Genomic DNA, 57671 nt, shown 5'->3' on the forward strand with positions numbered 1-57671 from the left:
CTCAATACCCAATAGGAAACTCTTGCCGAGATCGCGCCCCTCGCGTGAGTGTTTGGAGAAAGCTGGTTGGAGAACGGGGGCGAAGCCAGACAATAACGTTTTGTCTGCCAGGCGGCTGATCGATAACGCGCGCTGATAGATACCGAGAGACGCTGCGCCGAGTGTCTTTCCGAAGGCTAGAAAGGGGGCGGCATCGCCAAGATGCAATAACAGCGCCCGGGCGCTGTCATACACCCCATACCTCACGACGGGCCGCCATTCCGAAAGCGAAAACCTGTAAATTGGAAACTTCGGGCCCCACATCAGGCAAAGCCCAAAATATATGACCGTCGATACGAGCTGTGCCCAAGCATAGCTCATATAGCTGAAGCCAGCGAGCGCCAGCAGGATCGTTACGACGGCATTCAAGGAACTGGTCGTCAGGCTCAGGATCGTCAGTTTGTCGAACTGAAGATTTCGGTTCAACAACGCGTAAGCCGGAGAACAGAATGATGACGTCAGCAAGCAAAACGCGGTGACACGCAAATAGGCTTCAAGCCCTGGTAGACCGTAGAATTTTGCGATTGTTCCCGCGAAGAAATAGGTCAACAGAAAAAGCGGAAGCGCGAGCATCAGCGTAACGGTGAAAACGGACTGTACGCGTTCCGGTGTCGGATCATCGACTTGAATAATGTAGGTGCCGCTGCCGAAATCTCGGAAGATGTCGATCAATCCGAAGATTGCTAGGCCGATGACCGCGATACCAAAATCCGCCGGGGTCAGCAGGCGGGCCGTTACGATGGTCGTCAACATCCCCAGTAAGAGGACGCTATAGCGCTCAAAACTTGAAAATATTAGTCCCCTGCGAACGCTCGACATTCAAATTCTCAATTGCACATGCAGGCAGCTTTTTTGACGAATGCCGTCGTCGTCATTGCAATGACATCGATAACACAGCACCATTTCTGATCCGTTATCGAATCATCGAACGATGTAAACAATCCATTCAGCAGAGAGACAATTCGCGCAATTTCATCGACACGCGTGGGATACGCCGCTGGCGAGAAAACAGCGTTCCTGATTTCCGGAAAATGGGAAAAGCGAATGGGAAAGGCCCCGTATCAAGCGAAATCTATTTACTCTGTCTATTTCGAGGCGCCGACGTTCCAGCGATCTGACATCAGTTTCCCGATCCCAAAATGAAATGTGTGGAGCAACGGTGCTGCCCCACACATTCGAAGTCTCATTTTATGACAATGCGGATCAATCGGGCCGCAGCACATCTGCCCGGACAGGTTCCAGCGAGGCATGATCCGGCGCGGGAAAGACCGTGGACGGCACCATGCTCGGAGGCGCGCTGATCGGCGTCGTCTGGACGGACCGCTCCTGAATTGCCGGCTTTTGAGAGCGAAGGACGGCATCAAGCGACATGGAATCCTTCGACGTTGCCGGCATCGTCATGTCGACTTTAACCGTATCGCCCGGTTGCAGAAGGGTATCTTCCGTCGCGTCGATATTCAGCACGCCGCCGCCGCTTACCTGTCGCACGATCGTGTAGTGAATCTTCGGCTCCAACGATGCGCTACCGTCGGGGGTCGTACCACCTGTCGTCACAAGATGGAGCGGCGAGGCAATGGCCTGCGACTTGGTTTCGGCCAGAAGGCGCTGATTGACAGTTGCTTCCTGGTCGATCTGCTGCAAGCGCGCTTCCGTCGTCTGGAGTTCGACGGTCAGATCGTTGTCTCGCTTATTCTGATATTCGATACGAGAAATCTTGGTGCGGCTGACTTCTTGCTCGGCGCGCGTGCGATCGCTTTCGATGCGCAGCTTCTCACCCTCAAGCTCTGCCAAATTCCGTTGCAGACCGAGAACGCGCGGCGCGGTGGACAACCCCTTGTCGCTCAGCCGCTTGATGCCGTCGTATTCCGAACGCAACAAATCAATCTGCTTTTGCTGGGAGTCGACGCGCATATCCAACGTCTTGACTTCCTGCTCAAGCGAACCTTGCAACTGGTCAAGCGCAATCAGCTGCGTTTCGTTAGCGCGCCGACGCAGATCGAACACGCTCTGTTCCTTCGCCATCACAGACGACGTGGATTCGATTGCCTGAGGCGCGCTGACGGTTTGAAGTTCCGCGGGAAATGCGATGCGATCAGCTCCGCTCAGCTCAGCGTCGAGCCGAGCTTTGCGGGCGAGCAGACGCTGACGCTCCTGCTCAAGCGCCTGATAGCTACCGACCGTCGAAACGAATTCACGCTCAAGCCGCAGACCGGCGAGGGCCGAATTCCGGAACAGGCCGCCGCCGAGGCTTACGCCTTGGAGAACGTTCATGCCCGCCGCGAAGGGATATTCGCCCGACTTTTCAACTGCGCCGGTGATATAAATCGGACGGAAATCCGTAACTTCGACAGTCGTGTCCGGCTGGGTCGCGAGACCAAGGCGGTGCATCAACTGGCGGGAGATAATCATCCCCAATTCTTCAGTCGTATAGCCGGCTGCATTCACGACGCCGACAAGCGGCATCGAAATCTTGCCTGCGGGGTCAACCGTATAGACCTGATTGAGCGCGTTCCAGCTGTAGACTTCGTCACGCGAAGGACGCCACTCGAAGACCTGGACGCGAACGCGATCGCGTACACCAAGCCGGTAATCAGCCATTGGATTGGAGGCAACGCCTCTTTGCGCGATCACGTCACTCAGCGCGCCGTCGCGCTGTTGATCGGCAGCAGCTGTCGTATCGTTGGGAATAACGGTTCCCAACGCGATCAGTGTTGCGAAGCTGCAAGCAACCGGCATCGAGGCCCAGAGCTTGAATGACCTGGACGCATTGGATGGCAGAAAACCAAACCGACGTCTCATAGCGAAACCCTCTCCGCACTCAATCCCAAAACAACCATCTCGTCCCGAAATCTTACTTTCAGCGGTCCCAATTCGGGACGCGCAACAGCGCGGATTTCTTCGCCGAGACTCTCGCAACCAAAACTTGGCGAACGCCAAAAACCTTCCCACTGCACTCTACATCCTATCACGGCGCCAGTATTTCCCTAGCGATCCAATGGGATATTCGCCTGGGGTAATCCTCTCCGCCAGAAAGCCTACTAAAGAGGTAGATACGCGTTAGATGCGCTTGGTGGGTTGGTTTACCGACCAAGCAGTTGAGATGAAGCAATTGATGTGCCAATCGCGCCCCAAAACTATTTCGCATGGTTAAGACCGTTCGAATTTCCGCGCAGAAATCGGCTCAGAAAGCCCGCGGCCCAGCTCATGTGCATTGTGATCGCCGCGGGCCCGATAAGGAGAAATGACGGCTGTCGGCACTCGGCCGCGAGGTACGCTCCCCACGCCATGCACACCAGTATGTACCCAGCGGGAATTAGCAACGCGATGGATCCGATGAACGGGTAAGCGGCGAGCGCAATCACCGAGGCCAGAAGGACTAACACCGGCAACATTTGGCGAAGCTTCGGCCGCATTTTATGCTTCAACAGCGTGTTCGCGCGCCCCTTGCCGTGCCGAAAGTACTGTCGCGCCAGAGATGGGAAGGACGTGCGAGGATAATAGTCTATCAGCAAGCGGCCGTCGTGATAAATTCTCCGCCCAGAGGCGACGAGACGGGCGTCGAATTCGGCATCTTCATTATATTGGACGGTTTCATCGTAACCACCGAGTGACAGAAACGCCTGCCGGTCGAACGCAGCATGATGTCCATGATCGACGTATCCGGACTGCGATTGACGGCGATGCGCGGAGCCTCCGTTGCCCAGTCGGCTGTTCTGAGCCGCAGCAAAGATTTTCTGAAGCGGCGAGCGGCCGACGGCGCGCATCGAAACGACAACCGAGGAGCTTGCCGTTTCACGCAGCGTCGCGACGCAATCGGAAACAAAGTGCGGCGGGTAACTGGCGTGGCAATCCGCTCGGACCAGAACTGTCGTTCTCGGATCGCAAATAGAGGCAGCGATATTCATTGCGGCGGACTGGGTGCGGCGCGTATTGTGAATGAGCTTTATGCGAGGATTAAGTTTGGCGAGTTCCTGAACGATTGCCGGCGTGCGATCGGAACTTCCGCCATCCAAAACCAATAGCTCGTAATCATGCGGCTCTTGCGGTTGTAAGAGTGAGTTTATCGCTGCCGCGATGTACAATTCCTCATTGAACGCTGGCATCACGATGGTGGTGAACTGTGATGACACTTCCGGCAAAGACGAATTTCCCACTGTTTTGCTCAATTGAGTTGCCGGTGCGCTGCCGCCGCGACAGGGCTTCGAGACTGCAAACGCTGCATGGATTCGCCCAGTCGAGGGTGTTGTCAAAGGTTCGGGCCAGAAAATCAGCCAACCGTCAAATGCGCGTAAATCGCTTGCGCCTGAGATGCATCAAATTTATGCGTTTTTGAAATGCAGTTAATTTAGTCTCATTCGTATCCGACCGCGCGCTGAAAGGTTCGTCGTCCCGATGTCTCACAGAGGTAGCCGTAGTCAGCGATCTTAGACAGCTATTAACCAACGCCGGAGGGGACCGATGCGACGGCGCATTGCTGGCACGATTACTGCTCGACTGCACGCCAGCAATCCCGGCGATACCGGCCCTTACTTTTTTGTGCTGTTGCCGCGGACCGACGGTCTCTTCCTTAAGGGGTTCGTGCGCACTTTAGATACAGAGACATCGGCCATCACTCTCTCAAAGTACCTCATGTCAAAGACAGTCGTGACACTCCTGCTCGTCGGTTTCGCCCTTGCTGCGCCTCAAGCCGCGCTGAGCAGGGACGTTCATGGCATTGCCTGCGACGACGACTGCGACGACGTCATCGCCGGCTATAAATTCGGTCAAGAGAAAGACACGCGTGACATTTCACTCTGCTACGGGCATTCAAAGGCATTCTTTCAGGGATGCTTGAAATTCATCTATGAGGCCGGTCCCGCCCATCCGCCTCCGCCGAAGCCGAAAAGCAAAAAACTGGACGACGACTTTGATACTTCGCCGGAATGAGCCCCTTTATTCCTGCCCGAAGCGACAGCGTCGGATCTTCGGCAATAAATGCTCGATTAACGAGTTGACCGCGGCTATCCAATTCCGGACATTTCTTAAATTCCATCAATACTCCGGCAGTAGGACTAATTTTATTCAGCCGTTCTATGAATGCCCAAATGTCACTGGTCGCACGATCTCATGACGGGAAAAGAGATCGCTTTTGTTTCAACGCCCGATGCCGCCATTTAATTCCGAGGGAAAGTTGATGGGTCAGCCCTTCGACATCGCACAGAAAATCCACTCGCCCGCGCCGGCTGGTGGTTCGCGGACTCTCGCCTTGAAACCGATTTGTCTCTGCTTGGAGGGTGGCCTCGTTCGTGCGAACCTTACGCAAGAACGCTTGCTGGCGATGCTCTTTAAGCCGACCGGACTGCTGGCGCTCCTTGCAAACGCCGGCGGAGGGGCCACCAAACTCCGGGAGTGCGTCTCCCGCTTCGATACGCAGGATGCAGAAACACTTCCCTACAACGAGAAGCTTCTTGAATTTCTGCGAGCAGAAAAATCGAAGGGGCATCCCATCGTGCTTCTGGCCACGGCCGAAGACCCGCTGGCGCGCGCGGTGGTGGAGCATTTATCAATCTTCGACGACGTCATCTTTCTTGAACACGGCCCATCAGATAAAAATCAGATTGCGGACAGTCTCAAAGAGCGGTTCGGTGAAAGCGGTTTCATTTATGTCGGAAATGACCAAGACGCCTTAGCCGTCTGGAAATTTGCGGACGCAGCAATTGTCGTCAATGCCTCTCCGGCGGTCGTTGCCCAAGCGCAGCAATCGGCGACCATTCAAACGATCATCGACGACCGCCCGAATATCCTAATCTCCAGCCTGCGCCTTTTGCGTCCTCATCAGTGGTCGAAGAATCTACTGGTCTTCGTCCCACTCATTGCGGCGCGACTTTGGACCGATCTGGGCGCATGGGGCGACGCCATATATGCGTTTCTGAGTTTTTGCGCGATTGCTTCTTCGATCTATGTCATCAACGATATCATCGACATTTCATCGGACCGCAGACATCCACGCAAACGCAAGCGGGCGGTTGCGAGCGGAGACGTATCGATACCCATCGCGATCGCGATTTCACTGGCTACACTTTCGATTGGCCTCGTGCTGTCCTATGTCGCCGGCGTAACAACGGTCGTCATCATTTATGCGCTGACGTCTTTGTCCTATTCGCTCGGACTTAAGAAGTTGCCGCTCGTCGACATCTTCATTTTGGCCGCGCTTTACACGCTTCGCGTTCTCGCGGGCGGCATCGCGGTTGCACACCCGGTTAGCTTTTGGCTGCTCGGCTTTTCGGGCTTCACGTTCCTGAGCCTCTCGTCGGTCAAGAGAACTGAAGAACTGATGGCCATACAGAGATCGCCCACCAGAAAAACGAACTCGGCGCGCGGTTATCTGCCCGAAGACCTCCCATTTCTTCAAATGCTCGGCTGCTCGTCGACGTTTGCTTCCAGCGTCGTTCTGGCCCTCTTCGTCGGCAGCTCCGCGGCATCTGAACAATATCGTTCGCCAGAGATTCTATGGCTGCTCGTTCCACTAATGCTTTTCTGGCAGTGCCGGCTTTGGCTCGCAACGATGCGGGGTTGGATGCACGATGACCCGATCGTGTATGCGGCGCGCGACTGGGTTACATGGTGCGTGGTCGTTACTGCGGTTCTTATCATGTTCGCATCAGCGACCGGATTTGTATCTTTCTACTGAGGATCTCCATGCCCATTTCTGTGCTGCTTCTGATCATCACGAGCGTGAGTTTATCGGCGCTCGCCCAGATCTGTTTCAAGTTCGGGCTCAACTCGTTGAGTTGGATGGACCAGCGATCCGACATCGGCGCCATCAGCAAACTTGCGCATGCGCTGATCACACCGGGCGTGCTCGCCGGCCTCGGCTGTTATGGCATTGGCACCCTTCTCTGGCTCTCGGCGCTTGGCAAGGTTCAGCTCTCGCAGGCCTATCCGTTCGTCGGCCTTGGTTTTGTTATGACCGCGCTTGCGGGACATCTGATATTTGGCGACACGCTGAGTTCGTCGCGCATTGGCGGTACGATCCTCGTGTTCATCGGCATCTTCCTCATCGCGCAGAGGTAACTTTGGTCTGGCTCGCCACGGTTCTCATTACAACGACGCTCCTATGGAACCACGCCTCAGTAGCAATGGATCGGGCATGACAACGCAAATAGACGTAGGCGTCCCTGTGTTTCATCGTATCCGCGCTTCTGTCACTTCCCGAACGGTTGCGTTTAACTTTGTGCTGATCGTTCTCTATGCCGTAACGGCCGCCGCTACGTTCCAAGGCTATTATTCGAAGTGGACGATGAGCGACGAAACGCCTTCGCAGTCTTTGATCTCAATGCTCGATGGCATCGCGGATCGCCCATACGTCTACAGACAACTGCTACCGGCGACGGCAAACCTTATAGAGAAAGCACTTCCCGAGCGGGTACGCTCCGCAATCAGCACACGCCTGGAAAACGCTAATGGCGCATTGAAAGCACCGACTGGTATCGACGCAAACAAGACCGGCTATGTTTTGCGATATCGCATCGTTTATTACTTGACCTTTCTGTCGCTTTTCGCGGCGTTGTTCGTGCTCAAGTCGATCGGCGAATGCATCGGCGCCGGAAGGCCAGCGGCAATCGTCGCGCCGATCGTGTTTGCCATCATGATCCCTGTAATCCAAACGCGGGGCGGTTACTTCTACGACTATCCGGAATTGCTGGCGTTCGCCCTGGCGGCACGCCTCGCTTTGGCGGGGCAGGTGGGACTTCTTCTGCTCCTTGCCGTGCCTGCGACGCTGAATAAGGAATCGTACGCATTCTTTACTTTGAGCCTATGGCCGCTTCTGCTTTATCGCGTCTCCGGCAGGAAGGCCCTCATTGGCACTGTGGGCAGCTTAGCTATCTCCTTGGCGGCCTATGCGGTGGTCCACCAAATCTATTCTGGAAATCCTGGATCGACAGCGATTTTTCAATTCTTCAGACACTTGTCGTTTTACGCCAATCCGCTCAATCTTTTCGGCTTCGACCAGACTTATGGCATTCCATTATTCAAAGGCTATAGCCTGATCATGTTCGCATGGATCGGCGTCTTCGCTTACTATGGCTGGCCGAATGCGCCACACTACATAAAGGCGCACATCGCCATCGCGGCGATAGTCAACATTCCACTCTTTTTCCTTTTCTGCGCCGAGGGCGAAATGAGGAATCTCAGCATGCTGTATGTTGGCTTTTTTGTCTTGATGGCGACGGCAATGCAGAAATGGCTTCAGGTAAATAACCAAATAAATAGCGAACTATAGAATATCGCCGCAGATTGACCCTAATACCAATCGACATCATCTAGCCCATAGACACAGGTCTCCAGTCATGAGCACGCTCAAAAAGATTTTACGTCTCGGCCAGATGAAGGAGACCGTGAAATCGGCGATTACCAAGAATAGATCGACCTATCCCGTAAGGATGGCGCACAACGTCGCTCGCTTCATCGAGCAGGCATATGAGAATGAAGGCTCTGACTTCACGAGAAATGGTGAGAAAGAGCTGCTCTCCAAGTTAAGCAAAGCGAATTTCGAGATCATTTTCGATGTCGGCGCAAACGTTGGGAAATGGTCCCAAACCGCTCTCGAAAACTGGCCGAATGCTCACGTACACGCGTTCGAGGTCGCTCCCAACACGTTTCGAGATTTACAGAGTGCATTTCCGGCAAACAACAAGCGGATCACCTTAAACAACGTCGGCGTTTCTGACACTGAAGACACGCAGACTATGTACTACTTCGCCGACGCGCCAGAACTCACTTGTGATATGCCGCGGCACGACCTGACCTCAGTCCCGTTCGAGGCTAAGATGGTTCGGCTCGATAACTATTGCGCAAAGAACGGCATCGAAAAAATAGATTTCTTGAAGATCGACGTCGAAGGCGCCGAGTATCGCGTCTTGAACGGTTTTTCGGACTTCCTCGACGCGGGTAAAGTCAATTGTCTGCAGTTCGAATACGGGCCGTTCGCGATCGACACGCGCCATCTGCTTGCGGACTATTTTGCGACGCTTTCCAAATCGTTCTGGATTGGGAAGATCTTTCCAGGCGGCGTGCCGTTCCAGGATTATCACTGGACGATGGAGGACTTTAAGTTCTGTAACTACTTTTGCGTGTCGCGATCGCGCCCGGATCTGAAGGCGCTCGTCGAGAGACCGCAATAGGCGCGCGATCGCTCTCGGCGTTCGTTGGCAAGATCTGCTTCAAGCCCGCTAGAATTGGCCGCTGCCGCGCCGAGGTCCCGACACAAGTCGGAGCGTCTGGCTGATGCGGGCGGGGCTGGCGGCGGCGGGAATGAAGAGGGTTTGGGCGCGGCCGGTGCAGTCGTCGAACTGGATCCGGAATGCATCTTTCAGCAGATTTGAAAGCTCGATCTTGATCGCGTCAATGCCCAGCATGTTGGCGACGTCGCGGATCAAACCGGCACGCTCGGTCAGATTTCTGTTCGGGGCGATTGTCGGGCGCCGGGGTGAGTTGTAGTTGCTCAGTTTCATTGTCGAACACTCGCTGTCATTTCAACGGGTATCGAGCAAGCGCCGGGCCAAGGCCCGGTTCTGAGGCAAGAGCGGCCCTAAAAAGAAAGAGGGGCATCTCTGCCCCCCTCTTGCGATCAGAAGTCGATGCGAAGCATCGAGCCGCCATAGGCGCCCTCGCCGCCGGCTCGGGTTTCGCCACCGTCGCTGCCACCGGTCCACTGCTGTCCCACGTCGAAGGTCAGCTTGGCGGGCGTATTCAGCCACCACATCTGGAACGGGATCGTCGCGAAAGCACCGACGCGCGGGGCGTAATCGCCACCGTCGCCGTAAACGGCGGCTTCGGGGCCGAACGTGATCGTGCGCGGTCCGAAGAACGACATTTCCCTGTTCCAGCCGACACGCGCCTGGCCGTAATAGGAGTCGAATGCCGTCGAGTAGCTGCCTTCGAGGCTGGCGTAATACGGCAGCGAGTCGTCCGTTTCCAACTCGCCGGCAACCTTGAAGCCGCTCTCGCCACCGACGACGTTATTGTTCGGATCAAACGGCGACAGGTGCACGCTGCGCACCTCGTAGCCGACGTAACCGATCGCGCTCCAGGTCGGGAATACCCACTGATAGCCCAGCATCACGTCGAGCGAACGATCATCAGCGTCGACGTTGGTGTGGGGCGCAGCAGACTCATCATAGTTGTAGTCGGCGATGACGCCTTCCGAGCGGAGCAGCAGTCCGTTGTGGTAGAGGTCGTTCGTCAGACCGAAGACCGTACCGCCGTAATAATAGACGGAGTTTGATGCCGCATCGATGCCGTTATATGTAATGACGCGCGGGCCGTGATTTTCGTCGATCGGCGTCGTGTCGCCGCCGAGAATGCGCGGCCGGTCGAGCTTATAGACGAGCGCCAGCTCACCCGTGATGATGGACGGGACTTCCTTGTCGACGTAGTGCGTGCCTTCGAAGTCGCCGGTGTTCGTGACCTCGGAGCCGAAATCCGAATAGCGGGCTTCGCCGCGGAGATAGAAATTGTCGTTCAGCTTGCGCTCGAAGCCGCCGCCGACGAAATAGCCACTAAACCAATTACCGCCTTTACCGGGGAGCGTCGGACCGACGCCATTGGCGTCGATGTCCCACCAGCCATCGTTCGAGAAGTGCGCCTGGGTATAACCGGCGTTGGCGTAAATCATCGTGCGTTCGTTGATGAGGTAGCCGAGACGGCCGCCGATGGCCCACGAGCGATCGACGACGAGACCGTTGTGAATGTCTTCATTGCCGCGCGTGAATTCCGACGTCGAAAGATCCGCGAAGGCGCCGACAACGAACCGATCGCCGATCTGGCGGTCGTAGCCGAACATCGTCGAGATGAAGCCGCCGTCCGCGGACTCATCCTTCGATGAGGTTGTCGGCCCATCGCCGCCGCCGCCGTTATCGTGATAATTGTTCTTCGAGTGGTTGTGGCCGTATCCGGCGCCGACACCGAAATAGAATCCGGTCCAGCTGGGAACCTCGACCTGAACTGGCGTATCTTTGAGCGAAAACGGCCCGTCCGCAAAAGCAGGTACGCTCAATGCGGGCATTGCCGCTCCACACGCAACCAACACCAGATATTTCTTCATCACCATTCCTCGGCGCGTTTTTTTGCGTCGCGCTGTTTGTCGCCGCCAAACCCTTAACAACGCGTTTGGCAGAGTCCCGATTTGGGATGAGGGAACGTGATTCGCGACGGCCCGTCGAGGATGGTGTCAATAGTCAAGCGTCAATCTGTGGCTCGGATGACCGCCAAGCCACAGAGAGAGGCTGCCGCTATGCAGAGAGCGGCAGTAACTCGATGTGTTGCTTGGCCTGTCGCCGCGAACGAGACTCTTGTGCACGGAAACCTGCGGCTGTGGACAACTTAATGATGGCCGCATCGATGTCGGCGGGTTGCGAGACTAACGGTTCACATGGGGTGCCATGCCAGCGGGTCGCTGCAGGCAGCACCTCGCCTTTCATCAGCACCGATAGCGCGCCGAGGCTCGAACCGTCGTGCATCTGGGTTCCGTAGAGAACGACGCCCATGTTGCCGACGCTGCAGCCGTTGCCGATCTTGACGCGCTCTGCCTTGAAGACGCGATCCTCGAACAGGTGGTTCTGGACGGTTGCGCCGAGGTTCAAGCAGGCCCGGTCGCCGATTTCGACGAGGTCGAACTCGGAGAAGAGCGTCGTTTCGAGATAGCACCACTTACCGACCTTGGCGCCCATGAGCCGCAGACAGGTGGCGACGAACGGCGTCCCGAGCAGCGGCGTCATGGCGGCAGCGGCGTTCATCTCGAACACGCCATTGACGAGTTCGTTGTTCCAGATGAACCGGGACCACAGCGGCTTGACGGTCGGGCGGATGCGACCGACGACCAGCCACTTGACCAGCGCCGTCATCAACACCGAACCGGCCGCAAGCGCGGTCGCGACGAGCGGGATGCCGGCGATCACCATCCACAGCGGCATGCTACGGAACCCGGCCACGAGATAAGCCGCAAGCCCGACGCCCTCGGCCATCATGATGACGCCCGGCAGCAGGATACGCATTGCGTCGGTCAGCGCCCGCGCGACGATCATCTTTTGCGTCGGCGCAAAGATCTCGGCGTTGTTGAAGCAGACGTTGCGTTGCGTATGCGGCAGTTCGAAACCTGGCGATCCCAGCCAACGCGTGTCGTCGGGGACAACGTTCGTATCCGACGGCGGCGTCGAGGCGACGCCGATCAGCGTGTTGTCGCCGATGTTGGTGCCGCCCGGCACGAGCGCGCTGTTGCCGATGAAGCTCTTGGCGCCGATGCGGACAGCGCCGATCTCGACCACGTCGCCAAAGACGCGCTGGCCGCCGACGAGGCAAGCATCGGCGAGGAAGCTGCCCTCGCCCACTTCGAGATGATGCGGCGTGATGTGCGCAACGGTCGAGACTTCCGATCCGGCGCCGATCTTAGCACCAAGGGCGCGCAGGAACGACGGGCAGTAGATAGTCGCATAGAGCGGCGACAGGATCGTCTTGGTGTTTTCGAGCAGATAACCCTCGAACCAGTGGCGCAGATACTTGACGCTATAGAGTGACATGGTGCCGGCCGCGACGGGCCGGATAATACGGACCATATCGATCGCGCCAAACGCGTAGCTCAAGATGCCGACCGGCACCGCGACGAATGCCGCGATAATGCCGCCGACGGGACCGGCATACCAAAGCCCGGCCGCGATCAGCACGATCGACGGGACCATTGTCGCGATGAGAAAATAACCCATCGCATAGATCAACGCGAGATGCATAAAGCCGAAGACGAAGCGCTTCAGCCGCGGAGCGCGCACGCGCTTCGCTTCCGGCACGACGACGGCCGATAGTTGCGCAGGCGAACCACGGCGGCATTCGAAGCTTGCCATCTCGGTGCCGTCGGGCAGCAACGACATGTCATCAAGACGAGCGCCGTCGCCCATTCTGGTGTTTAGCCCAAGCGCGCAGTGCATGCCGACGAAGCAATCATTGCCGATCGAAACGGGCGCGATGATGAGATAGCCGTCTTCGACGCGATAGCCGAGGATTTGGCTTTCGACGCCGACGCTCGTGCTGCTGCCGATCGACACCATATCGAAGGCGCCGCAGAGCGGTGTGCAGATCGTTACGTCGCGGCCGATCTTGGCGCCCATCGCGCGCCAGTACAGGCTCATCAGCGGCGTGCCAGAGAACATCTCGGCCCAGCTCAACGCCTGGAAGCGCGTGACGAGCCACCAGCGGAAATAATAGAAGCTCCATAGCGGATAGCGGCCCGGCTTGTAGCGGCCGATGACGATCCATTTCAGCGCGATACTGCCCAGCAGCATGCACGGCCAGATCGCGAAGCCGACAATGGTCGAAATCTGCGCGGCATCGACCCAGTTGACCTTGCCGTCGATCACGGCGGTCACCATCAGAATGGCGTAGGCGATCGGCGCAACGAGGATGGCGTAATAGATCGAGATACTGACAGCCTGAAGCGCAACCGTCGTCCAGCGCATCAGCGGGTGGACGCTCTTGAAGGCATCCGTACCGGCGTTGTCGTTGGCGGCGGCGTTCTGGCCTCTGGCGTCGATGCGATCCTTGAGGACGGCCGCCAAGCGACGCACCGTGCGATGCTCGTAGAAATCGCGGACCGAAAGCTGCACGCCGTCGATCTTATCCCGCAGGAAGCTGGCGCAGCGCGACGCCATCAGCGAATGGCCACCGAGATCGAGGAAGAAGTCATCGGTTACGGAGACGTTGCTCAAGCGGAACGCTTCGCTCCAGGCGGCTTCGACCTGACGTTCGAGATCGTTCGCGGGCGCGACGATGTCCTTATGGCCTTTCAGCAGCGATTTCGGCGCGGGTAGGCTTTTGCGATCCGCCTTGCCGCTCGGCATCATCGGCATTTCGTCGATGACGTCGAGATACTGCGGCACCATGTAAGCGGGCATGCGGCGACGAAGCAGTTGATCGACCTCGGCGCGATCGAGTTCGTCGGCGGCGCAATTCGCGACGACGTAAGCGGCGAGGTCCTTCGTTTCGCCGCGATCGATGACGGCGACGGTCGCCGCTTTGATCTGCGGATGCTCCATCAGCACAGCTTCGATCTCGGACAACTCGATGCGGAAGCCGCGGATTTTCACCTGATCGTCGAGGCGTCCGAGAAAGAACAATTCTCCGTCCATCCCTAACCGAACGTGGTCGTAGGTGCGATAGAGGCGGTCGTTGTGTTCCGGCTCGATGGTGTTGGCGATGAAGCGCTGCGCGGTCAGGGCTTCGAGGTTCATGTAGCCGCGGCCGACGCCGGCGCCGCCGATGAACAGTTCGCCGCTCTCGCCCGGATGCACCGGCTGGAGGTTTTCATCGAGAACATATGTCGAATACTGCGGAATGGCCTTGCCGATGGCGACAGGCTCACCACTGACGCACTCGTGCCACGTCGCGACGACGGTGGCTTCCGTCGGGCCATAGGTGTTGAGCATACGGCGGCCGGGCTTCGCCCAGCGCGCGACGAGCTCGTTCGAGCAGGCCTCGCCGCCGAGGATCAGCGTCGTGACGGTGGAAAGATCGTGATCGATCATCGCCAGCATCGTCGGCACCGTGGAATAATAGGTGATGCCCATATCGTCGATGAACTGCGCGACATCCACCGGCGAGCGCTCGACGTCTTCGGTCGGAACGATCAGCGTGCCGCCGCGCGAGAACGCAGCCCAGATTTCTTCGACGGACGCATCGAACGCCGTCGAGAAGCCCTGATAGACGCGATCATCCCCAGTGACGCGATAAACGGTCTGCAGCGATTTGACGAAGGCGACGACGTTGCGGTGCTCGATCATGACGCCCTTGGGGCGGCCCGTCGAACCCGACGTGAAGATGACGTAGCTCAGCGCCTTGTTGCTGATCTCGGCGTCGACGCGCAGCACCTGTGCGGACGGCTGCGCTGCGAGTGCGCGCTGCTCGCGGTCAAGACGGAACAACGGCGTTTCAAGCTTGCCTTCGATCTGATCGGCAAGCGCTTCTTCCGTGACGATGGAATGCAGGTTGCCGTCTTCGGCAATGGCTTGAATACGCTCCAGCGGCGCGCGCGGATCAATCGGCACGTAGCCGCCACCCGCCTTCAGGATGCCGAGGATGGTCGCGTAAAGGCGCGGCGACTTCTTCAGGTAGATGCCGACGAGAACGTCAGGCCCGACGCCTTTTTCAATAAGATAGTTGGCGATGCGATTTGCCGACTGATCGAGTTCTTCATAAGTCAGCATCTCGCCCGCGAATTCAACCGCAGGATGGTCAGGTCGCCGCCGAACCTGCGCCTCGAAATAGTGATGCAGCAACCGCGGCTCCCGAGGGCGCGCGGTTGTCATCGGATACAAACTTGGCTCGTGAACGGCCACGGCATTCCCCAATCAACTGACGCCAAAAGGCGCCTTTCTTCTTGGGGTCGCGAATGGCGACGGCCACGGAGAGAAGCTGCCCTTGGCAGTTAACGATCCACGTTTGAAACGATGCCGCCGCCTGGCGGGACATGTGTCCCGGCAAGAGGCAATCGTTGCGGGGATCGAACGCAACTTCCAACAGGTCAGCAATTCCGGTGCCAAGCATCTTCAAATACGACTCTTTCAGCGTCCAAAGCCGTGCGACGGTCCGTTCGCGCTCGTGAGCTGGTAAAGCATTAATGGCGGCGCGTTCCGTCTTGGTGAAGACATCGGCCAGCCAATGCTCGGTCGCGGGAATAGCGGCCGCTTCAATATCTACGCCGACCTCTTTGCTCGCGGAAACCACGATTATTGACGCTACCTCGGTGTGCGAGCAGCTGAAGCTCAGCGTATCGGGGCCATTCGTCAGGACGGGCTTGCCGTTCTCCGTCCGACCGAAGCGCCAGGCGTGCGGAGCGACCGTGCCGCCAACCATTTCGCTCAGCGCGGAGCGCAGCATGGCCCGCGTCGTTAACGAGCGGCGACGCACGGCGGCGTCGCGAATACCGGCAAACTCGGCGGCATCGTCAGCGGTCGTCGTCGCACAATGACCCGCGCCCGTCTCAGAGCGGTGCGGCACGTACCAGATCCGGACACCGGGCGAAATTTCCTGTCCGGAGACAGGGTTGGCACATTCCGAAACAGGGCGTGCCGAAACGCTCCGGCCGCGCTCTCCGCGGTACGCTAAAATTGGAGCAACACTTGCAAGGAATTCGAAACCAAACACTGGGCCGGCCTTTCTGGCGCAAACACAGTGCGGTGTTCTGCAAAGACCAGCCCATTAAGGGACCGATAACGAATGACCGATCAAATTGCTCATATTAACGTAAATGCGGCGCCCCGCCCGGACGCCATCGCGATGCCGTTCATTGCGGCCGATACCGAAGAGACTTGCGGGACCTTGCGCGTCCGCCATCGGATCGCGATCTAGCTCATGCTTTCGCTAACACGACGATTTGTGCCGTTCGCGCTCGGGTGCCTGGCGCTCGCCGTCATCGCGAGGGCAAATGCACCGCAGGACGATCCGGACATGGCGATGAAAAAAGGCTACGGCGTCAAGCCGACCGGGTTGAAGCCGGTCTATCCGGACGACTTCAAATGCTCGCCGATCACGTCACCCTATGCGACGTGGATCGATGTCGACGGCACGCGGCGCGACGAAGTCCACACCGGCATCGACGCCGGGCGGCTCGGCGACTGGATCGTGGCGCCTGCGTCCGGCACGGTTCGCGCCGTCTGGAAGGCCGACTGGAAATGGGGACGCGAGGGCGCATTGCTCATCCGGCACGACCGGCGCGACGTCAACCTGTCCGATGGCCCGAAATATTACTATTCCGAGTTCGATCATCTCGATTTCGACGAGATCAAGCATCTCAAAGAGGGACAACGCGTCGAACGCGGCGAGCGTCTGGCTCGCGTGACACGGCCCGGCGGCAACCCGAATTATCTGCCTGAAGTGCACTGGGAAGTTTGGGAAGTCGATGACGATAAAATCAGCTGGCGTCCCAACCGTTACGGCGCCGAAGACTGGTGGAACGGGACTGCGGCGCTGATCGATCCGCTTTACATGTTGGGTCTCAACGACCCGCCGAAAGACGGCAACGTGAAGATCGTGCCGTTCGTCAAAGGCAGAGATTACGCAAGCTTTCGCGGCTTCACCTATATTCTGCAGTGCGTCCCGAAATAGCACGGTTACGCGACTTGGCACTTCACTTGCTTCTGGCCTGATAGATTTTATCCGATCCAGGAGTGAAGCAATGTCCCGTACTCTTTCGCGTTCCGGCCACGGCGTCGCCGCGGTCTTCTCTGTGGCGCTCGCCGCGTGCGTTGCGATGCCGGCTTTTGCCGAGAGCCCGTCGGCACCGGCGTCGAGCAGCGACAACGGGAGCGTGTGGTGGAGCGAGCTCGTCAGCGCGCATCCCGAAAAGGCCCGCGATTTCTATGCGAGCGTCATCGGCTGGACGCCGAAGATCGTTTCGGCGGACGACAACTCGCGGCCGCCTGCGCCGGGCGAGTCTGAGTACACGCTTTTCAATGCGAACGGCTCCGAGCAGGCCGGGCTTACGAAATATGAAGGCAAGCCGAACGATCCGCGTCCGGGCTGGGTGACGTACATTCAGGTCGGCGATGTCGATGCCGCTGTTTCCGAAGCCATCAAAAAGGGCGGCCGCGTATTGAAAGCACCTTCCGACGTCGATGATGTCGGCCGTCTCGCCATCATCGAAGATCCCGACGGCAATCCGGTCGGGCTTTACGCTCCGGAGCCGAAGCAGGCTGCGGACGCGGACAACACGAACCACTAAGTCGCGTGCGGTGCGGGGCTCGCAGCAGGGTGTGCGGGCCTCGCATTATTTTCTCAAGCGTCCAGCAGTCTCGCAACGTAAGACGCGATGGCGAGCGATGCCGTAAGACCGGGGCTTTCGATTCCATAAAGCCCGACGAAGCTTGGAACGCCGTGCTGACTCGACCCATGAATTTCAAAGTCGGCCGGGCTCGAGCCTTGCGAATAGATTTTCGGGCGGATGCCGGTATATGCGGGCATCAACGCACCGTCAGGCAGCGACGGCCAATAGCGCTTGATCTCCTTTGCGAACGTCTCGCGGCGCGCGTCGGCGGCGACGAACGCATAGTCGAGATCGTTCTGCCAATAGACGTCCGGGCCGAAGCGCGCCGCGCCTGACATATCGAGCGTAACGTGCACGCCCAGCGCGTCGGGCGACGGCATCGGATAGATCAGATGCTTGAACGGCGCCTTTGCAGCTAGCGAGAAGTAATGGCCCTTGGCGGGAAAAAGGCCGGGCACGGTGTAACCGGCGTTGCGATATTCGATCATGCGGCCTATGCGCGAGGCGCCAAGACCTGCGGCGTTGACGAGGCGCATGCATGAAAGCTCAGAGATATCGCCTGCGGAGGAAATCGAGAGGCGAAAGCCATCGCCCGATCCCGCGGATATGCCGACGACTTCGGAATGATACGCGATCTCGCCTCCGGCGTTGAGCAATCGCGCTTCGAGCGCCGCCATGAAGGCGTGACCGTCGATAATACCGGTGGAGGGCGACAGAGTTGCCGCGACGCAGCGCACGTCGGGTTCGAGGCGGCGGACTTCGTCCGGCGTCAAGCGTTTTAGATCAGATACGCCGTTCGCCGCGGCTTTCGCTTCAATGGCTTCGAGCTGCGCAATTTCGCTTTCGGCTGTGGCGACCAGAAGTTTCCCGCAGCGATGGACCGGCACGTTGTATCTGGCAGCAAACGCGTAGAGCCGCTCCTTGCCTTCAACGCACAGCTTGGCGCGCAACGAGCCCGGCGGATAATAAATTCCGGCGTGAATGACCTCGGAATTGCGCGACGAGGTTTCGATGCCGAACGTGCTGTGGCGCTCGACGACGAGCACATTCTGCCCTGCTTCGGCAAGTTCAGCAGCGATGGCCAATCCGACGACACCGGCGCCAATGACAACCGTTTCGAAATCGCTCACCGCACCTGATGCCGCCATGTCCGAAACGTCTCTCGCTGCGCCGCGAATGCTGGATGCGTGGTATGGGATCGCGGCTCGGCACGCAACACCCTCCATCAAGGGTTGATTGGAACTATCAATCGGGGACATGTTCATCTGGTGTTTCCGGAACCTCAAACGAGCTAGCGGCCTGCCGTGCCAGTCATTCACAGCCGACGGTCTCTGCTTCAGCTCTCGGCTGGTGCGGTGGCGATTATCCTGGCCACTCTCGCTTTCGCGCGCTTCGTCCACGAACCCACCGCGCCGCCGCAAAAGATCGCGGCGCAAAGCCCGGCCCCCACGCTCAATTGTGTGTTCTATGATTTGACGCACGCGAACATCGTCGTCAGCTTCGATTTTGCCGTCGCCTTTCCGGATGGTGCGCCGCCCCGTTTCGATCTGCGCAGTCAAGCGATGCGCGACGGTAACCAGGTCTTCGATGCCGGTGAGCGCCCGGTCTGGCCCTATGCGCTCGACGACGACGGGGCGCCAGCGATCACCTCGCCAGACGGCGCCATCCGCATCGTGCTCTTTGCTTTGGAACCTTCCGCGCGCGGCGTCGCGTTTGTCGATGCGGGTCTGAGGAGCAACGAATATCGCAATCTCGACGGCAAATGCCGACAAAGCGATTTCGGCGACAGCGGTCATGCTTCGGCATTTCGTGTGCCGACAGGCGATGCGGCGCAGAAATAGCGATTATCGCCGCTGCAAACAGTTGGCTGGGATGGGAGGGTTCGAACCTCCGAATGGCGGAATCAAAATCACCCGTGACCTCAACAAAATCAACGGCCATTCAGACTTTTCAGAGGTAAACTGGCCCACAGTGTATCAATGGGTTAGCTTGATATGTCTGAATGAAAATCAAATAGCCGTTCCTTCAGCTCGCTACAGATTCCATCCAGCCCTGGGAATAAAGCTCCCGCTGTGACACCCATCAAACTTAGTTCATGCATGACCTCCCCGCGCATTTTTTTGGGAAGATCGATCGCCTGAAGAAATTTTGTCTCGGAGGTTTCTTTGCTGAGGACGTAGGTCTCGATATCGTCAACAGATGTGAAGCTAGTGAGCGATTGCTGGGGCACCAGCCGAGGGTTCTGGATCGCAATCGGGTCTAGAAGGGAGAAATGCGGCCGACGATGTGCTACCGAAGAAATTTGCGTTAGCTGGCGGCACCACATACCTTTGTTGAAAATAAAAATCCTGACGACCTCATCTTCTCGCGCATTATGTGCGTCCTCTTTCGTAATTTTGCTGAAGGCAAAGAAGGCTGCAACGTAAGGTGAATATGTCCAGTCGAGAAGTGGTGTAGGAAATCCGTGGTGCTGGATTAAGTTTAAAAACGCGGCAAACTGATTGCCATTCGCCATATCAAATACGTGCCGACTAGCCGAGCTTACATGACGTGACACAATGGAATTTATCTCCGAAAAGAATCGTATCGTGTCGGCCCGGCAGGTGCGATGAAACGGTGTACGAAGGCGCCAGGGATGAGACTGTCCGCGGTAAATGTAGTCGTACTGACGAAGCCGCGAGACGTGATGCTTGAAATCCATCCATGTTTTGATCGGTAGCGCTTCAACCACCGACTTCTCTCTCAGATCGCGCTTTAGGTCAGCTCTGCCGGGAAAACCCTTGTCCGTCTGCCAACTCAATGAGACGGTAGAATCGGTCCACTCGCAGTGCGCCTGAAACGATCGCGAAAACTCTTCGGCCACTTTGGGATCTATGGCCGACCAATTGGTTGGTTCGCTGGATGAGGGATCAAGCGGAAATATCGGACCGGCGAAGTCGAATTTATTCTCGATGGATTGCACATCGATTTTGGCGACTAATCCTATTGGCGAATTTTCCTCAAAAATATAGGCGTGTCCGTAGAACCCATTTTGCACACGATCAATTTCCAGAGAAATATCGCCGGAGGTATTTCCTGAAAAATGGTCATGCCAATAGCCGCGCATGCGATATCCCGATCTTCGTAGGATCAAAAAATGTTGCTAGATCGTAAGTCGATTCGAGACGTGCACGCAGTATTCGACAGCGACTTGTCGCGAGCGAAACCCGCGTAAGAAGCGCGAACAAAACCGAGGCGAAAGTCTGAACGTGCGCAAAAGCGAGAGTCTGAAGGCCGCGGGTGACAATCTAATTTATTGAAATCAGTGGCTGGGATGGGAGGGTTCGAACCTCCGAATGGCGGAATCAAAATCCGCTGCCTTACCACTTGGCTACATCCCACCAGCGCGTCAGGAAAACCGACGTCCGAAGCGTCGGCGGAGCGCACCATAGTCAGTCGTTTGCGACTGGGCAATGGCGCGCGGCAAAGCGCACCACCGGATTCACAGACTCGATGCGATGGCGCGCCGCAGCGGGCAAGCTCCGGCGGGGCTTCCATCAGGAAGTTGCATGAGGCACCTCAAAAAATCGGTATTTTGAGACGCTTGCGGTACGGGATCGAGGCCGCTATAAGCGCGTCTCCTAGGCGCTCGACACGGCGCCCAGGAAAGCCTAAATGCAGGCATAGACGGTCGGGCGGAGCGTAGCGCAGCCTGGTAGCGCACTTGCTTCGGGAGCAAGGGGTCGGAGGTTCGAATCCTCTCGCTCCGACCAGTCTTTTCAATGGGTTAGCGAGTTAATCCGCTAGCCGCGCCTCGGAAATTGTCCCAAGAAATCCTGTTTTCGGCGACGCGGCGCGAGACGTTCGCGCTGGCGATACGCTGCGTCCGCAATGCGGGCGGCGCGAAGAAACCAACAGGGCGCGCACGTCTCACTGACTTATTCGCTCGGCGCGGATAGGCCGAGCTGGGCCAAGGCCGCCTGCAAGTCTTCGAGCGAGGGCACCATCGTAATCCGGCCCTCCTGCGCCTCGGCGACATACGCGCCGGTCGCGCTCGACCAGTAGCGGCTCTCATCCGCGCCGATCTGCCAGAACCAATCCCGGATCACGAAGACGGGCATATCGAAATCAGTCATCATACCTGCTGGCCTCCGGTGGAAGACACGCCGTTGACGTTGCCGGGGAAATACGTAGAGGCCGAACCGGCGCCGAATGTATTGATCACGCCGTTGACCGACACGTCATAGCGGCGGCCCGTGGACGATCCGCTGAAGGTCACGCCGTACAAGGACACCTGCCCGCCTTGGTTGCTGACAAAGGAGGTGCCCCAAGCGGGCGTGCCCGTGATGGTGAGTGCACTCGTCGGGATCGAGATCAAACCGTAGGACAGTGTGAGGAGATGGCCCTGCGCAGAGCCCGAGAGCGTAAACGCTTCTCCTGAGGGGCAGCTGATTGCGCCCGCATTGTCGGCACGCAAGTGGAAGGCGCTCGCCGCGCCGAACTCGATCTTTCCATAGCTGATGCGGCCGCCTTGCGTCGCCTGCAGGCAGTTGTTGCTAGATGACGTCAGCTTGAATCCGCGCACGGTGAGAAGGGTGCCCGAGCCTGCCACGGTGATGCACGCGCCCGCTGTCGATATGACGACATTGGATGGCGTGGTTGCGTCACCGAGCAGCGCCACGACGCCAGCGCCAACTTGCGGCGACGGCACGTTTAGGCTCTGCGTCCACGTTCCGGCTTGCACCTGAATGGTGACGTTGAAACCGAAGAGATCGAGCGTGCCGTAGACGACGTCGAGCGCCTTCTGGATCGTCAGAAATGCACCGCCCGATGTGTTCGCAAGACCGTTGTTGCTGTCGGAACCGTCCGAGCGGACGTAGTAGGTGCGATTGGCGGTCAAGACTTCGCGCGGACCGCCGGTCACCGGGAAAGTGAGCTTGCCGGTGTTGCGGTCGATCTTGAGCGCTTCGTACCAACTTGCGCCGTCAGGACTCACCTTGAAACGAAAATCATCATCGCCGGCGAGCCCCATTTCGGCGCGGCCGGAATAGTTCGTCTGGTAAAGCACGGATGCAGTGTCGCCCGCTGCGTGCTTGTTGATCTTCTGCTGGTGACCGTTGCCCGCATTATCAAAGAGGCTGGCCGGGCTTTTCAGCGCGAGACGGTTGGTCGTGTCCGCTGCCGCGTTAATGCCGACGTGGGCGAGATCATCGAGTTCCGTAATGTCGCCCGGATCGCTGCCGCCGTCTCCGCCGGACGTGAACGCCGCCCATGCTCCGGCCGAATAGATCGCGAGTTCATGGTCGTCGGCAACCCATGCGAGCCACCCTTCCCGCGGCTCGTAAAACATCCAGGCGCCATCTTGGAACGCTGCGATCATCTCGCTCCGGCCGCTCCAGTCGCCCGTCGCCGCCGCGGCGACGAGATAGCGGCTGCCTTCAGCCGGGCTTGCGGGCGGCGCTGCCAGCGAACGGCTCTCGACCGCGAGTTGCACAAGACAATCGAGAGCGCGGATCGCTTCGTTGTGCGTGACGTGCTTCTGCGCTTGGGACGGCAAAATGTAAGGCAATGCGAGGTTCGGCGTATCGGTCATCGTCGCGCGTTCGTCCGTTGTCATGCTCCCGGAATGAAGATACGGGCGGGCGAAAGGGCGGGGATAAGTTTTTTGTTTTTTTATTTTGTGCTGGCGGCCGGCTCCCGGGACGGGAGTCGCCAGCACCGATAAAAAGCTAGCCGGCTGCCGGCGCGGCCTTGGTGAAGCAGTCATGACCACACCGCGACTCCGGCCGGGATGACAATTTGGGACTAACGGGATCGTTTACCGCTGGCCGTCTGAGCGATTGACAGCCACGGCGGACCGTCTAAACCGGGCCTCGTTCGAGGCTAGACCAGAAATTCGCAACGAGGACTCCCGCAATGAAATTTCTGGTGACCGGCGCGGCTGGCTTCATCGGTTTTTATACGTGCCTGCGCCTGCTCGAACGCGGCGACGACGTGGTCGGCGTCGATAACCTCAACGGCTACTACGATCCGGCGCTGAAGAAAGCGCGCCTCGTCAATCTCGGCGGCCGGCCGGGTTTCTCATTCCTGCATCTCGACATCGCCGAGCGGAGCGCGATGGCGGAATTGTTTCGCGTGCAGCGCTTCGACAAGGTCATTCACCTCGCGGCGCAAGCGGGCGTGCGTTACGGCATGCACAATCCGCACGCGTATATCGACTCCAATATCGTTGGTACGCAGAACGTTCTCGAAGGTTGCCGCCACAATGACGTCCAGCATCTCGTGATGGCGTCGTCAAGTTCGGTCTACGGCGCCAATACGAAGATGCCGTTCAGCGAGCACGACAACGTCGATCATCCCGTCAGCCTCTACGCCGCGACGAAGAAGGCCAACGAGCTTGCCGCGCATGCCTACGCGCATCTCTATCGGCTTCCGATTACGGCGCTGCGCTTCTTCACCGTTTACGGTCCGTGGGGACGGCCGGACATGGCCTACTTCAACTTTACGAAAAAGATCCTGGCGGGTGAGCCGATCGAGATTTTCAACGGCGGCGATCATGCGCGCGACTTCACCTATATCGACGATATCGTTGAGGGCGTCTTGCGAACGGCTGATAAGATCGCCGCGCCCGATCCTAACTGGGACAGCAATGCGCCCGATCCCGCGATATCCGATGCGCCCTACCGCGTTTACAACATCGGCAATAACAAACCCGTGGCGCTGATGGATTTCGTGGCAGCGATAGAAAAGGCGACAGGGCGCGAGGCGAAGAAGACATTTCTTCCAATGCAGCCCGGCGACGTTGCGAAGACATTCGCAGATATCGACGATCTGGTGCACGACGTCGGCTTCCGGCCTTCGACGTCGCTCGACGACGGCATCGCGCGGTTCGTTGCGTGGTACCGGTCGTATTACGGCGTTTGATTTTCAGACGCGAAGGCGGCCATCAGACAACAAGCAGCAAGCTCGATGGTGCGGTTTGACTGGATCCCGGCCTGCGCCGGGATGACGTGAGGGAAAAAATCACGGCCACCTGAGAACAAGCGAATCCCTTCGAAAATATACAAATTTGGATACCTGCTTCCGAGCGCCTATCTATATTGCGAGCAACGGCAGCTTTTCGGGGATGAGGCTCATGGCCAAGACGTCGGCTACGACATGACTGAGGGTACAAAATCCGCCGGGCTTGCGAATGCGGAATCTCGTTCTGCGGCAGATCAAAACATCACCACCGCCTGCGCCATCGTCGGCGGCGGCCCGGCGGGGATGATGCTCGGCCTGATGCTGGCGCGTGCGGGCGTCGATGTGACGGTGATCGAAAAGCACGGCGATTTTCTGCGCGATTTTCGCGGCGACACCATTCACCCTTCGACGCTGCAAGTCATGCACGAACTCGGCCTCGCCGACGAGCTTCTGAAACTACCGCACACGGAAGCGCGCTCGCTGCATGCCGAGATCGGCGGCAAGGACATCACTATCGCCGACTTTTCATGGCTGCCGACGAAGAACCGTTTCATCGCCTTCATGCCACAATGGGACTTTCTCGATTTTCTTGCGCGCGAGGCGAAGCGTTATCCGAATTTCCGGCTGCTGATGCGAAGGGAAGTTACCGATCTCATCATCGAGAACGGGAACGTTGCGGGCATTCGCGCAACGTCTCCGGATGGCGCACTGACGATCCGCTCGTCTCTCGTCGTCGGCGCGGACGGGCGCAACTCGATCGCGCGAACGCTCGCCGGCTTGGAGATCGAAAGCTTCGGCATCCCGAGCGAAGTGCTGTGGATGAAGTTCTCGCATCTGGCGACCGATCCGCCTTACACGATGGGCCACGCCGGACCGCGCCAAGGCTTCGTGATGATCGACCGCGGCGCTTACTGGCAATGCGGTTATATCGTGCGGCGCGGCACGTACGCCGATATTAAGGCGGGCGGTATCGAGGCCTTCCGCGCCATGGTCGCAGCGGTGTCGCCGCTGCCGGAGGATCGCGTGCAAGAGCTTGCCTCCTTCGACGACGTGCACCTCTTGAGCATCCGCATCGACCGGCTGAAGCAGTGGTGGCGGCCGGGGCTTTTGTGCATTGGCGATGCGGCGCACGCGATGTCGCCGATCGGCGGTGTCGGCGTGAACCTTGCGATTCAGGATGCGGTCGCTGCAGCGAACATCGTTGCAGGTCCATTGAAAGACGGGCGCTTGTCGGACCGGCATCTGGCGGCAGTGGAGAAGCGGCGCACGTTTCCCACAAAGGCGACGCAGAAAATTCAGCTCATGATGCGCAGTGAGAAGCGCAAGCGCGAAGCCGATGCGGCGACGCGCTCGGGTCCGCCCGGTTTCATCAAGGGCATCGCGCGCTGGCCGATCCTCGCGCACCTTTCGGGACGGTTGATCGGGCTCGGTTTTCGGCCCGAGCATGTGCGGCTGAAAGCGCAGCGTTAACCTGCGGCGAATTTCGGGGTATTCGTCGTTCGCCCGAGTTTTCTATAACCGGGCGCAATACTGAGGGCTTACGCGAGAGGTTTTGGGGGCTTGGACTCTCTCAAATTCAAAACGGAAATGGTATTCACCTATGGCGAACCGTCGCCGATGGGGCCGGGGATCGTTCGCCTCGTCGCGCCCAACCCGAGCCCGCTGACGCACAAGGGCACAAATACCTATCTCATCGGTTCGACGTCGCTTGCGGTGATCGACGCGGGTCCCGATAGCGATGAGCATCGCGCGGCCATTCTGAAAGCCGCGGCCGGGCGACCGATCACGCATATCCTGTCGACGCACGCACATCGCGATCACGTCGACGGCGTTGCGAAGCTCAAGGCCGAGACTGGCGCGCTGGTCGCTGCCTATGCGCGCGATCCGGAAGCCGGACGCGTTGCGCTCGAAAATTCACCCTCGGGGCGCTACTTCGTCGATTACGATTTCGAACCTGACATTCCGCTCACGGGCGGTGACAGGATCGAAGGCGCCGACTGGGGTCTAACGGCGATCCATACGCCGGGACATGCGCCGGATCATCTCTGCTTTGCCGTCGATGGCCGCCGGGTCGTCTTTTCGGGCGATCACGTGATGGCGTGGAACACGACCGTCATCGCACCGCCCGAGGGGCGCATGGCCGACTACGAAGCGTCGCTCGAAATTCTGCTCGATCGCAACGACGACGTTTTCCTGCCGGGTCATGGCGATCGCCTGAGCGAACCGCAGCGAACCGTCAGAGCGTATCTGCTGCACCGGAACTGGCGCGAGAAATCGGTGCTCGATGCGCTGACCGGGGGCGCTACGACTATTCGTCGAATTGTGCCCCAGGTCTATCGCGACCTCGCGCCCCAGCTGATCCCTGCCGCGACGCTTTCCGTTCAGGCGCACGTCGAATATTTGATCGAGAAAGGTTTGGTCGCTTCCGATCTGCCTTTGACGCCCGACCGCGACCTTTCTCGGCTTTAAGCTTGGCCTTTCGCGCCGCCATCGCTTCCTTGTCGGGGTCGGGGACGGAGGCTTCGAAGCGCGCCGCGACTTCCTTCAAAATCGTGCGGACGTGGTCGGCGTTGCGGCCGAAGTCGGTCGGGCCGTAGCGCGACGCGGACCTGACGTCGACACGCGCGCTTCTGTCGTCGTCGCTGCCGAGCACGCGAATGACGATATCATCGATCAGGCCCAGAACTTGCGTGTGCTCGGACAGCTCGATGAAGCCGGGAGAATCGTCCTCATCGTCGGGCGGGACTTCAAGCGCCGGCTTAAATTTCAATTTATGAAGCGCCTGCAGAACCAGTTCGTAGGTCTCATCCGTGGCGCGCGGAATGGTCAGGCTTTTGAGATCGGGGTAGTCCTGACGCTGGAGCGCGGCGAACCGCTCGCCGTCATAGCTGATCGGATTGGTCTCGGGTCCCCGTTCCTCTTTCGCCATCGTGAACTCGGGCGGCTCGGCGAGATCGGTCGTCACGTCGTAGAGTGCGGGATAATGCAGGCTCATGGCCCAGACCGCGACCGGCACTGCGAGAATGCCGAGGCCCACGATGGCGCCGACGAAAACACGCGCGGACCCAGGCCGGCCCGTCACCCAGATATCGAGCCCGGCGACGAGGGCCATCAGCAGCGCCAGCGCCGCGCCCGCGACCAGCAGATATGCGATCGTCAGCGCGACAGGCGTCTGCAACAGCGACACCCGATGCAGCGCCGCCGTCACGACCGCTGCCGCAGCGCAAAAAATCGCGATGCGGCTCGTCCACATCGCCAGGAACGAGGGAGGCTCGCCGACAGCATAATAAATGCGCGACGAACGATAACGATCGCGCGGCCGCCTTTGCGTGCGGCGTTCGTCGATACGATCCGTCACCATTCGCGACCCAAACGCTCCCGTCCCCGAACTCTGATACGTCCCGCCTTCTCTACCCTAACTCGTTCGTTTTTGTGATTCGTTAAGGATAGAGGCGGGTTTTGTGCCAGGAGTCGCGCGGCGCGTCGCGGCGGAAAACGATGCGGTCGTGCAGGCGATATGGGCGGCTCATCCAGAATTCGATTTCGACGGGCAGGACGCGGAAGCCCGACCAATACGCCGGGCGCGGGATGTCCTCTTCGGGAAACTTCGCCTCGAAATGCTGGACCTTGGCTTCGAGCACGTCACGCGTGGAAAGCGGCCGCGACTGATGCGAGGCCCAGGCGCCGATGCGGCTGAGCCGCGGACGCGAAGCGAAATAGGCATCCGCCTCGCCGTGCGAGGCCAGCGAGACGGGGCCGCGAATGCGCACCTGCCGTTCCAGCGTTTTCCAGTGAAAGAGCAATGCCGCCTTGGGGTTGGCGAGCAGCTCGCGACCCTTCGCACTTTCGAAGTTTGTATAAAAAACGAAACCGCGGTCGGCATTGCCCGGCGCATCGACGCCCTTCAGCAGCACGATGCGCACGTTCGGCATGCCGCCGGCATCGACGGTCGCGAGCGACATGGCGTTGGGATCGTTCGGCTCGGTGCGGCCGGCTTCCGCCATCCACGCGTCGAAGAGCTGAAACGGATCGGTTGCGCCTGAGAAGTCCAGCGCCGTTTCCGGCGTCGCGGCCGGGGTATCGTCAGTGTTGCTCATGTTGCGTGCTCAACGCTCGATTTCACTTATCTGCCCTGCGCCGTTTGAGGACGTTCAAGGCTGGTTCTTTAGTCCGTATTAACCATACCGGCGCAGACTGTATCCCAGTAGCCGCCTTGTTGGGCGGAGTTCGAGTTTTTCAGTCGCGTTAGGGTCAGTCGCGTTATGTCGTCAAATCCGTGTTTTTTTCCCTTAGCCGCGGCCGGCGCAACAGCATTCGCGCTGGTTGCGGCCATTTTCGTACCCTACAACTACACGCTCGCCGCCGATCAGAGCTTCGGCGAGCCGACGCAGGCGCACCCTAACGCCGTCGATATCAAACCGAAATTGCCCGATATCAAGAGCGCGAAAGCCGTTCTCGATCAGAGCGACGAATATGCGGCGCTCGAAAGCGTGCAATTCGCGCTGACCGAAGTCGCCGACGGCGCCAACTATGTCTGGCATCGCGGCCACGGTCAGCTCTCCGGGCTCGTGGCGCCCCTCGCCTCATTCAAGGACACGCACGGCAGCGTCTGCCGGTATGCCGTTGTCATGCTGACCGCCGTGCATGCCACGAAGCGCACCGAAATCGTCGCCTGCCGTTTGCCGACCGGCATCTGGCAGATCGAGTCATAAGTTTCCCCAAACCTCTCCCCCAGACCAATGAAAAAGGCGGCCCTTGGGTCGCCTTTTTTATTTGCGCGTGCGACTGCGCTGCCGGTTGCGCTTCTCTCACGGGACGAGCGACGTCCGGCCGACGAAGCATCAGAAAATGACGAGGTTCGCAGCAAAGGCCACGGCTGCTGCGAGCGATAGGCCCAGCGCCAATCCCGGTTTCGTGTCGCGAACGACGAGCACGATCGCGGGCAGCACGAACACAACCCAAATCGCGACGACGATCGCCGTCACGCTATCGACAGCGATGTTGGCGATGGCATTGCTCCGCCCCGCCTGATGAAAGACCGCGATGTAGAAGATCGCGACCAGCGTCTCGATTGCGACGAGGATGATGGTGGGGAGACGGAGGGGTGAAGGTGCTCCGCCTGATGACAACTGGTTAATGGTCAGTTAATCTCTCCCAATTCGTGTGTGGGGGTTGCGTTATGATTTCTTATTTTACTGATGATTTTCTTCATAAATTTGCTGGCGACGCTATTCTTTGGATTCTTCCCGTCGTTGGTGCCATTGCCTGGGCAGCAATCCAACTACTCTGGGCCAAATTCCGACAGTTGAGAGATTTCTGGAACAGTCGCCAGCGGGCACTCACTGCAGTTGCTCGTCGAAAAACTCCCGGAGGTCTTCAGGAAGGCCCAGGCGTCTGGACGCTTAAGCCGATCGTTCAGCCCGATAATTACAAAGGAAACGTCAAAAGCGCCCGCATAGTTTCAATCGTCAATTTGAAAGGCGGCGTTGGCAAAACGACGATTGCGGCCAACGTGGCGGCGCATCTCGCCCATCACCGTAATTGGAAGAAGCGCGTTCTGCTAATCGACCTCGACTACCAAGGTTCTCTGTCGTCGATGGCGTTTCCGGACGACGTCAGTTGGATTCCCTCCCCCGGGATGGACTCCGTTGCCACTCGGGCATTAGGAGGACAGCTTGAACCGAACTTGTTCTTGCAGACTTGCAAAGAGGTAAGACAAGAGCCTCGTTTGAAGGTCGCAACGGCTTATTACGATCTCGCTCAAGCCGAAAATCGGCTCCTGATCGAATGGCTATTGAACGTGCGCGAACCGGATCGTCGCGCATGGCGGCATTGGATTTCCGATTTGCTCATCGGAAACATCTATCGCCCGGCGGAGATGCGGTACAATTTAGCGAAGCTTCTGCACTCTCAGACTGTCCAAGACGCCTTCGATCTTATCATTATCGATTGCCCGCCAAGGCTGACTGCCGGAACGATCCAAGCTCTTTGCGCAAGTTCGCATGTCCTGATTCCCACCATCCTCGATAAGCCGTCTGGTGAATCTGTTGTTTCGTTCTGCGAGCAGCTGAAATTCATGCGCGACGCTAATTTGTGTCCGCACCTCAAACACGTCGGCGTCGTCGCGACGCGGTACAGTCCAAATCTCAATATCACACGCGAAGTCATGAGTTGGTTACAGGATTTAATGAACACAAAGCGTTTCGGATGCGGCTTCCTTCCGACAACAACCTTTATCCCCAACACCGTGAGATTGGTTCGAAACGCAGATGATGGCATCGCGTATTTCAATCTTCCTCGCGACAATTCTTCTCCGAATGTCCGCGCCGCTATTCTCTCGCTGGCGAGAACGATCGCGAACCAAGTCGGCGTCCCCCCTGCTCAATCATTTGAAGGTGTGGACGATCCTGATGACTTTGACCCAGATGGCAATGACGCGATCCAACTTATGCTACCGGTGGCCGCTGAATGAAGTGCTCTGAATTAAAATCGCTCCTTAAGCGCGGGATCGATTTCAGATCGCGTACACCGCTTTCGGTCGATGATGCGTGGGCTCACGACTTCTTTCCTCTTCTCGAATCTTTTCCAAACCACACTGTCAAAATTCTTGCGAAAACGATTGGCGTTGCTTCCCCGAAAATCAGTTCGGAGCCTTCGCCCATCGCCGATCTATGTGCTTTTTTGAATGCGCTCGCATCGCTTTTGGACGAGCACGCGAAAGCCTCAACAATCGAAGAAATACGGCAACTGGAGTGCTCGTTGCGGCGGCATACGCAATCGAGCCTGGCGGATTTGTCTGCCGAATTGTCCAAACCGAAAATAGCTAAGCCATCTAAGCCAAAGCAGTCTGCCGTCATTCGAGATGAAATCGTGCTAAAATATTCGCGGCGCCTTGAGGAGGCTCTGGGAGATGAAGAAGGCTTCAATGCGATTTACGCTGCCATAGAGTCCGACAAGGAACTCAATGCCGCTGAAATTTCCGCAATCGCAAAGAAGTTTACGAGCGCATCTCCGAAGAGCCGACCTGCGGCACTCAAAAAGATTTTGGCCCGCCATCAGGCCATCATGACGAGCCGCGCGAAATCCGCAGCGACCGCAGGTCGAATAGCGGGCTGACCGTCACACACAAAAAACTTATCCCCGCCTTCCGAACCGCCCGCATAATCCCCTCGCCCGTCCGGTGAAGGGCTCGCGCGCAAGGCGTTGCGTCGGGCTCGGACGGGGCAGCCTGACCCGGCGCGTCACGCGCGCTTCCGGACAAGGCGAACGGCCGGTCCGCACGGGGTGAGAAACCCGTGTGCGGAGCATCCCGCTTCATTAAGTGACCGTGCTCGCGACCCTGTTCTCAGGCTGTCACGGAGCGGATCGGTTCCGAGACTTCAAATGCCACGACCCAGCCGCGGAACCCGTCCGCTTCGTGCTTTATATTTGGTGCAACCGACTCTGCTCCGCAGAGCCGGCCGGTTGCACACGCCCGGAGCTTCTTCCTTCGCGACGCGCCGGGCGGCCGGCGCGCCGTAGGCGTGTCGTCCGGCGCAATCAAAAAGCGGAGCCGGCCGTTGGCGCATGCCCGGATCTTTGTTCATCGCGACGCGCCGGGCGGCCGGCGCGCCGAAAAAATCCGCGCATGGCGGCCGGCTACCCGCAGGGGAGTCGCCATGCGCAAATCAAAAGCTGTCGTTCCGGCGCAATCAAAAAGGAGAGCCAGCCACGATGCGCACATCGGGAGCGTCGTGCATTAAAGCGTCAGAGGAGTTGCGCAAATCTGGACATCAATGCCCGCGCCAGGAGCCGTGCACGCCCGGAACGAAATGACGGCTCATGTTGCCGCCGGTGATGGCGTCGGTCACAAGCGTCCCGATGACGGTGACGATGACCCCAATGATGATTTGAGAAAACAAACCTCGCATTGTTCGCACGATGCTCCACCTCAACGGCAAAAGTATGAAACGCCCGGGTCGATAAACAGACATGCGAGGTCTTTCCGTCGGCTCTTTGTTTGCTGGCGACTCCCCTGCGGGGGAGCATGCCGGAGCATTGTGGGTGCCGGCGACTCTGCTTCGCAGAGCCCGCCGCCAGCACATGCTTGGCTCTTCGTTCTGAAGTCGAGCGAAGGAAGATGCACCACGTATGCGCATCCGGCCGGCTCGCCGCGGGCGAGTCGGATGCGCCAACGAAACTGTGCTTTCAGAGCCGCATGCGCTGGTTCGTGTTGATTATTGACTTGCATGGGTTGCAGAACGAGACGAGAACGGTTAGGGTACATACACGATTTGTACTGTAAATGAGCGGGCGGTCTTTCGGTGGTCAGCGTCTCAGCCCGCCGCGCTTGCCAGCCAGGAAAGGCTTGAGACGAACCGCTATGCTCACCGAAAAGCAGAAAGACCTCCTCCTCTTCATCCATGCGCGCATGCAGGAGCGCGGCGTGCCGCCATCTTTCGACGAGATGAAGGATGCGCTGGATCTCAGGTCGAAGTCCGGCATTCATCGGCTGATCACCGCTCTGGTGGAACGCGGGTTCATCCGCCGCCTGCCGCACCGGGCGCGGGCTATCGAGGTCATCAAGCTGCCGGACAACCAGGTTGGCTTGCCGTCCGCGGCACCGGGTGCCAACGCGGCCGCGGCACCGCAGCGGGGCTTCCAGCCAAGCGTGATCGAAGGCTCCGGGCCGCCGAAGACGAATGTGGCCACGCCGCCGCCGCCGTCGCACGTCATCGACGCGCGGACGGTGTCGATCCCGGTCATGGGCCGCATCGCCGCCGGTACGCCGATCAGCGCCATTCAGAACCACACGCACGACATTGCGGTGCCACCCGACATCCTGACCAACGGCGAACACTTTGCGCTGGAGGTCAAAGGCGATTCGATGATCGAGGCGGGCATCCATGACGGCGATACCGTCATCATCCGCCGCTGCAATACGGCGGAGAACGGCGATATCATCGTGGCGCTGGTCGAGGGCGAGGAAGCGACGCTGAAACGGCTGCGCAAGAAGGGCTCGACGATTGCGCTCGAAGCCGCGAACCCCGAATTCAAAACGCGGATCTTTGGGCCGGATCAGATCGACATTCAGGGGCGCCTCGTCGGCTTGATGCGGCGGTATTGAGGGGCAGTTCGCCGCCATGCGTCGACGGAGCTAGAGCGACGCGGGGCAGCGTCGATGGCTAACGCCCGCTCTCGGCGTCCGGCTCAGTGATATCTTCCGTTTCGAGTTCCGCCCCCTCCCCCGGATCGACGTCGGCTGAGGTGCGTGTTTGGGGTTCTGCTTCGGCGGTCCGGGCAGGTTCGGCAGCCGGGGCACCCGCCGGGGACGGGGTCTGCAGAATACGGGGTTTCGGCAGCGCTGCCTGCTTTCGCTCCGGCATCTCGCTCCAAGGTCGTTCGCCGCGATGAGCCGCGACCGTTTCGAGACGGATTTTGGGTTCCGGACTGTCGTCGCTGCGGTCGACATAAAGGGCGTAAGCGCCATTGCGCCAGCGATCGAAAACATCGACGACCGTTCGCGGCACGGCGCAATTGCCGGGCTTGGGCGTATCGAGCACAAGCACGTCGGCGTTGAGGCAATCGTCGGTCACGGCGGCGGGATGGCGCGCGACCGCGACGGTCGCGCCTTTGACATGCGCGATGCAGCCGATCGCATCGCAAGTAAAGCCTTTGCCGATCTTGGCATCGCGCGCCGTTCGGGAATCGCCGTCGTATTCGAGCCAGCGGTCGAGATCGTATTTCGTGCCCTTGCCCGGCATGGCGTCGAGCTTGCCCGAGTCATCGCGCACGGCGACAAGCAGACCTTTCTGTCCGATCAGAACGTCAGGGCGCGGCATCCAAGGCGAAACAAGCAGCCCGGCGCCGACAAGCGCAACGCCGAGAAGCCTGATCCGCGTCTGCCAAAGCAAAAACCAGACGCCGCCCGTAAGCATCAGCACGAAAGCCAGTTCGGGGATCGCTGGAATATGTCCGACTGCACCAGGCAACGCGCCGACTTCGTTCGCACACCACGTCATGCCTTCGATGCCCCAGCCCATCGGCTTCAGGCCGAGCCATTCGAGGCCGAACGGCATCAGCACCATCGCGACGAGCGCCGCCGGCATGACGATCAGGTTGCAGATCGGAATGGCGATCATGTTCGCGAGCACGGCATATTGCTGGCTCTGGTGAAAATTATAGGCGGCAAACGGCGCGACCGCGACGCTTGCGATCAGAGTCGAGGCGATGATCTCACCGAAGAAGACGATGACGCGCATGATGGGATGCGGCTTCTGCTCGCGATTGAACAGGCTGCTCAAAAATTCGTGCGAGGCGATCAGCGCCGTCACAGCGGCAAACGACATCTGAAAGCCTGCATCGAGCAGGCTTTCGGGATAGGCCAACAGAATTAGGAACGCCGCGAGCGCAACGTTGCGCAACGCAAGCGCAGGGCGATCAATCAGCATGGCGCCGAAGATGATGAAGATCATCAGCGCCGAGCGCACGGTTGCGAACTGGCCTCCCGAAATCGCGAGATAGGCGACCGCGCTGATGATGCCGAGCGCAGCGGCGATCTTTTTGATCGGCATCGTCAAGGCGATGCGCGGGATCGCAGCGAGGATCAGGCGGATCGAAAAGAAAACGGCACCTGCTGCAATCACCATGTGTAGGCCGGAGATCGAGAGAATGTGGAACAGGCCCGAATTCTTGAAGGCGTTGTTCGTCTCGGCACTGATGCCGCCGCGCTCGCCGGTGATAAGGGCAAGCGCGATCTCGCCGGTTTCGCCAGGAAGCGCCGCACGGATGCGCGCGGCAATCGCCTGACGGATATTTTCGATGGTGCGGCGATACCATTGGACGATGCTATTGGGGTCAACGTGGCCTTCGATCGTCGGTGCTGCGAATGCGTAACCGACGCCGCCGACAGATTCGAACCAAGCGGTGCGCGCGTAATCGAAGCCGCCTGGAAGCGCTGGCTTTGCCGGCGGTGAGAGATTGGCTTTGATGCGGATCTTGTCGCCCGGTGCGGCGCGCGTTTTGGACGACATCGTGCGGATGCGCACGACGGCAGGCGTATCGGCTGCAGCGAGATTTGCGATTTTGGGGTTGGCGATCGTCAGCCGCTGGCCACGCGGCAGCTTGGCCTCGACCATCGTGACGGTGCCTGAGGCTTCGACGCTGTGCAGCGCCTTGGTCAGAACGGGCGCGCGGACAGCTTCGACGCGCAGCTTGGCGATGCCAAAGCCCGCGCCGATCAGAACCAGCGCCATCATCAGTGTCGCGACGAGCGTGCCGGAACGTACTGTCAGGCGCAAAATCAGGGCGAGCGCCAGCGGCGCGAACGCTACGATCAGCGCCGGCTCCATGGGCAGCGCAAAATAGGCGGCAATTCCGGCACCAAGGCAAACGGGCGCCCAAAGGAAAAAGCTCTGCCGTTCAGCTTCAAACAACAGGACAGCGCGGCTCATGCCGTGGTCGGCATAGCCTGGAAATGCGACGTCCGGTCCCCGCGCTTCGACCGACATGCCCTGCCCATGACGCATCGGGAACGGGAATTTTCCGCCCCCTTAACTTGTCCCATCTCACATGCTACGAGCGGAGCCTCAATCCCTCAATGGCAGACAGAACAAAAGGTCCAAAGGCCGAGACCATGACACCCAGCGCGCCCATCGTTCGATTTGCACCCTCGCCCACCGGATTTCTCCATATCGGCGGCGCACGGACGGCGCTATTCAACTGGCTTTACGCACGTGGGCGTGGCGGCCGCTTTTTGCTGCGCATCGAAGATACCGACCGGGAACGCAACAACGAGGCGGCGGTCGCTGCGATCCTCGATGGCGTCAAGTGGCTTGGCCTTGACTGGGACGGCGACGTCATTTCGCAGTTCTCGCGCGCCGACCGGCATCGCGAGGTGGCGAACGAACTACTGGCGCGCGGCGCCGCCTATTACTGCTATTCGTCGCCCGCCGAGATCGAAGCGGCACGTGAGAAAGCCAAAGCCGAGGGGCGACCGCAGATTTTCCTATCGCCCTGGCGTGACCGCGATCCGAGTGACGCACCGAAGGACGTGAAGCCCGCTGTCCGCCTCAAGGCACCGCGCGACGGCGAGACGATCGTCAACGATCACGTGCAGGGACGCGTTGCCTTCCCGAATAAGGATCTCGATGATCTGATCATCCTCAGATCGGATGGCAACCCGACGTACAATCTCGCGGTCGTGGTCGACGATCACGACATGGAAATTACGCACGTCATTCGCGGCGCAGATCATCTGACCAACTCGGCGCGGCAGACGCAAATCTACAATGGCATGGGCTGGACGGTGCCCGATTTTGCCCACGTGCCGCTAATTCACGGCGCGGACGGCGCGAAGCTTTCGAAGCGTCATGGCGCGCAGGGCGTCGAAGAATATCGCGACATGGGCTATCTGCCGGTGGCATTGCGCAATTATCTCGTCCGCCTCGGCTGGAGCCACGGCGACGACGAGATTATTTCGACGGAGGACCTGATCCGCTGGTTCGACATCGATAACATCAACAAGAGTGCGGCACGGCTCGACTTTAAGAAGCTCGACGATCTCAATGGCCATTACATTCGCGCGGCCTCCGACGATGAGTTGGCTGCGCACGTGCGCGGAATGCTGCCACATCTGAATTTTTCAGCACTAGCCGAGATCGCGCCCGATCCAAAGGCGCCGCCGCGCTCCGATATTGTACTTGCGCGCGAAGTTCTGCGCCAGCTTCCGGCCGTGCAGTCGGGAAAAGATCTGGCCGATCTCTTCGCGGCGAAAGGCTGGGAGACGTTCACGCGCGCGATCCCATCGCTGAAAGAACGCTCGAGGACGCTCGCCGAGTTGGTCGGCGGCGCATTGTTCATTGTCGCCCAGCGTCCGCTAAATCTCGAAGACAAGGCGGCGAAGCTTTTAAGTGCAGAGGGCCGCGCTTCAAACGCCGAAGTGCTCAAGCTGCTGTCGGAGGTTTCCACAGAGGAATGGTCCTCGGCGTTGCTCGAAGCCAAGGTAAAGTCCTACGTCGAAGAGAAAGCTTTAAAGCTCGGCAACGTCGCGCAACCGCTGCGCGCGGCGCTGACAGGGCGCGCAGTCTCTCCGCCGGTCTTCGACGTCCTCGAGGTGCTGGGACGCGACGAAAGTCTAGGCCGGATTGCCGATACCGCGGCGTAAACGCTAATTCCCGACTTCGAATGCCGTTGGTGGGCTTATTCCGAAGATCGACGGGAAACTAGCGAGCGGCGCACTGTATCGTCGGCTTTGCCTTTCAGGATGACCGTGTCAGACGGCCCGTATCCCGGCCGTTTTCGGTATTCATATCCCACTTAACGATCTCTTGCCGCACCGCAAAAAATCCGGTAAATCCTGGTTTGCCGATTGCTTCTGTGAAGGCCGCCGAACGTTCTCCAGGGTCCTTAAGCATACGGGCCACCCGTCGGGGAATGCGATAGTTACTTCAGGCGTCGGTAGTGTCTTCCCCGGGGCGAGGTGGCGATCATGAACATCCACGACAAGGCGGCGAAGGGCACAGCGAAGCCCAGCGCAACATTGACGGTCGAGAACAAGCAGGTCGAGCTTTCGGTTCGCTCCGGCACCATCGGCCCGGACGTCATCGACGTCGGCAATCTCTACAAAGAGACGGGCTGCTTCACGTACGACCCCGGCTTCACGTCGACGGCGAACTGCAAAAGCTCGATCACGTATATCGACGGTGACAAGGGCGAATTGCTCTATCGCGGCTATCCGATCGATCAGCTCGCAGAGAACACCAACTTCCTTGCGGTCTGCTACCTGCTGCTTTACGGGGAGCTGCCGACGAACGCTGAGTTCATCAACTTCCGCAAGACGATCACGAACCACACGATGGTTCACGAGCAGATGACGCGGTTCTTCACCGGCTATCGTCGTGACGCGCATCCGATGGCGGTGATGGTCGGCACGGTCGGCGCGCTGTCGTCATTCTATCACGACTCGACCGACATCAACGATCCGGCGCAGCGCGAGGTCGCGAGCCAGCGCATGATCGCCAAGATGCCGACGATCGCGGCAATGGCCTACAAATATTCGATGGGCCAGCCCTTCATCTATCCGCGCAACGATCTCGATTACACGTCGAACTTCCTGCAGATGTGCTTCGCCGTTCCGTGCGAGCCCTACATCGTCAATCCGATCATCTCGCGCGCGCTCGATCGCATCTTCATCCTGCACGCCGACCATGAGCAGAATGCTTCGACCTCGACAGTTCGCCTTGCGGGCTCGTCAGGCGCCAATCCATTTGCCTGCATCTCGGCGGGCATCGCCTGTCTTTGGGGTCCAGCACATGGCGGCGCCAACGAGGCCGCGCTCAACATGCTGAAAGAGATCGGCACGGTTGATCGCGTTCCCGAGTACGTGAAGAAGGCGAAGGATAAGACATCGGGCTTCCGCCTCATGGGCTTCGGCCATCGCGTCTACAAGAATTACGATCCGCGCGCCAAGGTGATGCAGAAGACCTGCCACGAGGTGCTCGACGCACTCGGCCACAAGGATGATCCGCTCTTGAAGGTCGCAATCGAGCTTGAGCGCATCGCGCTGCAGGATGAGTACTTCATTGAGAAGAAGCTCTATCCGAACATCGACTTCTATTCGGGCATCACTCTGCGCGCGATGGGCTTCCCGGTCGACATGTTCACGGTGCTGTTCGCCGTGGCTCGCACCGTGGGCTGGATCGCGCAGTGGAAAGAAATGATCGAAGATCCGGAGCAGCGCATCGGCCGTCCGCGCCAGCTCTACATCGGTCCGGCACGCCGCGATTTCCCGGCAGCCTAAGCCTTCACGACAGACAGAACGACATCGGCCGCCGCCTCGCTTGGACTTGAGGCGGCGAGCTGCATTTTGGCGGGCGCCAGCGAGAGGCCTTCGAGCTGGGCTGCGCGTTCAGGTGTTTCGCCGAACAACGGTTTCAGCGCGGCTTCGAGATTTTCCGCCGTGCAGGCTTCCTGCAGAAATTCCGGATAGACGTTCTTACCGATGACGAGGTTTGCGAGCACGACGCTCGGCACCTTCAGCAGGAAGCGCAGGTTCGCGATCACTTTATCGACTTTGTAGGCGACGACCGCGGGCGTCTGCGCGAGCGCCAGTTCGAGCGTCACCGTACCGGAAGCGGCGAGCGCGGCGCGGGCCAATCGCATCGCGGCGTATTTGTCGTCGCTCTCAACGACGTGCGGACGCGGCGTCCAGTTTGCGGTTTTTTCAACGATGCGGTCGCGGACGTGGCGCACCGCTGGAATGATGACTTCGATCGGTCCGATAGAACCGGCTAGCTGCGCGACCGCTTCTCCGAAGACGTCGATCAGGCGCTCGACCTCGGATGTTCGGCTGCCGGGAAGCACGAGAAGTACCGGGCGCATCGGATCGAGATGCAAGCGCGCGGCAAGAGCCGCGGCGTCGGCGTTCTGGATTTCGGCAAGCTTTTCGATCAGCGGATGGCCGACATAGGTGCATGCAGGTCCGCCGAGACGCGCGTGCGCTTCCGGCTCGAACGGCAGCAGCGCCAAGATGTGATCGACGTACGGGCGCATCTTCTTTGCGCGGCCGGGACGCCAAGCCCAAACGCTCGGGCTGACGTAATCGACGATCGGGATCTGCGGTGCGCGCTTGCGAATACGTTTCGCTATCGGGTGCGTGAATTCCGGGCTGTCGATGATGACGACGAGATCGGGCGCGAAGGCGATGGCAGCATCGACCGTCTGATAGACGCGGCGTACGATGCGCGGCAGCTTCGGCAGGATCGACAGCGGCCCCATGACGGCAACGTCTTCGATCGGGAAGAGCGACGAGAAACCTTCACGCGCCATATCTTCCCCGCCGACACCGGCAAAGGTGATGTCGCCAGCATATCGCTTCTTCAGCGCATGGACCAGTTTTCCGCCAAGTGCGTCGCCCGAGTGCTCGCCCGCGACGACAAAAATCTTCAACGGTCGCGATGTGGATTGCGATGTCATCGTTCGAGCCGTGCCTCGTGCGGTTGCCGGTGCTGCAGTCGTTGCGACGAACATCCCTAATTCGTTTGCCGCCGCGATGACAGGCGGAGAGATTACTGCTTCGGTTGCGACGACCCCGAGAAGATGCGCGGCGTTGGCGACCTTTATGAGACCTTGGGTGAGAGCTTGCCTTGCGCCAACCGCAGCCAAGCCGCGCCTCTTGGCGTTGTTGCCGCGAAGATCGCGGACACGGGCGATGACGTCGGATGGGCCTTCAGTCGTGCCGACAGCGAGCACACGGCCGCGGTCGATGATGATGGCTGAACCGCCACCAAAATGTTGGAGCACCGACAAAATGCCCGCAGCGCGAGCCACGTCCTTATCGGCTGCTTCGTAGGCGGCCACACGACTGAGCGTGGTCATGCGCGATGACGGCGGATTCGCAGCAAGCGGGGGGCGCTCGCCATCCTTTACGCCGGTCACGAAAAGGCCTTGCGCATCCGCGCCCGCGATCATGTCGTTGCGGTTCACGGCGATGACGTGGTCGGCCATCACGGCGATGCCCGCCAGTCCGGCCGCGGCAGCATTCGCGACGGTATCGGGTCCGATGGTCGGAAGATCGACGCGCATGTCCTGTCCGGGCTTCGGGCGCTTGACGAGTACGCCCGCGCGTTCGCGCATTCCGTGCGCCGCCCGGCGTTCGGCGACGCGCTTCAGCATGCGATCTGTGCCTTCCGCGCCTTCGATGGCTTCGATCTCGCCACGCGTGACGACGACAGCCTGGCCGATATCGTAGCGGCCGAGCGCGGCAACGAGATCGAACCCGCGGGCGATGTCGGCAGTGTCACCATCGGACGGACGCGCTTTCGTCAGGCCGCCTTCGGCAACGATCAATTCCGGCGCGACGTCCGCAACGCTCAAGATGTGGAGACCGAGCGCTTCGAATTGCGCGAGCACGCCACGCAGCACGGCATCGTCGCCGCCCGCTTTCAGGAGCTTCACGACGGCCGGGACGAGACGCATAAAGGTGAGATCGGGACGCGCGGTAGCAAACGATGGGCGACCGTAGCCGCCGATGAGCACGGCGTCGGTGATGCTGGCATTGCGGAACGCGGCCATCGCGCGGCCGGGCTGTGCCCAATTGACGGTCGTATGTGGAAAGGCCGCTAAGGCCGGATCGGCGGCGCCTTCGACCATGACAACGTGAACGCTGCCGCCTTGACGCGCGATGCTTCGAGCGACCTCAAGCGGCAACGACCCTGAGCCAGCGATGATCCCGATGCGCTTCGTGGCCTCGCCCATCGCGCGTAAGCTCAGTCTTCAGCGCCGTTCTTCGGCGTGCACAGAGAACGTTTGCCGCCCTGGCGGATGAAGGCCAGGATTTCCTGCACGGAGGCGTGGCCCGCGAATTCCTCGGCGACGTCTTCCATGCGTTCGACAAGCGTGCCTTCGGCCGCGAACAGCAGGCGATAGGCGCGGCGAAGATCGTGGATGTCGTTGCGCGAGAAGCCGCGCCGCTGCAGACCGACGATATTGAGGCCCGACAGATAGGCGCGATTGCCGAGCGCCATGCCGTACGGAATGAGATCGTTCTCAAGGCCAGACATGCCGCCGACGAAGGCGTGATGCCCAACGCGAGCGAACTGGATCACGGCCGCGCCGCCGCCGATAATGGCGAAGTCGCCGACGTTACAATGGCCCGCCAGCATGACGTTGTTCGAAAAGATGACGCCATTGCCGACGCGGCAATCGTGGCCGACGTGGCTGTTTGCAAGAAACGCGCAGCCGTTGCCGACCGTCGTCACCGAACCGCCGCCAGCCGTTCCGGGGTTCATCGTCACGCCTTCGCGGATGATGCAATCGGAACCGATGAACAGCGAGCACGGCTCGCCCTTGTACTTCAAATCCTGCGGCTGATGGCCGATCGAGGCGAACGGAAAAACGCGCGTGCCGGCCCCGATGTCCGTCGTGCCGGCCACAACGACGTGGCTCACGAGTTCGACGCGCTCGCCGAGCTTGACCTCGCGCCCGACGACGCAGAACGGCCCGATCTTCACGCCGGGCGCAAGCGAGGCGCCGTCTTCGACGATGGCCGTCGGATGGACTTCGACCTCAGCCATTCTGGCTCGCAAAGGCGCGGGCGTCGGCCGTGTCGGCGAGCATGGCGCTGATCTCGGCCTCGGCGACGACCTTGCCGTTCACCTTGGCTTCGCCCTTGAAGCGCCAGACGCGGCCGCGATTGCGAACCTTCTTCACGTGAAAGTGGAGCTGATCGCCCGGTAGAACCGGCTTGCGGAATTTGGCGTTGTCGATGCCCATGAAGTAGACGAGCTCGGCTTTGTAATCCTGACCGACGTTCGAGACGCAAAGAGCGCCCGCCGTCTGCGCAAGGCCTTCGATGATCAGCACGCCCGGCATGACCGGAAACTGCGGAAAGTGCCCCTGGAAAAACGGCTCGTTGATCGTCACGTTCTTGACGCCGACGCAGCTTTCATCGCCGTCCATATCGTAGATGCGATCGACGAGCAGGAACGGGTAGCGATGGGGCAATAGCTGCATCACGCGATTGATATCCGCGGTCCCGAGAACCTTGCCCGCTGGTGCCTTGCCTTCCATCGTCGTCTGCTCCAAAAAATTGTGACTGCACGGGCGCACCCGCCGACTTCGAATTGTCAGCTTGCGTCCGAGCCTGACGATCCGTCGTCATGACTTCCCTTGTCACGCGCGACAAGCCGTTTGATCATGGCCTGCTCACGCGCGGATTCGCGCAACGGCTTTGCCGGTGTGCCGAAGTATCGGCCGCCCGCCGCGAGATCGTGCGTGGGATGCGATGCCCCGCCGACCTGCGCGCCACTACCGATCTTGATGTGGCCGACAGTCCCGGATTGACCGCCCATGACGACAAAATCGCCGAGCTCGGTCGAGCCCGAGATGCCGCACATCGCAACGATGATGCAGTTGCGGCCGATCAGGACGTTGTGCCCGATCTGGCAGAGATTATCAATTTTCGTCCCCTCGCCGATCATCGTATCCTTAAGGGCGCCACGGTCTATGGTTGTATTTGCCCCTATCTCAACATCATCCTGGATGATGACGCGACCGATCTGCGGAACTTTCAGATGTCCGCTGCGGCCCATGGCGAAGCCGAAACCGTCCTGGCCGATCCGGACGCCGGAATGAATAATGACGCGATCGCCCACAAGTGCGTGAGTGACGGTCGCCAGCGGGCCGATAAAACAGTCCCGTCCGATCGTTACCCGTGCGCCGACGACCGCGCCTGCGGCGATGCGCGTGCCGCTGCCGATCTGCACGCCGGGCCCGATGATGACGCCCGGCTCGATGATGACACCGGCCTCGATCTTGGCGGTCGGGTCGATAGGCGGCGCACCTGCTACAGCCACCATGGGTTGCATAGCGCTTGGATAAAACAGCGCCAAAGCCAAAGCGAAGCCGTGATAGGGCTGCGGCGTGACTAGAGCCGTCGTTCCGGCCGGCACGCGATCGGCGAGTGCCGGACTAACCAGACAAGCGCCGGCGTTCGTCGTAGCCAGCTGCGGCAGATATTTCTTATTGTCGATAAACGACACATGCGTGGCCGCCGCTTCGACGAGCGGCCGTACGTCGTCGATCAGGGCATCGGGATTTGCCCCGTCAGCCAATTTTGCGCCTGCCGCCTTTGCGACTTCAGACAGCGTATATGGCCCGGTGCGTTCGAAAAAACCGGGATGCTCCATGGCGCCGCCTCCGGCACGTCGTTGTTTCAGATGATTGGTGTGGGGACGTTGAATGGACGACCTGAGAGATAATGGCAAGCCCCTGAGCGGAATTGCCCATAGCTGTATTGCCTGATCGACAAAAAGAGCGGCGCCTCTGTGGGCGCCGCTCTCGAATTTATCACAATTTCAAACCGTTCACGTGCGGATCTTAGAACCTGGACGAAGCACCGAAGCGGAAGAACTGCGTCTGGTCGTAGCTTTCCTTGGTGAGGACCTTGGCAAAGTCCATGCGAAGCGGGCCGACAGGCGAGTTCCACATGATACTGCCACCAACTGACGACCGGATGGCGCTGCTGTCCTGCAAGCAGGATTTCCCGGACGTCGTGGTGCAGTTAGCAAGTGCGGCATCAGCTCCGCCTGTAGCATCCCACAGAGAACCGGCGTCGGCGAAGACCGCACCGCTGAGGCCAATGTCCTCAGGAACGAACGGCAGCGGGAAGCGAATTTCTGCAGTTGCCGCCCAGTATTTTTGACCGCCGAGCGCGTCTTTGTTCGACGAATTGATGTCTCGCGGACCGAAGCCAGAGATATCGAAACCGCGAACCGTCTCACCGCCTTTGAAGAAGGAGTCGAGCAGGCGGACATCTTCGCCGCCCCAGCCCTGGATCACGCCGCCAACGGCGCGGCCAACGAAGGTGATCTTGTCCGTGATCGGGTAGTAGTAGCGACCTTCCGCATTGACACGCCAGTACTGTGCGTCACCGCCGAGACCCGCGAAGTCGTTTGCCAGTTCGATGTAGTAACCGTTGGTCGGGTTACGAGCATTGTTACGCCGATCGTAGCTGATGGTCGTGCCGATGAGCGACGTCCAGTAGCCCTTATCGGTACAACGGAACAGGCCGTTCTGGTCGGTGCCGCCGTTGAAGTTCGCACCGCAGGCTTCCTTAATGGCAGGCGATGCCCAAGACGTAACGTCGAAGATCTCATCGCGAGACAGAGCGTAGCTCGTCTGCATCCAGAGATGCTCAGCGAGCGGGAAGCCCAGACGAACGTCACCGCCGATTTTGCGCTGTTGGAAGCCTGACTGATCGGTGTAGTCGAGCTGTTTGAAGAACAGGTCGAAGCCCGCAGCCAAGTTACGATCAAGGAAGCGCGGTTCGGTGAACGAGAAGTCCACCTGCGCACGCTCAAACGAGCCTGCAAGTTTCAAGCGGACGTACTGTCCATTACCGAACAGGTTGCGCTCGGAGATCGAGACGTCGCCGATGACGCCTTCACTCGTCGAGTAGCCCGCACCGAACGAAAGCTCGCCGGTCGACTGTTCTTGCACCTCGACGTCGAGGATGACGCGGTCGGGTGCAGAGCCGGGACGACGCTTGATGTCGACGCTCTTGAAGAGGCCGAGCGCCTGCAAGCGCTTCTTGGCGCGGTCAACCATCAACGCGTTGAACGCGTCGCCTTCCGCGAGGCGGAATTCGCGACGGATCACGAAGTCTTTCGTGCGCGTATTGCCGATGACGTTGATGCGCTCGATGTAGATGCGCGGGCCTTCGTCAACGACGTAGGTAATCGCAATCGTGTGCGATGCTGCATCAGGGATCGGCCGCGGACGAACGCGTGCGAAGGCATAGCCTTGGTCGGCAATGTCGAGCGTCAGCTTTTCCGACGTCTTGTCGATTTGCGAGGCGTCGTAGACCTGCCCCGTCTGCGTCAGGAGATCGCCCGTCAGCGTGCTGGTATCGATGCCCGGAAGCGAGCTTTCGATGTTGATGGCACCGAACGTATAGGGCTGACCTTCCTCGATTGCGAAGGTGATGATGAAGCCCGTGCCGTCCGGATCGATTTCGGCGTTAGCAGCCGTAACGGACGCGTCGGGATAGCCGTTCTTGAGGTAATACTGACGGATGAGCTCGCGGTCGAGGTTCATGCGGTCAGGATCGTAGATCGACGTTCCCTTGAGGAAGTCGAACCAGCCGACCTGCGTCGTCGAGATGACGTCGCGCAACTGGCTGTCGGAGAACGCGTGGTTGCCGACGAAATTGATGCCTTTGACCTTCGTAGCCGTACCTTCGTTGATCTCGAAGACGAGGTTTACGCGATCTTGTTCAAGCTGAATGATCTTCGGTTCAACGGTCGCGGCGAAAAGGCCCTGACGGCGATAAACGTCGAGAATGCGCTGCACATCGGCCTGAGCCTTGGCGCGCGTGAAGACAGAGCGGGGTTTCAACTGAACTTCGCCGACAAGCGTGGCCGTATCGACCTCGCTGTTACCCTCAAAGGCGACCTGGTTGATGACCGGGTTTTCCTTCACGGTCACGACAATCGTCGCGCCCTTGTAGTCGATTGAAACGTCAGCGAAGAGGCCGGTTGCGAAGAGAGCCTTGATCGAGGCGTCGACCTTCGAGGCGTTGTAGGGATCGCCAGCGTTGAGCTGCAAGTAGGAGCGAACAGTCTCCGGCTCCACCCGCCGGTTACCGATAACTTCGATATTCTTGATCACGCTTTGAGCGAACGCAGCACCCGACGTCCAGGTTGCATCCACCATCGCGACCATCGGCGAGAGGACAAGAAGCGCCAGTAAGAGGCGCAATCCCGCCAGGATGATCTTGAATTTCTGCATACGCGGAATTGCCCCCGTGTGCCGCCGACCCCCAAATTCACATGCGCGCTGTCGGCGGCAGCGTCACACTCATGCGTCTTCTTTTTCGTCGTCTTTTTGTCGTTCTTGTCGGCTCGTTTCTTATTGGTCTTGTTCGTGGTGACGTCCCAGCTCCGCGACAGCCTCTCCCGTCTGACTTCTCTTCGGCCCCCCGAGTCGAAATCATAACATGCTGCGCAGGATACCGCTTTTAACGATTCAGAAAGCCCTCGAAAAGTTGTAAGTTTACGTCACTCCCCAATGATTCTTCTCGGCATCAGCCCGCCCCCGTCAATCGACGCCAAACGTTCATAATGTCGTTGAAATTCACGAAAACCATCAACATCATGAGCAGCGCCAGCCCGACCTGGAAGCCCATCTGCTGAAGGCGCTCGCTGGCAGGCTTCCGGCGCACTGCCTCGAACGCGTAGAACATAAGGTGACCGCCGTCGAGAACGGGGATCGGCAGCAGGTTCAGGAAGCCGATATTGGCCGAGATGAAGGCGATCCACCGTAGCATCGGCTCGATTCCAAGCTCGGCGACTTTTGCGGTGACCTCGGCCATCATAATCGGGCCACCCATCTGCTCGGCCGACTGCCGGCGGGTTATGATATCTCTGAGCCCTGCCAGCGTCGCGGTAATGTTGCCGTAGGTTTCGCCAACGCCGAGCATTACGGCTTCCGGCAACCCGACGTGAACTGTCCGCACCTTGTCCGGCGCAATGGCGCGCTGGATGCCGATCAAGCCACGACGGAACGTCCGACCCATCGCATCGCGCTGCTCATCGACGTTCGGCGTCGCCTTGAGTTCGACGGTCTTACCGTCGCGATCGACCGTGAAGGCCAACTGCTCGCCGGCGCTTGAGCCGACAATTCGCTGCAGATCATCGAAACGATCAATCTTAGTGCCATTGATCGCGACAATCATGTCGCCCGGCTTGAAACCGCCGCGCTCGGCCGGTGAATTGGGCACGACCGCGTCGACCAACGGCGGCAGAATGTGCAGGCCAGCCGTGGCGTTAAGGCCGGAATAAAGAACGATGGCGAGGATAAAGTTGGCGATCGGACCAGCCGCGACGACCGCAGCGCGCGCACCTACCGACTTCGAATGGAATGCGCCCGCACGTTCGGAGGGCTTCAGCTGCTTTTCGCCGCCGAACGACGAAGGATTTTCGTCGTCGATGAATTTGACGTAGCCGCCAAGCGGGATCCAGGCGAAGCGCCAGCGAGTCCCATACTTATCATAAAAGCCATAGATTTCAGGGCCAAAGCCAATCGAAAAGGCCTTGACCGTCACGCCGCACCAGCGCGCAACCAGAAAATGCCCCAGCTCGTGGATGAAGACCACGAGGGTCAACACCAGCAGGAACATCACTCCGTATTGCCAGATCCAACCTGCGAGCGACGCCAAAAAATCCATAGGTCCGCGATCCCGATGCTGATTCGGATTACCGTTAGCCGCCGAGATTAGGCGCTAGGCGCCTCAATAGCCACTAAGTTTCTCGTTAGATAAGGCTCGGGCCATGTCATCGACCGCCAATATATCGTCGAGGCTTTGGGCCGGACAAATGGCCCCCTGACGCTCCGCCGCAGCAAGCGTTTCTTCGACGAGGGCCGCAATGTCGAACATTTTGATGCGGCGATCGAGAAATGCCTTTACGGCCACCTCGTTAGCGGCATTCAACACTGCCGGAGCCGTATCGCCGCGGCGCATCGCCGCCCGGGCGACGCGCAGAGCCGGAAACCGATCTTCGTCAGGGGCTTCGAACGTCAAGGTCGCGAGGCGGGCGAGATCGAGCTTTTCCGTCGGCGCCGCCATTCGGTCGGGCCAGGACAGAGCGACGGCGATCGGCGTGCGCATGTCGGGGGACGCCATCTGTGCGAGCACCGAGCCGTCGACGTAGCTGACGAGGCAATGGATGATTGATTGCGGGTGGACGATGCAATCGAGTTTATCCACGCCCACAGGAAAGAGGTGGAAAGCTTCGATCAGTTCCAGGCCCTTGTTCATCAAGGTGGCGCTGTCGATGGTGATCTTGGCGCCCATCGACCAGTTCGGATGCTTGAGCGCCTGCTCCGGCGTAGCAGCAGCAATGGCGTCGCGGGTCCAGGACCGGAAGGGGCCGCCGGACGCCGTCAGCACGATCTTATCAATCGAGGCCGGATCTGCACCGGCCATGACCTGGAAGGCGGCGGAGTGCTCACTGTCGACCGGCAGGAGTTCGGCGCCAGCCCGAGAGATTGCCGACGTGAAGACGTGGCCGGCCGAGACCAGACATTCCTTGTTTGCGAGTGCCACGCGGGCGCCTTGCGAGGCTGCCGCAAACGTCGGCTTGAGCCCCGCGGCGCCGACGATGGCCGCCAATGTGCAATCAACGGGTTCAAGCGCGGCTTCGACAAGCGCCTCCGGCCCTGCGGCCGTGCGGATGCTCGTTCCAGCCAGCGCCTCACGAAGTTCGCCAAGACGCGTTTCATCGCCGATGACGGCAACCCGTGCATTGTGACGGCGCGCCAGGGCCGCGAGTTCCTTAGCGTTCGATTGCGCCGTCAGCGCAACGATTTCGAATTTTTCGGGTGTCCGCGAGACGAGATCAAGAGTGCTCGTCCCGATCGATCCCGTCGCTCCGAGCACGCTGAGCCGCATCGGCCGTGCTGCGTCGCCTGCGCGCGCTGCCGTGGCGCGATCGGGCAACCGGTTCGGAACGCTTGCGGTCAGTGCCATTATTATGATCCGTATAAAAGCGCTCGCGCCGGCGCGAACGCATCAATTGAAAAGCCGATGAGCGCGGCCGCAACGCTGGCTGTCACAAGCCCATCCATACGGTCCATGAAACCGCCATGGCCGGGAATCAAGCCACCAGAATCTTTCAGGCCGAAATGGCGCTTTAGTGCCGATTCAGCCAAATCGCCCCACTGCGACACCAAACCGACCGCCAGCCCGAGGCTTGCGAGCCAAATCGCGCCGCCCGTACCGGACACGACCGAGAACAGCGCGCCCACCGCAGCCGCAGCCGCGATGCCACCGATCAAACCGGACCAGGTCTTGTTCGGTGAGACCTGGGGCCAGAGTTTCGGCCCTCCGATGGTGCGTCCGGCGGCAAATGCTGCGACGTCGGTTACGGCCACAGCGAGAACAACGAACAACGTGGCGAGAAAGCCCAGAGGCTCATCGCTTCGCAGCCATCCGAGCGCGACGACCGGCAGCGCGGTGTAAAGCACGCCCGCTCCTGACAGCCGCGCCCGATCGGAACCGGCCGCCAATGCCGCAACGGCGACGGCGCCGACAACGGCTGAGACGATGGCCATTCCGGCCATGTCTCGGGCCGTCAGCATAGCGGCAGCCAATACCGCCAGCACATGGACGATCAACCCGCTATCCGGCATCGGCCCCCTGACAATCCGGCCCCACTCCCAGCTCATCGCCGCAGCGACCAGAAAGGTCAGCAGCGCGAAGGCGCCTGGGCTCCAATACAGCATGGTGAAGGCAATGGCGCCAATGGCGACACCAGAGACGATCCGCAGGCGCAATTCAGCGGGGATAAAGTCGAACAAGCCGCCAAGAAAACGCTGCTGGCCGTCCGGATTTTCTGATGGCATTGCCAATCCTCAGGCCATCGAGCGCTTGGTCAAGCCGCCGAAACGGCGCTCGCGGGAGCGAAATTCCGCAATGGCGTTTTCAAATGCCGTCTTGTCGAAATCCGGCCAGTAGCAGTCGAGAAAGACGAACTCTGAGTAGGCGGTCTGCCACAATAGAAAGTTCGAAAGACGCATTTCGCCGGACGTGCGGATCAGAAGATCGGGGTCCGGAATGCCAGAAGTATCGAGCGCATTCGCCATGCGTTCGACGGTGATGTCGGCCGGATCCAGCAGGCCCGCGGCGACCTGTTCGGCAAGCTTGCGCGCGGCGCCTGCAATCTCCGAGCGCGAGCCGTAGTTGAAAGCGATAACGAGCGTCAGCTTGTCGTTATTGCGGGTCAATTCGACGGCTTCGTCGATCAGGGTCATCAGTTCGCTGTCGACGTGCAAACGCTGACCGATGACCCGAATGCAAACGCCCGACTTATGCAGATCGGCAAGATCGCGCCGGATGAAGCGTTTCATCAGCCCCATCAGATCGTCGATTTCGTCGATCGGACGTTTCCAGTTCTCAGAGGAGAAGCTGAAGATCGTGAGATATGTGATTTGCAGCTCGATTGCGGCGCGCACGGCACGGCGGACGGCTTCGACGCCCTGACGATGACCGAGCGTTCTCGGCAATCCCCTCTCGCGCGCCCAGCGACCGTTGCCATCCATGATAATGGCAACGTGCTTCGGCGGCGTTACAGGGCCGGTCCGCTCGTCTGTCGGCTTCGCTGGTGGCGCCAATGTCAAACGGCCTCTGGGATTGAGATCTCACATATCTTCAGACAACTTCAAGCCAGCAAAACGACCGTGGCCATCAGACTTTTTGAATTTCGGCCTCTTTAGTAGCGAGCGTCGAGTCGACCTCCTTGATGAGGCGATCGGTGAGCTCTTGGACCTTATCCGAGTTTCCCCGTTGTTCGTCCTGGCTCATTTTGCCGTCCTTCTCAAGTTTCTTGAGAAGATCCATGGCTTCGCGCCGAACATTGCGAACCGAAACCTTCGTCTGCTCGGCATACTTGTGGGCGAGCTTGACGAGTTCCTGGCGGCGATCGGTTGTCAGCGCGGGAATCGGCAGACGGAGGATCTGGCCGTCGGTGATGGGATTGAGGCCGAGGTTAGCTTCACGGATTGCCTTATCGACGGCAATGACGTTGCTGCGATCCCAAACCTGAACCGTAATCATGCGAGGTTCGGGAACCGAAACGGTTGCAACCTGATTAAGCGGCATCCGCGAGCCATAAACCATCACCTGTACGGGATCGAGGAGATTGGCGTGCGCACGCCCCGTGCGAAGGCCAGTAAACTCGCGCTTCAGAGCGTCGATCGAAGCGCGCATGCGCTTTTCAATTTCTTTGATGTCGTGAACAGCCTGAGACATTTCCTATTCCTTCCCGGCGCGCAAAAACCGGACAGCAGCGCCCCGCTCGAAACGCGGCGCAGATCGGCATCGAGCGGCCTTCAGCCGGTTCCTTCAATGAGGGTCTGGCGAGCCTCGCCGCGCAGCGCCTTCAAGAGATTTCCCGGTTCTTCGATGGAAACCACAATTAGCGGAAGTCCGTTATCCCGGGCAAGGGCAATGGCCGCTCCGTCCATCACTTTGAGATCATTCGCTAAAACTTCGGAATAACTGAGCCGGTCATAACGTACTGCATCCTTGTGTTTTTTGGGATCGGCAGAGTAAACGCCGTCCACCTGGGTGGCCTTGATGACGGCGTCGCAATTCATCTCAATGCCCCGCAGAACGGCTGCCGTATCGGTAGTGAAGAACGGATTTCCGGTGCCTGCCGCGAAGACGACAACCTGTCGGCGAGCGAGATAAGCCAGCGCCTTGGGGCGCACGTAGCTTTCACAGACCGTCTGCATGGGGATCGCCGAGAGCACGCGGGCGGGGACGCCAAGACGATCAAGCGAATTTTGGAACGCCAAGGCGTTCATGACTGTCGCGAGCATGCCCATGTAGTCGGCGGTCGCGCGGTCCATGCCTTTCGCCGCGCCGGAAAGGCCGCGGAAAATATTGCCGCCGCCGATGACGACCGCAATTTCGGCCCCTGCCGCAACAGCATCCGCAATGTCTTTCGACAACCGCTCGGCAACGCTCATGTCGATGCCGTAGGGCTGCTTACCCATCAGAGCTTCGCCGGAAAGCTTCAGCAGCAGCCGCTTGTATTTAAGACCCTGCGCGTCCGCCATTCCGTTGTCTCCCGATCGGCACCAAAGCCACCATAATACGAAAAACCGGCCGATCACGGGGGATCGGCCGGTTGATACCTAACCTGCTCGGGCGATTCCGGCCAGCGGGCGTCCGTTGACCCTGAACTCGACCTTGCCGATCTCAGCGACCGCCGCTTGCCAGCTTGCGGACTTCCTCGCCGAAATCTTCTTCCTTCTTGTCGATACCTTCGCCGAGCGCGTAGCGGATGAAGCCTGCGACCTTGATCGGCGCACCGCAGGCCTTCTCGGCTTCTTTAACGGCCTGCGCGACCGTCGCCTTGCCGTCGCCAATCAGGAACGCCTGGTTCATGAGCACAACCGTACCGATGAATTCCTTGCGCAGCCGGCCCTCGCTGGCTTTGGCCAGAATGTCATCCGACTTACCGGCGTTGCGCGGCTCGGCCTTCGCCTGCTCGACGTAGACCGCCCTTTCGCGGTCGATCGCCTCTTTGGAAAGGTCACTCTCGTTGACGACGAGCGTGGTCGGCGAAGCTGCCACATGCATAGCGATTTTGCGGGCGAAATCGAACAGCGTCGGCTCATCGCCCGCGCTCTCGAGCGCAACGAGCACGCCGATCTTGCCGAGGCCGTCTGCGACGCGGTTGTGGACGTAGTCAGCGACGACGCCTTCCTTCACCGCAACGGCCGCCGTGCGGCGCAGCGTCATGTTTTCGCCGATCGTTGCGACGGCTTCCTGAAGCTGGACTTCGACGGTGTTTTTGGTGCCCGGATAATTCGCATCGAGGAGCGCCTTGAGGTCGCCCTTCGCTGCAGGTGCGAGGCCTGCGATATCACGGACCAGCGTCTGGAACTGCTCGTTGCGGGCAACGAAGTCGGTTTCCGAGTTGACCTCGACGACGGCGCCTTCACGGCCCTTGGCGACGATGCCGATGAGACCATCGGCGGCGATACGGCCCGATTTCTTCGCAGCCTTCGACAGGCCCTTCTTACGCAGCCAATCAACGGCGGCTTCGATGTCGCCATTCGTTTCGGTCAGCGCGGTCTTGCAGTCCATCATACCGGCGCCGGTCATGTCGCGCAGCTTTTTCACGTCTGCGGCGGTGATCGTTGTCATTCCTGTCACCTATGAGGTTCGAGGCGCCCCGGCGGGCGCCTCATCAAAGTTCATTCACGTTCGCGCTTCAAACGCGCGTCAGTTTTGTGTCGAATTGCCAACGCGCATTAAACGCTGGCGGCTTCGACGAGCTTCTTGGCCTGGGCAACCCAGTTTTCGCTGGCGATCTGGCCTTTGAGCTTCAGCTGGCGATCGAGCGCCTCGGCGTAATCGTTGTCGAGATCGGCGATCTGCCAGAAGTGGTAGACGCCCGCATCGTTGAGGCGCTGCTCGATCTTCGGCGTGATACCGGTGATGCGCTTGAGATCGTCGGCCTCGCCACGCGGCGCTTCGATGCCCTTGAAGGTAACCTTCGGCAGTTCCTCGGCCGGTGGCGTCTCGGAGGCACCAACGTCAACGCCAGCAGAACCCTGCGAACGCTCCAGACCGTCGAGCGCAGCGCGTGCCATCAGATCGCAATAGAGCGTGATGGCGCGGCCGGCGTCGTCGTTGCCCGGAACCGGGTAATCGATGCCGTCCGGATCGCAGTTCGTATCGACGATCGCGACGATCGGGATGTTGAGCTTGCGCGCTTCCTGGATGGCGATCGATTCCTTGTTGGTATCGATCACAACGAGCAGGTCGGGCGTGCCGCCCATGTCCTTGATGCCACCGAGCGACTGGTTGAGCTTGTCGCGCTCGCGCGTCAGGTTCAGGATTTCCTTCTTCGTGCGGCCCTGCGGATCGGCCAAGATGTCGTCAAGCTGGCGAAGGCGGCGGATCGACTGCGAAACCGTCTTCCAGTTGGTCAGCGTGCCGCCGAGCCAACGATGGTTGATGAAGTACTGGGCGCTGCGCTTGGCTGCGTCAGCAATGCCATCCGACGCCTGACGCTTCGTCGCCACGAAGAGAACGCGACCGCCACCGGCGACGGTGTCGGAAACCTTCAGCAGCGCCTGGTGCAGCAACGGCACCGTCTGTGTCAGATCGAGGATGTGGATTTTGTTGCGCGACCCATAGATGAACGGCGCCATCTTGGGGTTCCAGCGGTGAGCCTGGTGGCCGAAGTGAACGCCAGCTTCCAATAGCTGACGCATGTTGAAGGCAGGAAGTGCCATCGAAACGTTTCCTTTTCCGGTTAGACCTCCGCGAGACTTGAGAAGAGATTTGCAAGCCTTTTTATGGGCTTATCATTTCTCCACCGGAGCACGATGCGGGGCTTTTCATCCGCATGGCGCAAATGTCTCGCGTGTGAGATGGCGGCTGTATACGGGGGATCGGCTTTTTGCGCAAGCCTAGGCTGCGGCCTAGACTTGTATCGACTGCTTCCCGGGCATCCCCTACCCGGCCTCGAACGCGCGCCACGGCCGCCGTCTTGATGAGCGGATCGTGGCGCGCCGAATTATGGATTAAGGGGATATGCGGCTAGTGCTTCCGCCCCCTCCGCGCACGGGACGAGACGCGTGGCGTCGACGGCTTACTTGCTGCACTTGGAATCGAGCAGTGTGACGGCGTCGTCCATCGCCTTGGCTTCTGGCGAGTCGTCCTTGGCGTCCTGGCCATCGTCCCAGGCGTTCTCGAAATCCTCACCCAGCGTTTTGAAATACCCGTCGATTTCGTCGCTAGCGGCTTGCGCCTTTTTTTCGTCGTCGCCGACCTCGTCCATTTTCTTGGTCATCGCGCAATAGGCTTTCACCTTTGCGGGATCGGAGGCAACGGCTTCGAGATTTTTCTTGATATCAGCTGCGCTCAATTTTGGCGGCTCTTTATCGTCGTCAGCGGCGCGAGCCACGGTAGCGGCGGGAGCAAGCAGCAAAGCAGCAATCAAAGCGGCGTGGAATTTTGACATCTCTTGCCTCGTTTTTGGCTAGCTCGGGGTGCGGAGCTATGCACTGAAACTGTGTCAGAAGAAGGCAGCGTTGTGCCGCTGCCTTCGACTAAAAGCGCAACGTCACTTAGCGCCAATAGCGCCAGTAGCACTTGCGGTGGCCGTGATGCCAACGGCAAACCCACTTGCGGTGCTTGTAGTGCCGATGCTTGTAATAGCGCTTCTTGTAATAGACGTGCTCGACGGCGGTTTTATCCGCGTGCACGCCAATCCCGTTGAGGTTTGCGCCGGCGACACCTGCATTTGCAGCGCCGCCAAAAGCGCCGAGGGTGACGGCAGCGGCAACAGCTGCTGCGATCAAGCTCTTTTTCATTAGAGGCTCCTATCTTCTTCAAAGAAAGACGCGGTCTCTCACGTCTTGAACCCCTAACGCTTAGCGCACAAAAAAACCGTCGGTGATGACGAAAAATATTCCGCGAATTGAGTGTAACTTTTGCGCCAGCAACCAGCGGTATTAGATTTCGATTATTTCCGCCACAATTGGCAGCGCTTCAATGCGAATTGCTTCGCGAGGAGAAACGTCGTACCGCCCCGCGAGGATAAATTCCATTTCGCGATTGCGATCTTCGAGCGGCAATACAATGCGAATTTCGCCGCCACGCGCATTCGGGCGTAAATATTTGCTGACGTCCGAAACCGGCGCAGCATTAGCCACGACCGACTTTCGATCGAGAACAAGTTTGAGATTGCGGGGAACTGCCGACGCAGCCTTGTCGAGTTCCTCAATGGATTGCACGCGCATTTTCATCGTCTCGCCATCGCGTTCGGCTTCGACTGAAACGATCACCGGCGTGCCTGGCTCCAGAAGATCGCGACTGGTTGCGAGCGTATCGGAAAATATGACCGCTTCGAATTGGCCCGTCGCGTCGGAGAACGTAGCAAAGGCGAATTTGTTGCCTTTCTGCGAGCGGCGCTCGCGGGCGGCGATGACGATGCCGGCAAGGCGTCCGGCCGTCGCGCCGCGCTGCACGAGCATTTCGAACTCACTGAATTTCTTGATGCCAAGCTTCTTCAATACGCGATCGTACTGATCGAGCGGATGGCCGGAGAGATAAAAGCCGATGGCTTGGAACTCTTCCGATAGCTTCTCCATCGCGGTCCACGACTGCGTCGCGCGCAGAACGAGATCTGCGGGCTTCCCGGCAGTGCCGAAAAGATCGGTCGTGCCCTGCGCTTCATCGGCGGTGCGGCGCTGCGCAGACGCCAGAATGGTATCAGCGTTGGCAGCAACGAGTGCGCGATTGGAATTCAACGAGTCGAACGCGCCGCCCTTGGCGAGCGTTTCGAGAGCGCGCTTGTTCAGTGCCTTGGCGTCGACGCGCGACGCGAAGTCGGCGAGTGATTCATAAAGGCCGCCGGAGTTTCGCTCGCTGACGATCGTCTCGACGGCACTCGCCCCGATATTCTTCAATGCGGCGAGCGAATAACGGATCGAACCAAGCTTGGAATCTCCCGACGGCGGTTCAACGCCGAAATCCACGCCGGAATTGTTTACGCACGGCGGAAGCATGCGAATACCGGATTTGCGCGCTTCGGACGCAAACATCGCGAGCTTATCCGTGTTGCCCATATCGAGCGTCATGGACGCGGCGAAGAATTCCTCACGGAAGTTCGCCTTCAAATAGGCTGTGTGATAGCTGACGAGCGCATACGCTGCAGCGTGCGATTTGTTGAAGCCGTAGCCTGCGAACTTATCGACGAGTTCGAAGATATAGATCGCTTCTTCTTTTTTCACGCCCTTGCTGACAGCGCCTTCGACGAAGCGCGCTTGCTGCTTCGCCATTTCGGCCTTGTCTTTTTTACCCATCGCGCGGCGAAGCATGTCGGCTTGACCAAGC

The 57671-nt window shown here is 59.5% G+C and carries 49 protein-coding genes, 2 tRNA genes and 2 pseudogenes (2 of these 53 only partly in view); 19 read left to right on the forward strand and 34 right to left on the reverse strand.

Annotated elements, in window-relative coordinates; all coding sequences use genetic code 11:
* The 3 genes from HYP802_RS0116195 to HYP802_RS0116215 all read right to left on the reverse strand — a co-directional run.
* A protein-coding gene (locus tag HYP802_RS0116195) for a lipopolysaccharide biosynthesis protein (protein ID WP_081740985.1) crosses the window boundary here: on the reverse strand, positions 1 to 858 show its 5' portion. It extends 660 nt beyond the left edge of the window; 858 of the gene's 1518 nt are visible here — the first part of the coding sequence; it begins with the start codon at positions 856 to 858; its stop codon lies beyond the left edge, outside the window.
* 384 nt (positions 859 to 1242) lie between these two features.
* Positions 1243 to 2838 (reverse strand): polysaccharide biosynthesis/export family protein, encoded by a 1596-nt coding sequence (locus HYP802_RS0116210; protein WP_081740986.1) that lies wholly within the window; start codon positions 2836 to 2838, stop codon positions 1243 to 1245.
* A 335-nt stretch (positions 2839 to 3173) separates the two neighbouring features.
* Complete coding sequence (locus HYP802_RS0116215; RefSeq protein WP_024276143.1) at positions 3174 to 4193, reverse strand: glycosyltransferase family 2 protein; 1020 nt, start codon at positions 4191 to 4193, stop codon at positions 3174 to 3176.
* A 304-nt stretch (positions 4194 to 4497) separates the two neighbouring features.
* On the opposite strand from HYP802_RS0116215, the gene HYP802_RS0116220 reads away from it, so the two are divergent.
* The 5 genes from HYP802_RS0116220 to HYP802_RS0116245 all read left to right on the forward strand — a co-directional run bounded on the left by HYP802_RS0116220 (position 4498) and on the right by HYP802_RS0116245 (position 9203).
* Positions 4498 to 4965: a hypothetical protein gene (locus HYP802_RS0116220; RefSeq protein WP_013948443.1), complete on the forward strand. Its 468-nt coding sequence runs from the start codon at positions 4498 to 4500 to the stop codon at positions 4963 to 4965.
* 247 nt (positions 4966 to 5212) lie between these two features.
* Positions 5213 to 6709 (forward strand): UbiA family prenyltransferase, encoded by a 1497-nt coding sequence (locus tag HYP802_RS0116230; protein WP_013948445.1) that lies wholly within the window; start codon positions 5213 to 5215, stop codon positions 6707 to 6709.
* Between the two features lie 8 nt (positions 6710 to 6717).
* Positions 6718 to 7092 carry an EamA family transporter gene (locus tag HYP802_RS0116235; RefSeq protein WP_013948446.1) on the forward strand — a complete coding sequence of 125 codons (375 nt, stop codon included), beginning with the start codon at positions 6718 to 6720 and terminating at the stop codon, positions 7090 to 7092.
* Between the two features lie 43 nt (positions 7093 to 7135).
* Positions 7136 to 8302: a hypothetical protein gene (locus HYP802_RS0116240; RefSeq protein ID WP_013948447.1), complete on the forward strand. Its 1167-nt coding sequence runs from the start codon at positions 7136 to 7138 to the stop codon at positions 8300 to 8302.
* 67 nt (positions 8303 to 8369) lie between these two features.
* Entirely contained in the window at positions 8370 to 9203 is an 834-nt protein-coding gene (locus HYP802_RS0116245) for an FkbM family methyltransferase (protein WP_013948448.1), read from the forward strand.
* Between the two features lie 48 nt (positions 9204 to 9251).
* On the opposite strand, the gene HYP802_RS0116250 is transcribed toward HYP802_RS0116245, so the two are convergent.
* From HYP802_RS0116250 to HYP802_RS22990, 4 genes are all read right to left on the reverse strand, one after another.
* Entirely contained in the window at positions 9252 to 9533 is a 282-nt protein-coding gene (locus HYP802_RS0116250; RefSeq protein ID WP_013948449.1) for a hypothetical protein, read from the reverse strand.
* Positions 9534 to 9649: 116 nt separating this feature from the next.
* Positions 9650 to 11125 carry a cellulose biosynthesis protein BcsS gene (gene bcsS / locus HYP802_RS0116255; protein WP_013948450.1) on the reverse strand — a complete coding sequence of 492 codons (1476 nt, stop codon included), beginning with the start codon at positions 11123 to 11125 and terminating at the stop codon, positions 9650 to 9652.
* 187 nt (positions 11126 to 11312) lie between these two features.
* The gene (locus HYP802_RS0116260) at positions 11313 to 15341 is read right to left on the reverse strand and encodes a Pls/PosA family non-ribosomal peptide synthetase (RefSeq protein ID WP_013948452.1); all 4029 of its coding nucleotides are present in this window, start codon (positions 15339 to 15341) and stop codon (positions 11313 to 11315) included.
* Entirely contained in the window at positions 15298 to 16062 is a 765-nt protein-coding gene (locus HYP802_RS22990) for a 4'-phosphopantetheinyl transferase superfamily protein (protein WP_024276146.1), read from the reverse strand. The genes HYP802_RS0116260 and HYP802_RS22990 overlap by 44 nt, the downstream gene beginning before the upstream one ends.
* 219 nt (positions 16063 to 16281) lie before the next feature.
* On the opposite strand from HYP802_RS22990, the gene HYP802_RS24140 reads away from it, so the two are divergent.
* The 3 genes from HYP802_RS24140 (at position 16282) to HYP802_RS0116280 (ending at position 17785) form a co-directional block, all read left to right on the forward strand.
* Positions 16282 to 16413, forward strand: coding sequence for a hypothetical protein (locus HYP802_RS24140; RefSeq protein WP_256380082.1), 132 nt, complete (start codon positions 16282 to 16284; stop codon positions 16411 to 16413).
* Positions 16414 to 16416: 3 nt separating this feature from the next.
* On the forward strand, positions 16417 to 17169 hold the full coding sequence (locus tag HYP802_RS0116275; protein WP_013948454.1) for a M23 family metallopeptidase: 753 nt from the start codon (positions 16417 to 16419) through the stop codon (positions 17167 to 17169).
* A 70-nt stretch (positions 17170 to 17239) separates the two neighbouring features.
* Positions 17240 to 17785, forward strand: coding sequence for a VOC family protein (locus tag HYP802_RS0116280; RefSeq protein ID WP_013948455.1), 546 nt, complete (start codon positions 17240 to 17242; stop codon positions 17783 to 17785).
* Positions 17786 to 17838: 53 nt separating this feature from the next.
* Here HYP802_RS0116280 and HYP802_RS0116285 read toward each other — a convergent pair whose 3' ends face one another.
* Positions 17839 to 18975, reverse strand: a complete 1137-nt coding sequence (locus HYP802_RS0116285) for an NAD(P)/FAD-dependent oxidoreductase (protein WP_029671049.1) — start codon at positions 18973 to 18975, stop codon at positions 17839 to 17841.
* A 156-nt stretch (positions 18976 to 19131) separates the two neighbouring features.
* Between HYP802_RS0116285 and HYP802_RS0116290 the strand changes: the two genes are divergently transcribed.
* Positions 19132 to 19668, forward strand: a complete 537-nt coding sequence (locus HYP802_RS0116290) for a hypothetical protein (protein WP_013948457.1) — start codon at positions 19132 to 19134, stop codon at positions 19666 to 19668.
* A gap of 143 nt (positions 19669 to 19811) precedes the next feature.
* Here HYP802_RS0116290 and HYP802_RS0116295 read toward each other — a convergent pair whose 3' ends face one another.
* Together HYP802_RS0116295 and HYP802_RS0116300 are read right to left on the reverse strand one after the other, a co-directional pair.
* A complete protein-coding gene (locus tag HYP802_RS0116295; RefSeq protein ID WP_024276150.1) occupies positions 19812 to 20933 on the reverse strand; it encodes an FRG domain-containing protein in 1122 nt (373 codons plus the stop codon).
* 199 nt (positions 20934 to 21132) lie between these two features.
* Positions 21133 to 21207, reverse strand: a tRNA-Gln gene (locus HYP802_RS0116300).
* Between the two features lie 295 nt (positions 21208 to 21502).
* Here HYP802_RS0116300 and HYP802_RS0116305 point away from each other — a divergent pair.
* Positions 21503 to 21579 (forward strand) — tRNA-Pro (locus HYP802_RS0116305).
* Between the two features lie 165 nt (positions 21580 to 21744).
* Here the strand turns inward: HYP802_RS0116305 and HYP802_RS0116310 are convergent.
* Together HYP802_RS0116310 and HYP802_RS0116315 are read right to left on the reverse strand one after the other, a co-directional pair.
* The gene (locus tag HYP802_RS0116310) at positions 21745 to 21945 is read right to left on the reverse strand and encodes a hypothetical protein (protein ID WP_013948459.1); all 201 of its coding nucleotides are present in this window, start codon (positions 21943 to 21945) and stop codon (positions 21745 to 21747) included.
* Positions 21942 to 23423 carry a DUF2793 domain-containing protein gene (locus tag HYP802_RS0116315; RefSeq protein ID WP_244420887.1) on the reverse strand — a complete coding sequence of 494 codons (1482 nt, stop codon included), beginning with the start codon at positions 23421 to 23423 and terminating at the stop codon, positions 21942 to 21944. The genes HYP802_RS0116310 and HYP802_RS0116315 overlap by 4 nt, the downstream gene beginning before the upstream one ends.
* Positions 23424 to 23722: 299 nt before the next feature.
* Here HYP802_RS0116315 and HYP802_RS0116320 point away from each other — a divergent pair, with 299 nt between their 5' ends.
* The 3 genes from HYP802_RS0116320 (at position 23723) to HYP802_RS0116330 (ending at position 27238) form a co-directional block, all read left to right on the forward strand.
* Complete coding sequence (locus tag HYP802_RS0116320) at positions 23723 to 24730, forward strand: NAD-dependent epimerase (RefSeq protein WP_013948461.1); 1008 nt, start codon at positions 23723 to 23725, stop codon at positions 24728 to 24730.
* Positions 24731 to 24964: 234 nt separating this feature from the next.
* A complete protein-coding gene (locus HYP802_RS0116325) occupies positions 24965 to 26239 on the forward strand; it encodes an FAD-dependent oxidoreductase (RefSeq protein ID WP_013948462.1) in 1275 nt (424 codons plus the stop codon).
* A 90-nt stretch (positions 26240 to 26329) separates the two neighbouring features.
* Positions 26330 to 27238 carry an MBL fold metallo-hydrolase gene (locus HYP802_RS0116330; RefSeq protein WP_013948463.1) on the forward strand — a complete coding sequence of 303 codons (909 nt, stop codon included), beginning with the start codon at positions 26330 to 26332 and terminating at the stop codon, positions 27236 to 27238.
* A gap of 82 nt (positions 27239 to 27320) precedes the next feature.
* On the opposite strand, the pseudogene HYP802_RS24170 reads toward HYP802_RS0116330, so the two are convergent.
* Positions 27321 to 28130 (reverse strand): annotated as a pseudogene (locus HYP802_RS24170) (DUF1499 domain-containing protein); the annotation flags it as partial.
* A gap of 79 nt (positions 28131 to 28209) precedes the next feature.
* A complete protein-coding gene (gene pdxH, locus HYP802_RS0116340; RefSeq protein WP_013948465.1) occupies positions 28210 to 28866 on the reverse strand; it encodes a pyridoxamine 5'-phosphate oxidase in 657 nt (218 codons plus the stop codon).
* 165 nt (positions 28867 to 29031) lie between these two features.
* On the opposite strand from pdxH, the gene HYP802_RS0116345 reads away from it, so the two are divergent.
* Positions 29032 to 29481: a hypothetical protein gene (locus HYP802_RS0116345; RefSeq protein WP_013948467.1), complete on the forward strand. Its 450-nt coding sequence runs from the start codon at positions 29032 to 29034 to the stop codon at positions 29479 to 29481.
* A gap of 129 nt (positions 29482 to 29610) precedes the next feature.
* Here the strand turns inward: HYP802_RS0116345 and HYP802_RS0116350 are convergent, their stop codons facing one another.
* Positions 29611 to 29898: a hypothetical protein gene (locus HYP802_RS0116350; RefSeq protein WP_013948468.1), complete on the reverse strand. Its 288-nt coding sequence runs from the start codon at positions 29896 to 29898 to the stop codon at positions 29611 to 29613.
* Between the two features lie 50 nt (positions 29899 to 29948).
* Between HYP802_RS0116350 and HYP802_RS0116355 the strand changes: the two genes are divergently transcribed.
* Both HYP802_RS0116355 and HYP802_RS23695 read left to right on the forward strand, forming a co-directional pair.
* Complete coding sequence (locus tag HYP802_RS0116355) at positions 29949 to 31241, forward strand: ParA family protein (protein WP_013948469.1); 1293 nt, start codon at positions 29949 to 29951, stop codon at positions 31239 to 31241.
* A 398-nt stretch (positions 31242 to 31639) separates the two neighbouring features.
* Positions 31640 to 31885, forward strand: coding sequence for a hypothetical protein (locus HYP802_RS23695; protein ID WP_155831252.1), 246 nt, complete (start codon positions 31640 to 31642; stop codon positions 31883 to 31885).
* A 656-nt stretch (positions 31886 to 32541) separates the two neighbouring features.
* Here the strand turns inward: HYP802_RS23695 and HYP802_RS23700 are convergent.
* Positions 32542 to 32679, reverse strand: coding sequence for a hypothetical protein (locus tag HYP802_RS23700; protein ID WP_155831253.1), 138 nt, complete (start codon positions 32677 to 32679; stop codon positions 32542 to 32544).
* Positions 32680 to 33131: 452 nt separating this feature from the next.
* Here HYP802_RS23700 and lexA point away from each other — a divergent pair, with 452 nt between their 5' ends.
* Complete coding sequence (lexA, locus tag HYP802_RS0116375; protein ID WP_013948471.1) at positions 33132 to 33875, forward strand: transcriptional repressor LexA; 744 nt, start codon at positions 33132 to 33134, stop codon at positions 33873 to 33875.
* A 58-nt stretch (positions 33876 to 33933) separates the two neighbouring features.
* Here lexA and HYP802_RS0116380 read toward each other — a convergent pair whose 3' ends face one another.
* Entirely contained in the window at positions 33934 to 36276 is a 2343-nt protein-coding gene (locus tag HYP802_RS0116380) for a ComEC/Rec2 family competence protein (protein ID WP_013948472.1), read from the reverse strand.
* 71 nt (positions 36277 to 36347) lie between these two features.
* Between HYP802_RS0116380 and gltX the strand changes: the two genes are divergently transcribed.
* Entirely contained in the window at positions 36348 to 37913 is a 1566-nt protein-coding gene (gltX, locus tag HYP802_RS0116385; protein ID WP_013948473.1) for a glutamate--tRNA ligase, read from the forward strand.
* 324 nt (positions 37914 to 38237) lie between these two features.
* The gene (gene gltA, locus HYP802_RS0116390; protein WP_013948475.1) at positions 38238 to 39548 is read left to right on the forward strand and encodes a citrate synthase; all 1311 of its coding nucleotides are present in this window, start codon (positions 38238 to 38240) and stop codon (positions 39546 to 39548) included.
* Here the strand turns inward: gltA and lpxB are convergent.
* The 17 genes and pseudogenes from lpxB to dnaE all read right to left on the reverse strand — a co-directional run.
* Positions 39545 to 40723: a lipid-A-disaccharide synthase gene (lpxB, locus tag HYP802_RS0116395; protein ID WP_029671170.1), complete on the reverse strand. Its 1179-nt coding sequence runs from the start codon at positions 40721 to 40723 to the stop codon at positions 39545 to 39547. The two genes, gltA and lpxB, sit on opposite strands and share 4 nt — an antisense overlap.
* 471 nt (positions 40724 to 41194) lie before the next feature.
* Positions 41195 to 42004: pseudogene (gene lpxI, locus HYP802_RS24025) on the reverse strand (UDP-2,3-diacylglucosamine diphosphatase LpxI); the annotation flags it as partial.
* A gap of 11 nt (positions 42005 to 42015) precedes the next feature.
* Positions 42016 to 42822, reverse strand: a complete 807-nt coding sequence (gene lpxA / locus HYP802_RS0116405) for an acyl-ACP--UDP-N-acetylglucosamine O-acyltransferase (RefSeq protein ID WP_024276155.1) — start codon at positions 42820 to 42822, stop codon at positions 42016 to 42018.
* Positions 42815 to 43318 (reverse strand): 3-hydroxyacyl-ACP dehydratase FabZ, encoded by a 504-nt coding sequence (gene fabZ, locus HYP802_RS0116410; protein ID WP_013948478.1) that lies wholly within the window; start codon positions 43316 to 43318, stop codon positions 42815 to 42817. The genes lpxA and fabZ overlap by 8 nt, the downstream gene beginning before the upstream one ends.
* A gap of 56 nt (positions 43319 to 43374) precedes the next feature.
* Entirely contained in the window at positions 43375 to 44436 is a 1062-nt protein-coding gene (gene lpxD / locus HYP802_RS0116415) for a UDP-3-O-(3-hydroxymyristoyl)glucosamine N-acyltransferase (RefSeq protein WP_013948479.1), read from the reverse strand.
* A 190-nt stretch (positions 44437 to 44626) separates the two neighbouring features.
* Positions 44627 to 47038, reverse strand: coding sequence for an outer membrane protein assembly factor BamA (gene bamA / locus HYP802_RS0116420; RefSeq protein WP_013948480.1), 2412 nt, complete (start codon positions 47036 to 47038; stop codon positions 44627 to 44629).
* Between the two features lie 295 nt (positions 47039 to 47333).
* Positions 47334 to 48476 (reverse strand): RIP metalloprotease RseP, encoded by a 1143-nt coding sequence (gene rseP / locus HYP802_RS0116425; RefSeq protein ID WP_013948481.1) that lies wholly within the window; start codon positions 48474 to 48476, stop codon positions 47334 to 47336.
* 63 nt (positions 48477 to 48539) lie between these two features.
* Positions 48540 to 49700 carry a 1-deoxy-D-xylulose-5-phosphate reductoisomerase gene (locus tag HYP802_RS0116430; RefSeq protein ID WP_029671052.1) on the reverse strand — a complete coding sequence of 387 codons (1161 nt, stop codon included), beginning with the start codon at positions 49698 to 49700 and terminating at the stop codon, positions 48540 to 48542.
* A gap of 80 nt (positions 49701 to 49780) precedes the next feature.
* Positions 49781 to 50653 carry a phosphatidate cytidylyltransferase gene (locus tag HYP802_RS0116435; RefSeq protein ID WP_013948483.1) on the reverse strand — a complete coding sequence of 291 codons (873 nt, stop codon included), beginning with the start codon at positions 50651 to 50653 and terminating at the stop codon, positions 49781 to 49783.
* Between the two features lie 9 nt (positions 50654 to 50662).
* Positions 50663 to 51421, reverse strand: coding sequence for an isoprenyl transferase (locus tag HYP802_RS0116440; RefSeq protein ID WP_013948484.1), 759 nt, complete (start codon positions 51419 to 51421; stop codon positions 50663 to 50665).
* Positions 51422 to 51494: 73 nt separating this feature from the next.
* Positions 51495 to 52058, reverse strand: a complete 564-nt coding sequence (gene frr, locus HYP802_RS0116445) for a ribosome recycling factor (protein WP_013948485.1) — start codon at positions 52056 to 52058, stop codon at positions 51495 to 51497.
* 80 nt (positions 52059 to 52138) lie between these two features.
* The gene (gene pyrH, locus HYP802_RS0116450) at positions 52139 to 52870 is read right to left on the reverse strand and encodes a UMP kinase (protein WP_013948486.1); all 732 of its coding nucleotides are present in this window, start codon (positions 52868 to 52870) and stop codon (positions 52139 to 52141) included.
* Positions 52871 to 53012: 142 nt separating this feature from the next.
* Positions 53013 to 53966 (reverse strand): translation elongation factor Ts, encoded by a 954-nt coding sequence (gene tsf, locus HYP802_RS0116455; protein WP_024276156.1) that lies wholly within the window; start codon positions 53964 to 53966, stop codon positions 53013 to 53015.
* Positions 53967 to 54073: 107 nt separating this feature from the next.
* The gene (locus HYP802_RS0116460; RefSeq protein ID WP_013948488.1) at positions 54074 to 55063 is read right to left on the reverse strand and encodes a 30S ribosomal protein S2; all 990 of its coding nucleotides are present in this window, start codon (positions 55061 to 55063) and stop codon (positions 54074 to 54076) included.
* Between the two features lie 359 nt (positions 55064 to 55422).
* On the reverse strand, positions 55423 to 55794 hold the full coding sequence (locus HYP802_RS0116465; protein WP_013948490.1) for a hypothetical protein: 372 nt from the start codon (positions 55792 to 55794) through the stop codon (positions 55423 to 55425).
* A gap of 106 nt (positions 55795 to 55900) precedes the next feature.
* Complete coding sequence (locus HYP802_RS0116470) at positions 55901 to 56146, reverse strand: hypothetical protein (RefSeq protein ID WP_013948492.1); 246 nt, start codon at positions 56144 to 56146, stop codon at positions 55901 to 55903.
* 141 nt (positions 56147 to 56287) lie between these two features.
* Positions 56288 to 57671, reverse strand: the 3' end of a protein-coding gene (dnaE, locus tag HYP802_RS0116475) for a DNA polymerase III subunit alpha (RefSeq protein WP_013948493.1). The gene runs 2162 nt beyond the window's last position; 1384 of the gene's 3546 nt are visible here — the last part of the coding sequence; its start codon lies beyond the right edge, outside the window — the gene reads right to left on this strand; it ends in the stop codon at positions 56288 to 56290.

This window comes from Hyphomicrobium sp. 802 (assembly GCF_000526135.1).
GTDB lineage: Bacteria > Pseudomonadota > Alphaproteobacteria > Rhizobiales > Hyphomicrobiaceae > Hyphomicrobium_B.

Excerpts from the sequence above, each read along its gene's own strand:
- HYP802_RS0116210 (WP_081740986.1), bottom strand. The coding sequence starts at position 2,838 with ATGAGACGTCGGTTTGGTTTTCTGCCATCCAATGCGTCCAGGTCATTC.
- HYP802_RS0116220 (WP_013948443.1), top strand. The coding sequence starts at position 4,498 with ATGCGACGGCGCATTGCTGGCACGATTACTGCTCGACTGCACGCCAGC.
- HYP802_RS0116230 (WP_013948445.1), top strand. The coding sequence starts at position 5,213 with ATGGGTCAGCCCTTCGACATCGCACAGAAAATCCACTCGCCCGCGCCG.
- HYP802_RS0116235 (WP_013948446.1), top strand. The coding sequence starts at position 6,718 with ATGCCCATTTCTGTGCTGCTTCTGATCATCACGAGCGTGAGTTTATCG.
- HYP802_RS0116240 (WP_013948447.1), top strand. The coding sequence starts at position 7,136 with ATGGAACCACGCCTCAGTAGCAATGGATCGGGCATGACAACGCAAATA.
- HYP802_RS0116245 (WP_013948448.1), top strand. The coding sequence starts at position 8,370 with ATGAGCACGCTCAAAAAGATTTTACGTCTCGGCCAGATGAAGGAGACC.
- HYP802_RS0116250 (WP_013948449.1), bottom strand. The coding sequence starts at position 9,533 with ATGAAACTGAGCAACTACAACTCACCCCGGCGCCCGACAATCGCCCCG.
- bcsS (WP_013948450.1), bottom strand. The coding sequence starts at position 11,125 with ATGAAGAAATATCTGGTGTTGGTTGCGTGTGGAGCGGCAATGCCCGCA.
- HYP802_RS24140 (WP_256380082.1), top strand. The coding sequence starts at position 16,282 with ATGACCGATCAAATTGCTCATATTAACGTAAATGCGGCGCCCCGCCCG.
- HYP802_RS0116275 (WP_013948454.1), top strand. The coding sequence starts at position 16,417 with ATGCTTTCGCTAACACGACGATTTGTGCCGTTCGCGCTCGGGTGCCTG.
- HYP802_RS0116280 (WP_013948455.1), top strand. The coding sequence starts at position 17,240 with ATGTCCCGTACTCTTTCGCGTTCCGGCCACGGCGTCGCCGCGGTCTTC.
- HYP802_RS0116285 (WP_029671049.1), bottom strand. The coding sequence starts at position 18,975 with ATGGCGGCATCAGGTGCGGTGAGCGATTTCGAAACGGTTGTCATTGGC.
- HYP802_RS0116295 (WP_024276150.1), bottom strand. The coding sequence starts at position 20,933 with ATGCGCGGCTATTGGCATGACCATTTTTCAGGAAATACCTCCGGCGAT.
- HYP802_RS0116310 (WP_013948459.1), bottom strand. The coding sequence starts at position 21,945 with ATGATGACTGATTTCGATATGCCCGTCTTCGTGATCCGGGATTGGTTC.
- HYP802_RS0116315 (WP_244420887.1), bottom strand. The coding sequence starts at position 23,423 with ATGACAACGGACGAACGCGCGACGATGACCGATACGCCGAACCTCGCA.
- HYP802_RS0116320 (WP_013948461.1), top strand. The coding sequence starts at position 23,723 with ATGAAATTTCTGGTGACCGGCGCGGCTGGCTTCATCGGTTTTTATACG.
- HYP802_RS0116325 (WP_013948462.1), top strand. The coding sequence starts at position 24,965 with ATGACTGAGGGTACAAAATCCGCCGGGCTTGCGAATGCGGAATCTCGT.
- pdxH (WP_013948465.1), bottom strand. The coding sequence starts at position 28,866 with ATGAGCAACACTGACGATACCCCGGCCGCGACGCCGGAAACGGCGCTG.
- HYP802_RS0116345 (WP_013948467.1), top strand. The coding sequence starts at position 29,032 with ATGTCGTCAAATCCGTGTTTTTTTCCCTTAGCCGCGGCCGGCGCAACA.
- HYP802_RS0116355 (WP_013948469.1), top strand. The coding sequence starts at position 29,949 with ATGATTTCTTATTTTACTGATGATTTTCTTCATAAATTTGCTGGCGAC.
- HYP802_RS23700 (WP_155831253.1), bottom strand. The coding sequence starts at position 32,679 with ATGCGAGGTTTGTTTTCTCAAATCATCATTGGGGTCATCGTCACCGTC.
- lexA (WP_013948471.1), top strand. The coding sequence starts at position 33,132 with ATGCTCACCGAAAAGCAGAAAGACCTCCTCCTCTTCATCCATGCGCGC.
- HYP802_RS0116380 (WP_013948472.1), bottom strand. The coding sequence starts at position 36,276 with ATGCGTCATGGGCAGGGCATGTCGGTCGAAGCGCGGGGACCGGACGTC.
- gltX (WP_013948473.1), top strand. The coding sequence starts at position 36,348 with ATGGCAGACAGAACAAAAGGTCCAAAGGCCGAGACCATGACACCCAGC.
- gltA (WP_013948475.1), top strand. The coding sequence starts at position 38,238 with ATGAACATCCACGACAAGGCGGCGAAGGGCACAGCGAAGCCCAGCGCA.
- lpxB (WP_029671170.1), bottom strand. The coding sequence starts at position 40,723 with ATGACATCGCAATCCACATCGCGACCGTTGAAGATTTTTGTCGTCGCG.
- lpxA (WP_024276155.1), bottom strand. The coding sequence starts at position 42,822 with ATGGCTGAGGTCGAAGTCCATCCGACGGCCATCGTCGAAGACGGCGCC.
- fabZ (WP_013948478.1), bottom strand. The coding sequence starts at position 43,318 with ATGGAAGGCAAGGCACCAGCGGGCAAGGTTCTCGGGACCGCGGATATC.
- lpxD (WP_013948479.1), bottom strand. The coding sequence starts at position 44,436 with ATGGAGCATCCCGGTTTTTTCGAACGCACCGGGCCATATACGCTGTCT.
- bamA (WP_013948480.1), bottom strand. The coding sequence starts at position 47,038 with ATGCAGAAATTCAAGATCATCCTGGCGGGATTGCGCCTCTTACTGGCG.
- rseP (WP_013948481.1), bottom strand. The coding sequence starts at position 48,476 with ATGGATTTTTTGGCGTCGCTCGCAGGTTGGATCTGGCAATACGGAGTG.
- HYP802_RS0116430 (WP_029671052.1), bottom strand. The coding sequence starts at position 49,700 with ATGCGGCTCAGCGTGCTCGGAGCGACGGGATCGATCGGGACGAGCACT.
- HYP802_RS0116435 (WP_013948483.1), bottom strand. The coding sequence starts at position 50,653 with ATGCCATCAGAAAATCCGGACGGCCAGCAGCGTTTTCTTGGCGGCTTG.
- frr (WP_013948485.1), bottom strand. The coding sequence starts at position 52,058 with ATGTCTCAGGCTGTTCACGACATCAAAGAAATTGAAAAGCGCATGCGC.
- pyrH (WP_013948486.1), bottom strand. The coding sequence starts at position 52,870 with ATGGCGGACGCGCAGGGTCTTAAATACAAGCGGCTGCTGCTGAAGCTT.
- tsf (WP_024276156.1), bottom strand. The coding sequence starts at position 53,966 with ATGACAACGATCACCGCCGCAGACGTGAAAAAGCTGCGCGACATGACC.
- HYP802_RS0116460 (WP_013948488.1), bottom strand. The coding sequence starts at position 55,063 with ATGGCACTTCCTGCCTTCAACATGCGTCAGCTATTGGAAGCTGGCGTT.
- HYP802_RS0116465 (WP_013948490.1), bottom strand. The coding sequence starts at position 55,794 with ATGTCAAAATTCCACGCCGCTTTGATTGCTGCTTTGCTGCTTGCTCCC.
- HYP802_RS0116470 (WP_013948492.1), bottom strand. The coding sequence starts at position 56,146 with ATGAAAAAGAGCTTGATCGCAGCAGCTGTTGCCGCTGCCGTCACCCTC.